Raw genomic sequence first — 56,878 nt, 5'->3', positions numbered from 1 at the left:
CCTGGGCGGCAGGGCCGTGGGGCTCTCCGGCAGTGACGGGAGGCTGGTGGAGGCCCGCGCCTGGGGCGGTGGCTCCCACGGACTGGTGGGGGATGTGGCTGCCGTGAACCCCGCCGTGCTCGCTCCCCTGCTTGACGCGGGCTACATCCCGGTGATTTCCAGTGTGGCCGCCAATGCCGAAGGCCAGGCCCACAACATCAACGCCGACACGGTGGCGGGTGAGTTGGCCGCTGCCCTGCAGGCCGAAAAGCTGATCCTGCTCACCGACACCCCCGGCATCCTCACCGACCGCGACGATCCCAGCTCGCTGTTGCGCCATCTGACCCTGGCCCAGGCCCGCGAGCTGATTGCCAACGGCGTGGTGGCCGGTGGCATGACCCCCAAGACCGAATGCTGCATCCGCGCCCTGGCCCAGGGGGTGGGGGCCGCTCACATCGTTGATGGTCGCGTCCCCCATGCCCTGCTGCTGGAGGTGTTCACCGATGCCGGCATCGGCACGATGGTGGTCGGTCGCTGCCAGCCGGATACCGTTGCCGCCTCGCCCGTCCGCCGCTCCGGCTTGCCTGGCCATGGAGGATGAGTCCTTGCTCAGCGCGCGCCGCGCTCTCGAGCGGGGCGACTACGGCCAGTGTCTGCGATTGCTTCAACCCCTGGCCGACCAGCACCCACCCAGTTCCCCGTTCGGCGGTCAGCTGCGGCTGTTGATGGTCACCGCCTGGATCGGCCAGGGTGACACCGCCGCTGCTCAGGCCTGCTGCCGCAGCCTGCGCGCCAGCACCGATCCTGAACTGCGCCTGCAGGCCAGGGATCTGCAGATGATCCTCGATGCCCCGGCGCTGCAGCGTCCGGCCAATTGGTCCCTCACCCTGCCGAGCCTGGGTGGGGCCGAACCCCTGGAAGGCCGGCTGAAGTCTGCCAGCCGCTGGATGCCGCGCCGCGATGGGCCGCCTGAGCCGCCGCCGCCACCGGTGGGCCCCACGCGCCAGCCCCTTGGTTTCGCCGTGGTCGCCCTGGTGCTGCTGCTGGTGCTCACCCTGCTGAGCGGATGCCTGCGGGTGGACACGGAGCTGCAGTTTCCGGGCCCGGGGCGGCTGCAGCTCACCCAGGTCTGGAGCAGCGACACCGGCCGCCAGCTCCCCTGGCAGCAACGCTTCGCCTCGGCCGTGGCGGAGGCCGATCCAGGTGCCCGCCTGAGCCTCAAGGGAGACGGCCCCCGCCAGGTGCTGCGCAGCCCCTCCCTGCCGGCGGTGGAGATTCAGGCCCTGCTGGCACGCACCACGACCCTGGCCGCTGAACGGATCGGTGTGGAGCTGCCCCCGCCCCGCCTCGAACTGAGCGAGCGGAACTGGCTGCTGGGGGTGCGCCAGCACCTGTGGCTGGAGCTCGATCTTCAGCCCCTTGACGCCGTTCCGGGCCTCGATCTCCAGATGGTGCTCCGTCCGGTTTCTCTCGGCGCCGTGCGGCAGGCCGCCCCCCGGCCGGCCGCTCGCGAAGGAACCGGTGTGCGCTGGCCCCTTGCCACCGGCGCCGCCAATCGGCTGGAGCTGCTCACCTGGCGCTGGAGCAGGCTGGGTCTGGGTGGGATGGTGATCCTGCTGCTGCTCTGTGCCGCCCTTGCCCTGCAGCGGTTGCGCTGGTCATCGGGGTTCGGCTGGCCCGAGCTGCCCGTTCCCCAGGACGCCGACGGGGCCTGATCAACGCCGCCTTTCCAGGTGCGCCGGCGCAGAGGTTCTGTTGCAGAGTGACTGGGAGCCGCTTGCCAGCCCCGAGAGGCTCTGCCTCTCAGAGCTCCATCGGATCGGGATCGATGCTGAGCGTCACTCGGCCGTCGAGGCCCTGGCGCAGCGCCTGCTCCTCGGCCAGGGGCAACGGGGTGCCGGCCGGCCCGTGCAGCAGCAGTTGCCAGCGGTGCCGACCGGCCACCCGCGCCACCGGTGCTGGTGCCGGCCCGATCAGCTCCCAGCCTGCCGCCTCCACCGCCGGGCGCACCCGCTCCGCCAGTGCGGCGGCGGTGGTGGCGGTGGCGCTGGCGGAGTCACCGGCGAAGCGCAGCAGACAGGCACGGCTGAAGGGCACCAACCGGGCCTGACGGCGGAGCCGCAGCTCCTCGTCGAGGAAGCGCTCGTAGTGGCCATCGATCAGGTGACAGATCACCGGATGGTCAGGGCTGTAGGTCTGCACCAGCACGGATCCCGGCCGTTCGCCCCGACCGGCCCGGCCGGCGAGCTGCAGCAGCAGCTGCAGGCACTGTTCCGCGGCGCGCAGATCGGGCCGGTGCAGCAGACCATCAGCCGCCAGCACCGCCGCCAGCGTCACCCGGGGCAGGTCCATGCCCTTCGCCAGCATCTGGGTGCCCACCAGCACGTCAGCGTCTCCGGCGGCGAAGGCTGCCAGCAGACGCCGGTGGCCGTCACGGCCGCGGGTGGTGTCGCGGTCGAAGCGGAGCACCCGCAGCCCTTCCAGCTCCTTCTCCAGCTGCTCGATCACTCGCTGGGTGCCGGCGCCGAAGGGTTTGAAGGCGGTGGAACCGCAGTGGCCGCAGCGCTCGGTGATCTCCTGGCGGTGGTCACACCAGTGGCAGCGCAGCCAGGCACGGCCCTCACGCTGGCGGTGCACGGTGAGTGCCACATCGCAGTGGGGGCACTGCACCACTTCACCGCAGCTGCGGCAGCTGAGGAAGCTGCTGTAGCCCCGCCGCGGCACCAGCACCACCGCCTGCTCGCCACGCTCCTGCACCTGCTCCAGCCGCTCCATCAGGGCCCGGCTGATCAGGCGCCGGTGGCCATCGGCCAGCTCCAGCCGCATGTCCACCACGCTCACCGACGGGGTCTGGGCGCCGCCGATGCGCTCAGGCAGCCGCAGCAGGGTGGTGACTGGGCGCCTGCCGACGTCACCGTGGCCAAGTCTGGACGGTTGGCAGGCCAGCCAGGTTTCCAGGGAGGGGGTGGCGCTGCCCAGCAGCAGGCGGCCGCTGTTCCGGCAGCGGATCCGCGCCACGTCGCGGCAGTGGTAACAGGGCATGGGAGCGTCCTGTTTGTACGAGGTGTCGTGTTCCTCGTCCAGCACGATCAGACCGAGCGGCTGCAGCGGCAGGAACACGGCGGAGCGGGTGCCCACCACCAGCAACGGCTCGCCTTGCCGGGCCGCCAGGCAGCGGCGCCACACCTGGACCCGCCCGGCGTCGCTGACGCCGCTGTGGTATTCGAGAACGTCGCCGCCGAAACGGGCATGGCAGCGATCCAGCAGCTGGGGGATCAGGCCGATCTCAGGGGTGAGCAGCAGCACGCTTTCACCGGCCGCCAGCGCGGCGGCGGCGGCCTGGAGATACACCTCGGTTTTGCCCGAGCCGGTCACGCCCCAGAGCAGCAGCTCACTGCCCGGCGGCGAGGCCAGGATCGCCTCCAGGGCCTGCTGCTGGGCTGTGGTGAGCGACCGTGGCGTGCTGCGGTCGCCGCCGGGCAGGCCATGGGCACGAGCAGCCGTCTCCGGGCCCGGCAGACGGGCTGTGATGCACACCCCGCCCCCACGGCGCAGCCCCTCCACCACCGAACGGCTGAAGCCCCATCCGCCGCAGACATCGCGCAGCCAGGCCCCGCCCCCGCACTGGTGCAGGGCCACCAGCAACTGCTGCTGACGAGGACTGGCCGCTGCCGCGTCCGCCGTCGCGCTTACCCACTGGAGCGGGCGCGGCCCGGCCGGCTGGGATGGGCGCCACTGGCCAAGCCAGCCCGACGGCAGCGCTGATTTGAGCGTTTTGAACACCGTGGTGTGGCATTGATGGGCCACCTCCTGTAACAACTCCTGCAAGAGGGGATGCACGGCGGCGCGCTGATGCACGGCGGTGATCGCCAGCAGCCGCGCCGCCTGCAGATCGGGCGGAAGGGCCTGGAGCGCCTCCACCACCAGTCCCACATGGGGCCGTCCACGCAGTGGCACCCGCACCAGATCGCCGGCGGCGATCTCAAGATGCTGGGGATTGGCATAGGTGAAGATGCGGCCTTCCCGGCCGGCTTCCACCCAGACCTGCCAGTAGATCACTGCCGTGGAGGGTGGGGCGTGTGCATCGGCCACGACGAGCTGCTGCGTTTGCCTTGCAAACACCATGGGTGTTTCTTAAGGTGATCAGGTTGAGCAGTCCAAACGGCTGCTGTCGGAACCAGGCAGAGTTCCGTCCAGAGGGAAGATCTGAAGCCAGCCATACGGATTTTTCTCCGCAGGGCTGCTGGGTCTGCGACCACCCCTGACAGCCCTGCTCTGGCCTTCGCGCCGCCGTTGTCGTTTCCGGTCTGGTTCCATCTCGTTAGGGCGCTCGATTTCCCATCGTGCCTGGCACTTCGGCGAATGCCGCGGGGCCTCGGCATGTTGGTTGACGTCGATGCCATCACGCCAACGGGGCGACCTCTCCAGAACGCTTCTCCCAGCCTTCGTTTTCAACCCGTTTCGCCCTTCCCCCTATGAGCCCAGCTGCTGCGGCCAAGCCCAAGATTCCTGCTGCCACCATCCTCGCGGTGTCCTCGCCCAACGGTGAGGAAACGTTGATCCAGCCCAAACCCGCGAAGGCTGTCAAGAGCAGGTCCAAGCCCGCTGCTGCCGCAGCCTCTGCCGAAGGTGAAGCGACAGCCACCACCAAGGCGGCGGCCGAAGCCAAGCCCAAGGCCACCCGCACCCGCAAGCCGGCGGCGGCCAAAGCCGCCAAGGTGGCAGCGGCTCCTGTCAAGGACGCTGAGGCGGTGGACGCCGTTGATGACGTCGAGTCGCTCGACCTTGATGGCATCGCCGACGAGCTGCTCGCCCAGGCCGACGACAGCACCAAGGCCAAGAAGGAGGCCAAGGCGGCTTCCGCCAAGGCTCTGGCCAGCATCAAGGTGGGCCCGAAAGGTGTGTACACCGAGGATTCGATCCGGGTTTACCTCCAGGAGATCGGCCGCATCCGCCTGCTGCGCCCCGATGAAGAGATCGAGCTGGCCCGCAAGATCGCCGACCTTCTCCACCTCGAGGAGCTTGCCGCCCAGTTCGAGCAGGACAACGGCCACTACCCCGACACCAAGGAGTGGGCGGTGCTGGTGGACATGCCGCTGGTGAAGTTCCGCCGCCGCCTGATGCTCGGCCGGCGCGCCAAGGAAAAGATGGTGCAGTCGAACCTGCGCCTGGTGGTGTCGATCGCCAAGAAGTACATGAATCGCGGCCTTTCCTTTCAGGATCTGATCCAGGAAGGCAGCCTCGGCCTGATCCGTGCCGCTGAGAAGTTCGATCACGAAAAGGGCTACAAGTTCTCCACTTACGCCACCTGGTGGATTCGTCAGGCGATCACCCGCGCCATCGCCGATCAGAGCCGCACCATCCGCTTGCCTGTTCACCTCTACGAAACGATTTCCCGCATCAAGAAAACCACCAAGGTGCTCAGCCAGGAATTCGGCCGTAAACCTACCGAAGAGGAGATTGCGGAGAGTATGGAGATGATGATCGAGAAACTGCGTTTCATCGCCAAATCCGCCCAGTTGCCTATCTCCCTGGAAACCCCGATCGGCAAGGAGGAGGATTCCCGCCTTGGCGATTTCATCGAGGCGGATATCGAGAATCCCGAGCAGGATGTGGCCAAGAATCTGCTTCGTGAGGATCTCGAAGGTGTGCTTGCCACCCTCAGCCCGAGGGAGCGCGATGTGTTGCGCCTGCGCTACGGCCTTGACGATGGCCGGATGAAAACCCTTGAGGAGATCGGTCAGATCTTTGACGTGACCCGCGAGCGCATTCGCCAGATTGAAGCCAAGGCGCTGCGCAAACTGCGGCACCCCAATCGCAACGGGGTGCTGAAGGAGTACATCAAGTAACCTCCAATCGTCAGCGTTCCCTCCGTTTTGCCCGCATCGGTCGTCGCGTCTGCCGGGTCTACCCCGGCAGCGAGGGTCACCATTGTTCTGCCCACCTTCAACGAGCGGCAGAACATCCAGCCCATCCTCCAGCAGTTGCTGGCTCTGCGTGATCGCTTTCAGCTGGAGGTGATCGTCGTTGACGATGATTCCGCCGATGGAACGGCTGATTTCGTCAAGGAACTGGCGCATGGGGAGCCTTGCCTGCGCCTCATCCGCCGCGTGGGGCGCTCAGGCCTCTCCAGCGCCATCAAAGAAGGCCTGCTGGACAGCACCGGCGATCTTGCCGTGGTGATGGATTGTGATGGCCAGCATGAGCCCGCGTCGGTGGCGGCGGCGCTGGAGCTGTTGCTGGCCCGCAACGTTGATCTGGTGATCGGCAGCCGCTTTCACCCAGAGGCTTCCATCAAGGGGTTGAGCGACAAACGGGAAGGGGGATCGGTGCTGGCCAATCGCCTGGCACGTTTCACCCTGCCCCGCTATCGCCACCTCAGCGATTTCATGAGTGGCTTTTTCGCCCTGCGCCTCGACCGCTGCCTGCCGATGATCCGGCAGGTGGATTCTCAGGGGTTCAAATTTCTCTACGAGCTTCTGTCGATCAGCCGCGGGCATCTGATTGCCGAAGAAACCCCGCTCACCTTCCAGCCCCGCACCTTCGGAAGCTCCAAGCTGGACATCTCCGTTCTGTGGGACTTCGGCGTTTCGATCATCCACACGTTGCTGCTGCGGATGGTTCCACGGCGTGCTGTGAGTTTTGCCCTGGTTGGTGTTTCCGGGATCGGCGTGCAGCTGTTGGTGTCCAACCTCTTAATCCTGCTGGGCTTCTCCTTCGTGGCCTCGTTGCCACCGGCTGTGATCGCCTCGGCCTGTAGCAATTATCTCGTGAACAACACCCTCACCTTCCGCCACCTGCGGCTCAAGGGTTTCCCCCTGTTTGCCGGGCTTGTCAAGTTTCTGGTGGTGGCCTCGTTGCCGATGCTCGCGAATATCGGCCTGGCCAGTGTGTTTTACACGAGGGTGGCGAGTGACACCCTCTTCGCCCAGATCGCCGGTATTGCCGTGGTGTTTGTGTGGAACTACGCTGCTTCATCGCGTTTTGTCTGGAACACCCCCTGAGCGGAAGTCTTCCGCTTGCACCCGATGGCCATTGACCTGATCGCCATAGACCTGATCGCCTTTGGTTCGATTTCCCTGGCTCTCATTCCCCTCGATTCAGACCCTTCTCGGCTCCAGTTGGATGTGTTGAAATCCGATCTGTCTCAGCGCCTCACCAGTCCCTCCGCTCTGGCGTCCCGCCGTCGGTGGATGCTCCCTCCTTCCCCAGCCCGCCTCCTGATCGCATGCTCGTGATCTCCTCGCTGCAGGCGCGCCCGGCCCGCCTGGCCTTGGTGACTGCCGCCGGTCTGCTGCTGCTCTGCTGGCTGGCCTTCTTCAATCACCTGGGCACGCTCAGCTTGATGGACAAGACCGAAGCCCTCTTTGTGGAAGTGGGCCGGGAGATGCTGCTGCGCAACGACTGGATCACGCCCCACTGGAACGGCGAGCCGTTCTTTGACTATCCGGTGTGGGGGTACTGGATGGTGGCCCTCAGCTTCCGCCTCTTCGGCGTCAGCGCCTGGGCTGCCCGGCTGCCGGTGGCGCTGATGGCCAGCCTGGTGGTGGTGGCGGGGTTCGTGCTCCTGTGGCTGCTTGCTGAAGGCGAAGCCACGCCGGCTCGCCTGCGGCGCTCCTGGCTGGGGGCGGTGTTGCTGGCGCTCAACCCCGCCTGGGTGGGCTGGGGGCGCAGCTCCGTCACCGACATGTTCCTCTCCAGCGCCATCACGCTCTCGCTGTTCGGCTTTTTCCTGGCGTACAGCCAGGTGGACAGGCCCGTGCTGCGGCGCGTGGGCTACGTGGTGATGCCTGTGTTCAGTGCCATTGCGGTGCTCGCCAAGGGACCCGTGGGTCTGGTGCTGCCGGGGGCGGTGATTGTGGTCTTTCTGCTCTGCCAGGCCCAGCTGTTCACGGTGCTGCGGCAAATGCCGATGCTGCAGATGGCTGTGCTGTTCCTGGCGGTGGGCAGTCCCTGGTACGTGTGGGCTGCAAAGGTGAACGGCGCCGACTTTCTTGGCGGCTTCTTCGGCTTCAGCAACCTGCAGCGCTACACCTCGGTGCTCTACGGCCATTCCGGCCCCTGGTACTTCTATTTGCCCTGGTGCGTGATCCTGCTGCTGCCGTGGTCGCTGTTTCTGCCGTTGGCCATGCTGCGGCTGCGCTATTGGCAACTGGGCCACTGGCGCCGGCAACTCCGCACCGCCCAGTTGGCCCCGTTCTGCCTGGTCTGGTTTCTGGTGGTGCTGGTGTTTTTCTCTGTCGCCAGCACCAAGCTCGCCGGATACATCCTGCCCCTGATTCCCGCCGGTGCGCTGCTGGTGGCGTTGTTCTGGCAGCCGCTGCCCGCTGCGACCGCCCCCTTACCGGCCACTGACCGCTGGCAGAAGCTTTTCGGCTGGCTGAATGCGCTGCTGTTGGCGGTGATGGCCACTGCCGCCGTGGTGGCCCCGCGCTGGGCCGCTTCCGACCCCGCCTATCCCGGCTTTGCCAAGGCCCTCAACAGCTCCGGGTTGCCGATGCTGCTGGGTGGGCTGCTGGCGGTGGCGGCGTTCGCGATGGTGGTGCAGCTCCTGCGTCGCGGCCCGCTGCAGCACCTGTGGCTGCCAGATGCGGCGGCCTTTGCCGGCGTCCTCCTGCTGGTGGTGCCAGGACTTGCCCCCTTGATGGAGAGGGAGCGACAGCAACCGGTGCGCGAGCTCGCCGTTCTCGCCGGCCAGCTGGCTGGACCGCAGGAACCGCTGCTGGTGGTGGGCTACATGCGCTACAGCGTGGTGTTCTACAGCGGCCGGCCCGTGCAGTTCTTTGACAGCGTCAAAGGGGCCCGTCGGGGCTTGCGGGCCAGCCAGCCGGCCAGCGTGCTGGTGTTCGGCGAACAGCGCAAGCTCGAGGACCTCAACACGGAGGGGGGGCAGGTGCAGACCCTGGCCAGCCGCGGCAATCACCGCCTGCTTCGTTACGTGCCCGGGCCGGCAGCGCTGAAGGGATCAGAGCCCCGCACCGGCGGCGCCGGTTCGTGAACCGCTTCCGCCGCTGGTGCCGGCTGTTCGGCGTCCCCAGGCTGCTGGCCTGCGTGATCGCTCTGGGGCTGGTGCTCTGGATCGAGGCCACGATGGTGAACCAGAAGCACCCTGAGCTCGATATCGCCATCCTCGACTGGCTGGGCCAGGTGATTCCTCCCCAGCCGGGCGCCCTGCTCGTGCTCGTGTACAAGCTCAGCGGCACCCGCTTCACCGCCGTGCTGGTGGCGGCCGCACTGGTGTTCCTTTACACCAAGCGGGCTTGGAACGAGCTGCGCTGGCTGGCGGTGGGGACGGCTGGAATTCTGCTGATCGTGGATCGCTGGCTCAAGCCGATGTTTGATCGCTCGCGCCCCCCCGACCGGCTGGTGGAGGTGATCGGCCGCAGTTTTCCCAGTGGCCATGCCGCCGGCGCCGTGGTGTTCTATTTCCTCATGTGCATGATCCTCTCCTCGCTCTACCCGCGCCTGCGGCGCCCGTTGTATGTGGGTGCCTCGCTCTGGGTGGCGCTGGTGTGGCTCAGCACCCTCTACTGCCGGGTGCACTGGCCCACCGACATGGTGGGTGGCGCTTGCGTCGGCTTCATCTGGTTCAGCATCTGCGCCGTGAGCCTCCAGTTCTGCGCCCCCCGGCAGACTGGCCCTTCCCTGGGGCGAACCCCTTGACCACACCCGCTTCGCTCAGCACGCTCGCGGCTCTCTGCGGCCTGCGTACGGCGCCGGAGCTCACTGCCGCGGCCCGTCAGGCGCTGCGCAGTGAACTCGACCAGCGGCTGGCGGCCTGTGAATGGTTCACCGTCGGGGTGATGGCACCCTCCGCCTCCCAGGCGGTGGCGGCGCTGCGCGCCTGTGAGAAGGCCCTCGGCTGGGAGCCCCTGCAGGCTCCTGGCCGCGAGACCTCTGACAGTGAGGAGGGCCCGGTGTTCCTCAAGGGCAACCAGCGCACTGGTCACTTCCTGCTGCGTCCGGAATCCGGCCTCGGCTGCGGCCTGCTGATCACCGGCCACAGCAGCGTGGCGCCCGAAGCGGAAGACACCTGGGGACCGTTCCCGCTCGATTTCTTCGCCTGATCCGGGCCTGGTGCCGCTGATGGACCAGGTTCTCTGTTACGTCGCCGGGCACGCGGCCGGCCTGTCCTTAGGCTGGGCGGCTGTGAAACGGCCGTGACGCCGAAGTGAGGACTGACGTGATGGCCGGCTCCACCCTGCGCATTGCCTCCCGCCGCAGTCAACTGGCGATGGTGCAGACCCACTGGGTGCGGGATGCCCTCTCCGCTGCCCATCCCTCGCTGGAGATCAGCATCGAGGCGATGGCCACCCAGGGCGACAAGATCCTTGATGTGGCGCTGGCCAAGATCGGTGACAAGGGCTTGTTCACCAAGGAACTGGAAGCCCAGATGCTGGTCGACCAAGCCGACATCGCCGTCCACAGCCTCAAGGATCTGCCCACCAACCTGCCTGAGGGGCTGATGCTCGGCTGCGTCACCGAGCGGGAGGATCCCGCCGATGCCCTGGTGGTGCACGCCCGCCATGCCGACAAGAGCCTGGCCACCCTGCCGGAAGGCAGCGTGGTGGGCACCAGCTCGCTGCGCCGGCTCGCCCAGCTGCGCCACCACTACCCCCAGCTCACCTTCAAGGATGTGCGCGGCAATGTGATCACCCGGCTGGAAAAGCTGGATGCCGGCCAGTACGACTGCCTGATTCTGGCTGCCGCCGGCCTGGGCCGGCTGGGGCTGGCTGACCGCATCCATGAACTGATCGACCCCTCGATCTCCCTGCACGCCGTGGGTCAGGGCGCGCTCGGCATCGAATGCCGCGAGGGCGATACCGCCGTGCTCGAAACGATCAAGGTGCTGGAGCACCTCCCCACGGCCCGCCGCTGCCTGGCGGAGCGGGCCTTCCTGCGCCAGCTCGAAGGTGGCTGTCAGGTGCCGATCGGGGTCAACAGCCGCTTCGACGGTGACGAGCTGGTGCTGACGGGCATGGTGGCCAGCCTCGACGGTCAGCGTCTGCTTCGCAACGAGGCCCGCGGCGATCAAACCGAGCCGGAGGCCATCGGCATCGCCCTCGCCCACACCCTGCGCAGTGAAGGGGCGGGCGAAATCCTGGAGGAGATTTTTGCAGCTGTCAGGCCCGAGGCTTGAACCGGCCGGCCCTCCCCAGCCACGGGAGGGTGACAGCCGTGGACTGCCCTTCCAGTGGAGCCTGCTGGCCTGGGCTGCGCTGGTGGGGGTGCTCACCGGCGCGGCCGTGGTGGGCTTCCACTATCTGCTGGGCTTCATCAACAATTTCCTGTTCGGCACGCTTGTGGAGTGGGGCACGGGGCTGCTGGGCAGCGCTCAGCCCGATCCCACCCCACCACCGGAGATCTTCACCACCTCCGCCCCCTCCGGCACCCCGCTGAAGGCGCTGGTGCTGATCGGTCTCGGTGGCATCGGCTTCCTGCCACCGCCTCCACTGCCGCCAGTGCCGGTGCCGCTCCCCGTGCCCGCCAGCGGCCTGGCCGGTTGGTTGACCTCCTGGCCGGTGCTGCTGGCGCCGGTGCTGGGTGGACTGTGTGTAGGGCTGCTGCGCCAGCTCGCGCGTGATCTGGGCCCCAGCCTGCCGAGCCTGATGGCCATGGCTGATGGCGCCCTGCCGGCGACGCCGCGCCTGCCGCTGCTGCGCCTGATTGCCGCCTCACTCAGCCTTGGCAGTGGCGCCTCGCTCGGGCCGGAGGGGCCGAGTGTGGAGAGCGGCGGCAACATCGGCCTCTGGCTCGGCTTGCGCGGGGGGCTCACACCCGATTCCCAGAAGGCACTGGTGGCCGCCGGCGTGGCGGCAGGGCTGGCGGCGGGTTTCCAGGCGCCGATCGCCGGCGTGTTCTTCGCCTTCGAGGGGGCCTACAGCACCATCCCCGGCCGGCCCAGCCTCAGGGCTGTGCTGGTGGCGGCGGTGGCCTCTTCCCTGGTCACGCAACTGTCGCTGGGGGACCAGCCGATCTTCCGCCTGCCTGCCTACGAGGTGCGCTCCCCCCTGGAGCTGCCCCTCTACCTGGGCCTTGGGGTGGTGGCGAGCCTGATGTCGTGGGCGCTGGTGAGCATCCTGGCCGCAGGCCGCAGCGCCGCTGTGCAGCGGCGGGTGGAGCGCCTGCCTGCCGTGCTCGTCAACGCCCTCGGCGGCCTTGGGGTGGGAGTGATGGCGCTCGGTTTCCCGCAGGTGCTGGGCGTGGGTTACGACACGATCGAAGCGCTGCTGGGCAGGGAAGGTGGTGTGGCCTTCACCAGCCTGCTGGCGCTGCTGGCCGTGAAGCTGCTGGCCACGGGGCTCAGCAATGCCAGCGGCTTTGTGGGGGGGGGCTTTGCCCCTGCGCTCTTTCTGGGGGCAGTGCTGGGCAACTGCTACGGCCAGCTGCTGGGCGAAAGCGGCTTCGGCCTGCCGGTGGCCGAACCGCCGGCCTACGCCATGGTGGGCATGGCCGCCGTGCTGGCCGGCAGTGCCCGGGCGCCGCTCACGGCCCTGCTGCTGCTGTTCGAGCTCACCCACGACATCCGCATCGTGCTGCCGCTGATGGCGGCCACGGGGCTGAGCGCCGTGCTGGTGGAGCGATGGCATGGCCTGGCCGATCCAGGCCTGCTGGGGCCCGATCCGGTGGAAGAGGAACGTCGTGCCCGCCTGGCGTGCCTGTCGGTGCGGGCAGCGCTGGAACCGGAGAGACCGCTGGTGCTGCCGGGAACCACCGCTGCGGCAGAGGCGCTGGCGCAGCTGGTGCGGGCCCATGGCCATTGTCTGCTGATCGAGCAGGACGGCTGGGTGGTGGGGCTGGCCACGCTGATGGACCTGCAGCGGGTGATCACCAGCCAGGGGGGGGCGGCGCCGCTGAGCGACTGCCGCCGCGCCGAGCTGATCTGGCTGCCGGCCAGCGCTAGCCTCGCGCAGCTGGAGGACCAGCTCAACCCCAACGGTCTGCGCCAGCTGCCGGTGTTTGAACAGGACGATGGCCCTCAGGCCAAGCTGCCGGCTGGTGTGCCATGGGCAGGCTTGCGAGCCGATGAGCTTCAAGGCATGGCCAGCCGTGATGGCATGGCGCTCGCGCTGGCCCGTGGGCTCAGCGGGTGATCACCACCGGGGTGCCCACGTCCACCAGGTCGAAGAGTTTGCGCACGTGTTCGTGGAACATGCGCACGCAGCCATTGGTGACCGCCGAGCGGGAGCTGACCGTCCATGCCCAGGCGCTGGGCGTGCCGTGGATGCCGAACTGGTTGGGGCCGACGGTCTTGAACCCCAGCCAGCGATCACCCAGGGGACCGTTCGGCCCGACGGTGCCTTTCACCTTGCCGGTTCTGGTGCTGGCGTAGATCGGGTTGACCACCTTGTTGGTGACCTGGAAGGTGCCGGTGGGCGTGGGCGTGCGGGCATCACCGATCGCCACAGGCCAGGGGCCATACACCTTGCCGCCCTGCTCAAGCCGGATGTCCCGCTTGCCCAGCCGCAGCACGATCCGTGAGGCCGCGACCGGCTGCGCCGTTGGGGTGGTGGGTGACGCGGTGGCTGGGGCAGTGGTGGCTCCAGGTGCCGGGCTGTTGGCTGCCGGGGTGGTTCCAGGCGCCGTGATTGTGGGTGTTGTGGCTTCCGGCGCTGCGACCGCAGGTGCCGGTGTGGCCGTGCCCGGCGCCGAGCTGGCTGGACCCGCCGGGGTGGCGGTGGGGAGTGCCAGTGCAGCGGTGCCTGCGAGCAGGGTGGCGCTGCACAGGCTGATCACCAGTGCGCCGATGGAGGTCACCAGACCACCGGTGGAGGCGCCAGGACTGCGAAGGTGCGGAAGAACCATTGGGATCGGGCGCATTCAGGTGCCGGTCGTGGGGCTTCAGCCCACAAGTTTGGCATCGATGGTGTCGAGATAGCGCTTTTCGCATTCCTTGATGATGCGAACCGCCTCCTCCACGCCGAAGAATCCATTCACTTTGCAGGTGCCGGGCTTCTTCAGATCCTTGTAGTGCTCCCAGTAGTAGTGGGTTTCCTTCTGCCAGTGGGCGCCCAGCTGCTCGTAGCTGGTGATGTGATCCATGCGCTTGTCATCGGCGATCACGGCGATCACCTTGTCGTCCACTTCGCCGCCGTCGTCGAAGGTCATGATGCCGATGATGCGGGCCTCCACCAGGCTGCCGGGCACCAACGGCTCGGTCACACCCACGATCTCGATGTCGAGCGGGTCCCCGTCTTCATCCCAGGTGCGGGGGATGCAGCCGTAGGCGAAGGGATAGGCCAGGGAGGAGTAGCCCACCCGGTCGAGTTTGAGATGGCCGGTTTCGGTGATCAGTTCGTATTTGTTGATCGTCATCGAATTGAGCTCGACGATCGTGTTCAACCGCAGGTCCGCTTCGTCGGCGAAGGCCGGCAGCACATGCAGCAGGTTGAGCATCGTGCGGCTGGGCGTATGGTCGATGTTCGCCATGGCGATGGGAAACGAGCGGCGCGGCCGATCCTACGGAGTGCCCCAGACCGGCCTCACTCAGGGACTCGCACGAAGGCGCATGCGAACGGCCTTGCTCTCAGGTCACCCTCAGACTCGGCCTCGAATCACCATGCACCCTGACGGCCTCACCCTCTGTTAACCACGCACGCTGACGGCCGCGCCACCAGCCCCCCGCAGGCGCTCGCCTTGCCTTTCCCACCGGCTCAGTGGCGGACGCTGCTCAGCAACTGCTGCACCTTGGCTTCCAGATAGGTGAGGAACGGCGTGGCGCTGAGACGCTCCCCCGTGACCTGCTCCACCAGCTCCTCCCCGTTCACCGCCCGCCCCAGCGGCCAGACGTGGGCCGCCAGCCACTGCTGCAGCGCCTGTTCCTGGCCGGCGGCCACGTGTGCCTCGATCGACCCGATCTGCTGCTCCATCGCCTCGGCGAGCTGGGCGCTGATCAGATGGCCGAGGGCATAGGAAGGGAAGTAGCCGAACAGGCCTTCAGCCCAGTGGATGTCCTGCAGGCAGCCCTCGCTGTCGCTGGCCGGCCGCAGGCCCAGCAGTTCCACCATGCGCCGGTTCCATTCACCGGGCAGGTCGGCCACCGGCAGACCTCCCTCCAGCAGGGCCAGCTCCAGCTCGAAGCGCAGCACGATGTGCAGGCAGTAGCTCAGTTCATCGGCTTCCACACGAATCGGGCCGGGCCGCATCGGGTTCAGCCCCCGCCAGAAGCCATCGATGCCGCCCCATCGATCTGCGCCGGCGCCGGCCACGAAGTGCGGCTGCCAACGGGCGGCGAAGGCGCGGCCGCGGGCCACCCGGCATTCCCAGAACAGCGACTGGCTCTCATGCACCCCCATCGAGGTGGCCTCGCCGAGCGGCCAGGGGAAGTAGTGGTCGGTGCTGCGGGGCAGGCCCTGCTCGTAGAGCGAATGCCCCCATTCGTGGGCGGTGGCCAGGAAGGAGGAGAACGGCTGCCCGGGCACCACGCGTGTGGTGATGCGGAAATCCTGAGGTCCGACCGTGCAGGAGAAGGGGTGAGCGGAACGGGAGCGCTGGCAGCGCGTCGGGTCGTAGCCCCAGCTGTCGAGCAGCTCACTGCAGAGGCGTTCCTGCTCCGTCTCGGGCAGCTCGGCGGTGGCGGTGCTCTCCCCGCTCTGCTGGGCGGTGGCGGCGGCCACCTGCTCCAGCAGCACCGGCAGGGTCGCCTTCAGTGGGGCGAACAGCTCCTCCACCCGCGCTGTGCTGATGTCGGGTTCGAACGGCTGGGCCAGCACCTCCCAGGGGCTGCGCGGCGCCAGCTCGGCGCTGGCCAGTTGCCCGGCCTGCTCCTGGCGCAGGGCGATCAGCTCCGCCAAGGCGGGGGCGAAGGTGGGGAAGTCGTTGTGGCGGCGGGCGTTCTGCCAGAGGGCGTTGCCCTTCGACTGCGCCCTGGCCAGGCTGGCCACCAGCGCAGGGTCGAGGCAGCGCTGCCGTTCCAGTTCGAGGCGCACCAGCTGCAGGTTGCGGCGCCGCTCGGCTGGCGCTGAGGCCCCCAGTTCCGCCTCGGCGGCCGCCACCAGTTCGGCGTAGTGGGCGCTGCTCTGACGGGCATGGATCTGGCTCGCCAGCAAGGCCAGCTGCTCGCCGCGCCACTCGGCCCCGGCCGCAGGCATCACCGTGTTCTGGTCGTAGTAGAGCGCGCTGCTGATCGACCCGAGCACCCTGGTTTCGTGCAGGTGATCCTGCAGGCGTTGCAGGGCGGTGGCCGGCTCGGACATCGGAAGAGCTGCGGTGGCGAGGCCCAGCATGGCGTCCTCGCTCATGCGGCCGGCGGCTGGTCTGAGGCGGGCGTGCCGGCGTGCTCCCAGATCAGTTCCATGGCCACGGCGCCTTCCAGGCTCTGCTTCACCGGGCAGCTTTCCGCCGCGCGCTGCAGCAACTGGCGATGATCCGCCGCCAGGCCCTCCGGCAGGGTGATCCACACCGTGAGCGCCTCGATGCGGCGTCGACCGGAGCGGGTCATCGTTTTCTCAACCCGGGCCCGGCTCCCCTCCAGCGCCCAGCCGTGCCGCTGGGCCGTGATGCCCATCACCGTGAGGATGCAGGTGGCCAGGGCCGTAGCCACCAGATCGGTGGGGGAGAAGCGCTCGCCCTTCCCTTCGTTGTCCAGCGGAGCATCGGTGAGCAGGGAGGAACCGGAGGGTTCATGCAGGGCCTGGCAGCGGAGCGAACCTTCGTACTGGCACTGGATGGTGGTCATCGCGGCGAGGCCGATCGTGTCTGCCCCTGAGAATGGCAGCGGAGTCTTCTGGCGGAATGCGATGACGGCCCCGGACATCCTCGTGCTCGCGGCCGGCACGGAAAGCACCGCAGCGGTCGCCAAGCTCTCCTATGCCATTCAGCTGTCGGTGGCGCCGGTGTTCCTGCTCACGGGCATCACCGGCCTGCTGAGCATGTTCACCCAGCGGTTAGCACGGATCGTCGACCGCACCCGCCTGCTGCAGGAGGCGCTCGCTCGGGGCACCACCCAGGAGGCGCGCCGCTTGCGCAAATCGCTGGATGTGCAGAAGAAGCGCATGTTTTTGATCAACCGCGCCATCTTCTGCGTCACCTTCACAGCGCTGCTGATCGCCGCGGTGGTGGCTGTGATGTTCGTGAGTGCGGTGGCGGTTTTGGATCTTGCCGCCATCCTGGTGCCAGCCTTCGTGCTGGCGATGCTGATGCTGATCGTGGGGCTGGTGCTTTTCCTGCAGGAGGTGCAGCTGGCGATTTCCCAGAATCCCAAGCGTTACTACTGAACCTGCCGATGCGCCAGGCGCAGTGACCGCGCGCTTCGGTATTGAGGCTTCAGGGCATTGCCTGGCCCGTGCGGTAGTGAAACTGAATGGGGCGCCAATGCGTTTTCAGAGGATTGCGTGTCTCCAGGCTGGTGTGAGTGACCGGTGTGGCGCAAAAAATGAGAAGAATAGGGTGCTGTTCTAACGGTGCCCGAGCGATGGCACGGCAATTCTTCTGCAATTCGCCATGGAAACGGCTACCCTCACACAACTTCGTTCTGTACGACTTTGCCCGGCCGTGCACATTTACCCACCCGCCCAATGTGGTCGATTTGGCCCGTGTCGGGGATGTTCCAGGCTGCTAACCGCCTTCAGATGGACCATGTCCCTGTTCTGTCCATCCCATGGCTGGCGTTGTTACCTCTGATACCCCAGTTGTCTGCACAAAGGCAACTCGACCATCTGCCGCTGCGGCATTCAGCGGCAGACTCGCCGGAAGATTAATGGATTTCAACCCGTTCCTACAATCTGATCTGGAGCAAGATGAAGCTACCAGGAAGCTACTCTTTGGTCGCTCGCTGCTGTGTGTGAGCGCTCGGCGCATGATGATCGGCCACATGAAAATTCTCCTGGAAAGTGTGGTCTGTTCACTGCATAGCGCCACTACTGAGGAGGCTGGCTTGAAGCATCTTCAGCAGCTCGTGCCCGATCTTGTGCTGGTGGGTGAATTCCTTGAAGGAAGCACGGGAATGGCTTTCATTCGCAGGATCAAGCATCGCCATCCCCACCTGCCGTGCCTGCTGATCTTGCAGAACGAAACATCGGACGTGCTGGAGGAAGCGTTCGCCTCGGGCAGTGATGGCATCTGCCTAGAGCGCTATGCGGGCCGGGGTTATATCGTCACGGCGCTCAAGGTGATCCTTGATGGCGGCATCTACATGGATGCCCCTCTGTTGACGATCATGCTGAAGGGTACGTTCAGCTCCGTTGGGGAAGTCAGAACACGGCTGACCCCCCGCGAACGCGATGTGCTCTGCAAGCTGGTGGAAGGGTACAGAAATGCAGAGATCGCTGCCCAGCTGCTCGTGTCCGTGGAAACGGTGCGAACCCACATGAAGGCGATTCGAAGCAAACTGGGAGCACGCAATCGCAACCATGCTGCCCTGATCGCCGTTACCACCGGGCTGGTGCGCTGGCAAAAGGGACCGAGCCAAGGCCGTGATCCCCTGTGATCATTTCTTGCGGCAATAGCCTCCGCCGATGTTCATCCAGCCCGACTGACAGGCTTCTCCATCCCGTGGACTCACGGTGTAAGAGGTGACCCCGAGGGTACTGCACTTGCCGTTGAAGGTGTCGACATACCCGAGCGGACACATTCCTTCTCGCTTCGGGATCACCTGCTGTGCAATGGCCCCGCCCGCCACAGCCCCACCCGCCAGCGGAACCATGAGCAGCGCCATCAGGCCAATAGGAAGCTGTGCGGCACGCCATGAAGCAAGGGGAAGGGGAGCCATTGGAAATCTGTTGTGATGGCGCAACCATAGAGACTAAAGATGACCCAACCATGACCGCCCGGCCTGTTTTCCATGCTCTGTCAGTACTTGTCGCAACTGCGAGTTTCCACCGAGGGTGAGGGCTTCACCGACCTGACATCTCAGTTGGCTGCCTGCGTGACCGCTTCTGGACTCCGCCAGGGCGTTCTCAATGTGTTGCTCCGGCATACCAGCTGCAGCCTGACGATCAATGAAAACGCCGATCCCCGTGTGCTGCTGGACCTTGCTGCGTTTCTGCAGGCGCTGGTGCCGCAGGAAGGGGTGCGCCCGCTCAGTGGGCAAGGCCGGCTGCGGCCTTGGGTGCATGACGACGAAGGCCCCGACGACATGCCGGCCCATGTGCGCACGGCACTGACGACCAGCACCCTGTCGCTGCCGTTTGAGCAGGGCCGCCTGATGCTCGGCACCTGGCAGGCGGTTTACCTCTGGGAGCACCGCGCCGCTGGCAGTTGCCGTGAGCTGAGCCTCCATCTGCTGGGGGAATGAGCAGTCTTCAGGGGGGATGAACAGTTCCGGCGGAACACCGGCGAGGCTCGCGCCCGACTACACCTATGCCTTTGGGCTCTACCTGTCCACCTCTGGGAGTGCCCGTCGCACCCCGAGGCCCTTGGAGACGCAGGCAACGGCAGAGACTTGCCGCAACACCGTGAGGCCATGGGAAGAGAGACCCCACGGCAGACTGACCCCACGGCAGAGTGAGGCCATGGAGAGAGCGCCATCCGCCCGGGCCCCGGTGCAGCCGGTGCCGATTCCTGCTTCTGCGCGCATAGCCGCTGGCTCCACGTCCCGGAGCGGCCCAGACCGCAGCCTCGGTTCTACCCCCGTCCCGGCCCCCGAGCCCAGCCGCTGCTGTAACGACGAGCTGACGGCGGAAATCCTGCGCCTGCGCTGTGAGATCACTCAGCTGCACTGCTCCATCGGCGCCCTCACCGCTGCGATCACCGCTCTGGCAAGCCGACCGCCTGGTTCCTTCATGGAGCCGCCAGCGGAGCTTGGGCCACCGGTGGCCACGGTCTCCCCCGCCACCCTGCTGGCACTGCGCAGCGGCGAACGGCTCAATGGTGAGGTGCAGCGTCGCCTGCGTCTGGGCGGCGATGCCGACAGCGACACCGAACTCGACCTCCTGATTGATCGGCTCCATGACCTCAGCGATGCCGGCTGCTGAACCAGAGGGCTGGCGTGCCCCTTGGGCGTGCTTCCACCCGCTTGCGCGCCTGGGCCTGCTTGCCATCCTGGTGGGAGCACTGTTCTGCGGACCTGTCATGGCGGCCCAATTGCTCACCCCTGAGGAGATCAAGGCGCTGCCAGCTCAGCTGCCGGGCTGGAGCATGAGCAACGGCAAGCTCCATCGCACCTTTGTATTCGCCGATTTCAACGCCGCCTTCGGTTTCATGGCCCGGGTGGCCCTGCTGGCGGAAACCCTTGGCCACCATCCGGAATGGAGCAACGTCTACAACCGCGTGGTGATCGATCTCACCACCCACGATGCGGGGGGCCTCTCCAGCCTGGACCGGGAGCTCGCGCGGCGGATCAACAGTCTGCTCACTCCCTGAGCATCAGATCCTGAAGGCTGGATCCACGACGCCTGAATCTCCAGAAGCCGGAACGCTGAGGCACGACTTCAAGACGCCTCTCAATCCAGGACTCCCGGGTTGAAGAAGCCCTGAGCCAAGACCCTGGGTCCAGGAAAATTGGGTCCAGGAGAACGGGGTCCGGGAGGGCTGAAACTCAGCCTGAGCCCTGACCTTCGGCCGATCCGGGCCCAACTTCGGTCGTGCCAGTTGCGCAATCCGTGCCGTCCGCGCTGCCCGTGGCGCCGCAGGCGATCCGCTCCCAGAGCGACATCAGCAGCGTGGTCGGGTCATCACCGGCGCGGAAGCGCAGGGTGTGCCGCTGCTCCAATGGCGTGAGCGGTTCGACCTGGCTGCGTTGCAGCGCCGCCACGGCCAGATCGGCATCGCTGGGGTCGTCGTTGCGCTGCAGGCGCGTCCGCAGGCGTGTCTCGATCAGTTCAGCTGAGGCGTCCACGTCGACGATGCACCAGGGCACCCCCAGCTCCTGGGCCAGGGCGGTGGCCCGCTGGCGGCTGGCGAGGCGCAGGTGGGTGGCATCGAGCAGCACGGCACGCCCGGTCTTCAGGCCTGTGGCGGCCTGCTCCAGCAGCGCCGCTTCGGTACGGGCATGGGCTTCGGCGCTGTAGAGGCGGTCCCGCTGTTCACCGCTGGAGCGGGCCAGGGGGTCCAGCCCGAACAGCGCCTTGCGCACCCGGTCGCTGCTGATCGTCTCGGCGATCAACCAGGGAGCCAGCAGGGCGGCCAGGTGGCTCTTGCCGCAGCCCGAGAGGCCCCGCAGCAGGATCAGCGGCGGCGGTTGCAATCCGGTGCGGGCATAGGCGAGTGCCAGCGACAGGTGGCCGCGCGCACCGCGTTCAGCCGCCAGGCGTTCGGTGGCGGCGCGGTCGTGCTCGGCCCAGCTGACCGTTTCCACCTTGGCCCGCACATGGGCCCGGTAGGCGCAGAACAGGTTGAGCACCGCCGGATCGATCGGGCGGCCGTAACCCGCCAGCAGCGCTTCCGCCTGCTCGGCATGGCCGCTGGCCTGCAGTTCCATCACCAGGAAGGCGAGATCGGAGGCGCCATCCACCTCCCGCAGCCCCGCATTGAATTCCACGCAATCGACGATCAAGGGGCCGGGCTCTGCCTCCAGCAGCACGTGCTCGAGGCGCAGGTCGCCATGGCCGTTCACGCCCCAGTCGGCGGCGATCCGTGTGGCCAGCGCGTGGCGCTGTCGGCGCAGCTGCGCGGCCAGGCTGCTCACCAGGGCAGCATGCACCGGGGCGGGAAACAGTGCGGGCACGGCGCTGGCGGTGGCCTGCACGTTGCTCGCCAGCACGCGGGCGAAGCGCCGGATGGCGGCGCGGCCATCGGCGCCGGGCCTGCCATTGGCCTTGTGAAAGCGGGCGATGACGCCCCCCAGGGCCCGCATCTGTGCGGCCGGCACGGGGCCGGCTTGGAGCCGGGCACGCAGGGTGCGCTGCCGATCAAAGCGCCGCATCACCACCACCGGCTCTCCTGCCAGCGCCCGCACGCCCAGGTAGATGGGGGCGGCCAGGCGCTGGTTCAGCCGCACCTCCTCCCGGCACCAGTGCCAGCGCCGCTCCAGGCTGCTGTAGTCGAGCAGATGCCAGAGCTGCAGCGGCTTCTTGAGCTTGTAGGCGTGGCGCGGGGTGAGGAACACCACGCTGATGTGGGTCTGCACCACCTGCACCTGCCGCTCGCTGGCCGCCACGCCCTGCCAGTCGGCCAAGGGATACACCGATGGCCGGCTGAGGGCAGCGATCGTGGCGGCCAGACTGGCCGCAGCCGCTGCGCTGGTCGGCGGGGGCGCGTCACTCATCGGCGCGCCTCCAGCAGGGGCCTCATGCGAGCGCAGGCTCCACCTGGCGCTGGGGTTGGAAGTGCAGCCGCTCGCCCAGCACTGACACCCCCACGCTGGAACCTTCGCCGTAGGTACCGGCCAGGATCGCCTTGGCGATCGGGGTTTCCAGCTCCCGCTGAATCGCTCGCTTCAGCGGCCGTGCGCCGTACACGGGGTCGTACCCGGCGGTGGCGAGCCAGTCGAGTGAGGCGGCATCGAGCTCAAGCCCGATCTTGCGATCGGCCAGCCGCAGCCGCAGCCGCTCCACCTGGAGCTCCACGATCTGGCGCAGTTCCTCGGCCCGCAGGCTGTGGAAGATGATCGTTTCATCGAGGCGGTTGAGGAATTCGGGGCGGAAGTGGCCGCGCAGGGCCTCATTCACCCGCCGCTCCATTTCGCCGTGGCGGGCTGGATCACCGGCCAGATCGAGAATCGAGGCACTGCCGATGTTGCTGGTGAGGATCAGCACGGTGTTGGTGAAATCCACCGTGCGTCCCTGCCCATCGGTGACGCGGCCGTCATCGAGGATCTGCAGCATCACATTGAACACATCGGGGTGGGCCTTCTCCACCTCGTCGAACAGGATCACCGCGTAGGGACGCCGCCGCACCGCTTCGGTGAGCTGGCCGCCTTCCTCGTAGCCCACATAGCCGGGAGGCGCTCCGATCAGGCGGCTCACGGCGTGCTTCTCCATGTATTCGCTCATGTCGATGCGCACCATGGCGTCGGCGCTGTCGAACAGCTGGGCCGCCAGCGCCTTGGAGAGCTCGGTCTTGCCCACGCCGGTGGGGCCGAGAAACAGGAACGAGGCGATCGGCCGATTGGGATCGGACAGGCCGGCGCGGGAGCGTTGGATCGCATCCGCCACGGCGGTCACCGCCTGCTCCTGGCCGATCACGCGGCGGTGCAGTTCCGCTTCCAGATGCAGCAGCTTGTCCATCTCCGACTGCACCAGCCGCGCCACCGGAATGCCGGTCCACTTGGCGATCACCTCGGCAATGTCGTCTTCGGTGACCTCCTCGCGCAGCAGGGTCTTGTCGGCACCGGCGGCATTGAGCTCGCTCTCCTTGGCTGCCAGTTTCTTGTTCAGTTCCGCCAGGGTGCCGTATTCGAGCTGGGCCGCCTTGTTGAGGTCGTAGCTGCGCTTGGCCTGCTCCACCTGCAGCTGCACCTGCTCGATTTCTTCCTTGATGGCGCTGAGCTCGTCGATCGAGCCCTTTTCCTTCTGCCACTGGGCATTGAGGCCGCTCTGCTGCTCACTCAGCTCGGCCAGTTCCCGCTCCAGCCGTTCGAGCCGATCGCGGCTGGCCGCATCGGATTCACGGCCCAGTGACAGCTTCTCCATCTCCAGCTGCAGGATCTTGCGATCGATCTCGTCGATCTCTTCCGGCTTGGAGGTGATCACCATCTTCAGCCGCGCTGCCGATTCATCCATCAGATCGATCGCTTTGTCGGGCAGGAAGCGATCGGCGATGTAGCGGCTGCTGAGCACGGCGGCGGCCACAAGGGCGTTGTCGGCGATGCGCACGCCGTGGTGCACTTCGTAGCGCTCCTTCAGCCCGCGCAGGATCGAGATCGTGTCCTCCACCGTGGGCTGGTCCACGAACACCTGCTGGAAGCGCCGCTCCAGGGCCGGATCCTTTTCGATGTGCTGGCGGTGCTCATCGAGGGTGGTGGCGCCGATGCAACGCAGTTCGCCGCGGGCCAGCATCGGCTTGAGCAGGTTGCTGGCATCCATGGCGCCGCCGCTGGCGCCGGCCCCCACCACCGTATGGATCTCGTCGATGAACAGCACGATCTGACCTTCGGAGGCGGTGACCTCCTTGAGCACGGCCTTGAGCCGCTCCTCGAATTCACCGCGGTACTTGGCTCCGGCGATCAGAGCGCCCATGTCCAGCGACACCAGTTGCCGGTTCTGCAGCGCCGCCGGCACGTCACCGTTGATGATCCGCTGGGCCAGGCCTTCCACGATTGCGGTCTTGCCCACGCCGGGCTCGCCGATCAGCACCGGGTTGTTCTTGGTGCGGCGGCTGAGGATCTGGATCGTGCGCCGGATCTCCTCATCGCGGCCAATCACCGGATCGAGCTTGCCGTCCTTGGCGGCCTGGGTGAGATCACGCCCGTACTTCAGCAGCGATTCATAGGTGCCTTCGGGGTTCTGATCGGTTACGCTCTGGCTGCCGCGCACGGCTTCGATGGCCTGACGCAGTTTCGTGGCATCCACGCCTGCCTGCGAGAGCAGCTGGCGGCCGCAACGGGCGTCGTTGGCGAGGGCGAGCACCAGATGCTCGATCGAGGTGAAGCTGTCGCCGAATTCCTTCTGCAGGGTGGCGGCGTGATCTAGCAGCAGGTTCAGCGCCTTGCCGAGGTACACGCTCTCGGGCGCGGTGGCGAGGCTGGGCTGGCCGCCGATGAAGGCTTCCACCTTCTCGGTGAGCACGGCGGGGTTCACGCCGGCCTTCTCCAGAATCCGCCCTGCCAGCCCCTGCTGGGCCAGGAGTGCGGCGAAGAGGTGCTCGCTTTCCAACTGTTGCTGGCGTTTCTGCTGGGCCAGCTGCTGGGCGGCCACGATGGCGGCCCAGGCCTTTTCGGTGAAGGTTTCGGCAGTGGGGTGCATGGCGGGGTGCGCGCGTTGCGCCGTCGGGGGGAGATGAATTCACCCTATGAATCACTTCTGCGTTGGGCTCAGAGGGAGCACCGAACCGATACCCACAGAAAACCCCCCATGGCGCCCGCGATCACGGCCCTGTGGCGGCGGGAAGCGGGAACTGCATCCGGCGCAGACTCTCCGCCCTGGTGCAACGGCGCACGGGGCAGCCATCGGGCCCATAGACGGCATCGGCCGCGGAGAGGCAGCCCATGCCGTTCTTGCCTGCCACCTGCTCGGGTTTGAGCTGCAGCGGCTGCAGGTTGGACTCAGGGGTGGGCGGCAGCCGTGGGCAGCTCTTCAGCGGCGCTGTGGAGGGGCCGATCGCCTCCGGCTGGTTGGGAGACGGGGTCTGGGCGCGGGCAGGACCCGCCGCTGGCCCGAGCAGGGCGGTGGTGAGGGTGGCCGCCGTGGTGAAGGCAAGCGCCGCCCGGCAGACGAAGCCATGGCGCTTGCAGCGCCTGTTGAGAACGCTGTGGCCCCCCGGCTGGCGAAGCGGCGGGGCTGCGGGACTCATGGCCATGGAGGTAGGGGGGCGCCTGCCTAGTCTCGTTGGCCAGGCCATGGATGGTGCGCCCGCCGATGACAGCCCTGCCCCCTGATTCCATCCCGACCGACGAGCTGGTGAGCCGGCTGGCGGAAGAATCGCGGCTGTTCGATGCCACCGCCAGGGATCCGGAGCGCAACTGCTGGCTGGTGGTGCACCGGCATGCCCACGGCGTGTTGCCCAGCGAGTACGACATCCGCGATGTACCGGAAGACCTGTATCTGGCCGTGCTCGCCCGCCGCAAGGAGCTGGGCTGAAGCCTCGTCGGAAACCGCTGGGCTGAAGGCCGTGCCTCAAGGCGCTGGTCTGGCTGTGTCGACGCGTGGCAGGCATGGCGCGGGTGCGCTGCCCCTCGAACACCAGCACAGGAAGCTCACGGCAGCTGGCTGAGCGGCGGATCGCCGGACGGTATTGCCCTACCGGCTGATCCGCCCAGGCTCCCGCGCGCTCACACAGAAAATCCGCCCCGGTGAAGAGGCGGATGGCAGATGGAGCCTCAGGCCAGGCTCAGGGATGGGCCGTGAAGATCAAAGCCTTGAGGGGCTCGAGCCTGACAGCGCGAGCGGAAGCAGAGCTCAGGACCAGCCTTCCGAGGACTTTTGCTCGATGTAGGCGGCCACATCAGCAATGTCAGCTTCGGTGAGCTTGCCGCCGAAGGCGGGCATGGCGTTCTTGCCGTTGGTGACCTGGTAGGCGATGGCCGATTCGTGGCCTTCGTTGTAGTTGGCCAGGTAGGCCTCGAGGGCTTCTTTCTTGAGTGTGCGCTCGGCGTTCACGACGTTGCCGCCGCCCATGTGGCAAGCCGCGCAGTTAGCGGAGAACACCTGGCCGCCATGGGCGACATCCGCGGCGAACGAAGGAGACGCGGAACCCAGCAGAAGCGCCAGGGCAAGGGCAACAAATGACAGCAGACGGCGCATCGAAAGGCGTGCAACGAGAAGAAGTTAGGGTCTCGTCCCCACGCGGCGCTGCAGCACGCGGGAGGATCGAAACAATCTCGTTACGCAAGCGGCGCGTGGCGCCAGCTGAGGTGGGCTGCCGTCAACCGGTGTGGCGGCCCAGCCTTCAGCCCACCGCGCCGCGATGGGGCAGGCCAGCGGCGTCGAACACCCGCTCCAGGGTGGGGACATGGCTCACCAGGCCGAACCGTTCCGGCGGGCTGACCGGGCTGTGGATGAAGTGGCGCTGACGGATGCTGAAGCGATCCCAGGCGTTCACCTCGATCGGCAGCACCTTGATCAGGGCTTCGATCAGCCAGCCGCTCAGGGCCAGGCCGAACGGCGGCCGCCAACACTGGCGCCAGCGGCACAGGCTGGTGATCGCCCCATCCACCGTGACGGCGGGCTGACCGAGCACCAGGCGCCGCACCGGCCCCTGGCCGGGTTCGCTGTTGGGCTGGTGCGGCTGCAGGCACAGGTGGACGCACACCCGGCTGATGTCCACGGCATGAATGAAGTGGAAGCTGGCCTCCGCCCTCAACCAGCGCGCCAGCCACAACCAGCGCACCCCCTCCTGCAGACCGGCGGTGAGGTAGCTGGTGGGGAAGCGATCACCCGGCTGCACCGAGCCGCCGAACACCAGCGTGGGGAACACGGCCACGATCCGCTCCGCCAGCGGGTGCTGCTCCAGCTGCTGCAGGCACAGGGCCTTGGTCTGGATGTACTCGGTGCCGTAGGCCTGCGCTTCCGGCAGCAGCTGCAGGTTGCGATCCAGGATGCTGGCGGTGGAGAAATAGATCACCTGCTGCAGCCGTTCGGGATCGGTGCGGCCCAGCAACTCCTTCACCGCCACCACATTCACCTGCTGGGCCCGCTCGGGATCGCCCCAGGCGGTGGCGGTGTGGATGATGCGGTCAGCGGAGGCGATCGCCCCGGCATGGGGCTCCTGATCGCGCAGGTCGCCCACCAGCAGGGTGATGCGCGGATCGTCGGCCGGCACGGCGGTGAGCTTGGCGGGATCGCGCAGCCAGAGCAGCAGCTCCACGTCGCTTTCGCGGTAGAGCTGTTCAGCGATCGTCTGTCCGACGCAGCCGCTGGCGCCGGTGATCAGCACCCGCTGGCGCGGGCCGGGCGATGTGGAACTGCTCAAACAGCCGCCCCGATCCACTCATTCACCGACTTGCCGGCTTCGAAGAACACGCGGGCGTTGTCTTCGGGTGTGCCGGGCAGGATGCCGTGCCCCAGGTTGAGGATGTGACGGCGGCCGCGCGCCTTGAGCACCGTGTCGACGATGCGGGCGCGGATCGCCTCAGGCGTGCCGAACAGCAGGCCGGGATCCACGTTGCCCTGCACCCCGAGGTGCTGGGGCAGACGGGCGCAGCCGTCGGCCATGTCCACGGTCCAGTCGAGGGAGATGAAATCCACGCCGGTGGTGGCCATGCGCTCCAGCACGCCGGCGCTGCCGGAGATGTAAAGGATCAGCGGGGTGTCCGGGTGCTTCGCCTTCACCTGGTCCACCACGCGCTTCTGGTAAGGAGCGGCGAAGGTGTCGTAGTCGATCGGGCTGAGCTGACCGGCCCAGGAATCGAACAGCTGCACAACCTGGGCGCCGCTTTCGATCTGGTAGCTCACGTAGGTGGCGATCGAATCGGCCAGGTGGCCCAGCAGCTGATGCAGCAGCGCCGGCTCCTGGAACGCCATCGCCTTGATCACGGCGTAGTTCTTGCTGCTCTTGCCTTCCACCGCATAGGCGGCAAGGGTCCAGGGAGCGCCCACAAAGCCGAGCACGGCCGCCTGGTTGCCCACGCTCTGGCGCAGCCTGCCCAGCACCTCGCCCACGAAGGGGAGGGCGGCGGCGGGTTCCAGCGGCCGCAGGGCATCCACCTGGGCCTGGCTGCGGATCGGCGGATCAATGATCGGCCCCTTGCTCTCAATGATGTCGAAGTCGATGCCGATACCCGGCAGCGGCGTGAGGATGTCGGAGAACAGGATCACACCGTCGGGCGCGAAGGCCTCAAACGGCTGCATCGAGATCTCGTAGGAGAGGTCGGGGATCTCCGAGCGTTCCCGGAAGCCGGGGTGGCGGTCACGCAGGTCGCGGTAGACCTTCATATAACGGCCGGCCTGCCGCATCATCCAGACCGGCGGCCGCTCCACCTGCTCGCCTCGGGCAGCGCGCAGCAGCAGGGGCAGGGTTTCGGCCATGGAGGGAGGGAATGCCAGCGGCGAACCTACCCGACCAGCCGGCCGGCTTCGGTGGATTCGTCACACAGGGCCTGGCTGCGGGCTTCATCGCGCTGCAGCACCAGGACGCTGAGAGGCGGCAGGCAGAGGTTGATGGATTGCTCGTAGCAGTGCATGGGGCAGGTATCGGTGAACTTGCCGCCGAGATTGCCGAGGTTGCTGCCGCCGTAACGGCTGCTGTCGGTGTTGAACACCTCGCTGTAGTAGCCCTCGAGCGGCACCCCCACCCGGTAGTGGGAATGACTCTGCGGGGTGAAGTTGGCCACCACCACCAGCCAGCGCCCAGTAGTGCTCTCCCGGCGCATGAAGCTGATCACGGAGTGGCGGTTGTCGCTGCAGTCGATCCACTGGAAGCCGTATTCAACGAAGTCGTCGCGCCAGAGCGCTGGCTCTTCGCGGTAGAAGCGGTTGAGGTCGTCAACCATGGCCAGCAGGCCTTTGTGGGCGTCGTACTGGAGCAGATCCCACTGCAGATCGCCCCACACGTTCCATTCGGAGCGCTGGCCGAATTCCATCCCCATGAAGATGGTCTTCTTGCCCGGGTGGGTCCACATGTAGGCGAGAAGGGCGCGCACGTTGGCGAACTTCAGCCAATCGTCGCCGGGCATCTTGTGCAGCAGGCTGCTCTTGCCGTGCACCACTTCATCATGGCTGAGGGCCAGCATGAAGTTCTCGGTGTAGTGATACCAGATCGAGAAGCTGATGTTGTTCTGATGGAACTGGCGGAACCAATGATCCAGCTCGAAGTAATCGAGCATGTCGTGCATCCAGCCCATGTTCCACTTCAAGTTGAAGCCCAGGCCACCGATTTCGGTGGGCTTGGTGACCATGGGCCAGGTGGTGGATTCTTCGGCGATCGACAGCGCCCCCGGGAAATGATGGAAAAGCACCGCATTGGCCTGCTGCAGGAAGCGCACGGCCTCGAGATTTTCCCTGCCGCCGTATTCGTTCGGCAGCCACTCTCCATCCGGGCGGAGATAATCGCGGTACAGCATGGACGCCACAGCATCCACCCGGATGCCATCGATGTGGAACTCCTCGAACCAATACACAAGATTGGCCACCAGGAAGTTGCGCACTTCGTTGCGGCTGTAGTTGAAGATCAGCGTGCCCCATTCCTTGTGCTCACCGATGCGTGAATCGGCGTGCTCGTAGAGGTGGCAGCCATCGAAGAAGGCCAGGCCATGGCTGTCCTTGGGGAAGTGGCCCGGCACCCAGTCGAGCAGCACGCCGATGCCTTCGGCGTGGCAGCGGTCCACGAAGGCACGGAACTCATCCGGGGAACCGAAGCGGCTGGTGGGGGCATAGAAGCCGGTGACTTGATACCCCCAGGAGCCATCGAACGGATGCTCGGCGATCGGCAGCAGCTCGATGTGGGTGAAGCCGCGTGCTTTCACATAGGGGATCAGGCGGTCGGCCAGTTCCGGATAGGTGAGCAGCCTGGCGCCTGGCTTGAGATCAGCGGCGGCCACCGGCGGCCGGGGCGTGCCATCGGGCTCAATGAACGGTTGATCCATGGCCGCGTGCATCCAGCTGCCCAGATGCATCTCGTAGACGGCGATCGGCTGCTCCAGCGGATCGCGGCTGTCGCGCTCGGCCAGCCAGCCCTGGTCGGACCAGCGGTACTGGCCCAACTGCGCCACCACCGACCCCTGCTGCGGTCGCACCTCGTGCTGGAAGCCGTAGGGATCGGCCTTCTGATAGCAGTGCCCGTGTTGATTGCGGACTTCGTATTTGTAGATCGTTCCCGGCATCAGCCCGGGGATGAACAGCTCCCAGATGCCACCGAGGCGCAGCTGCATCGGATGGTGGCGGCCATCCCAACCGTTGAAATCGCCCAGCATCGCCACCGTGAGGGCATTGGGAGCCCACAGGGCGAACTGCACGCCCGCCACACCATTGCGCTCGCACACATGGGCTCCAAGCCGCCGCCAGATGTGGTGGTGGTTGCCTTCGGCGAAGAGATGGCGATCGAGCTCGCCCATCCACTCTTCACGGAAGGCCCATGGGTCGTGCTGCTGGTGCTCGATACCTGCGCGTCGCACCCACAACTGGTAATTCTGGGCGGGATCGTGATCCAGTTCCGCTTCGAACAGCCAGCGGTGATGGGGGCACTCCATCGCCAGCGACTGGCCATTGAGACGCAGTTCCACCCGTTCGGCCTCGGGCATCCAGGCCCGCACCACCCAGTGATCGCCGAGAGGTTGGGGCCCCAGCACCGCAAACGGATGATCGTGACGGCACTCTTCGAGTTTCTGACCGTCTTGGACCATCCAGTCGAGGCTGGCGGGAGCCATGGGCGCACATGCGGGCGAGCCGGGAGCTTAGGCCGCCCACCTGCTCCGCCGCCTCAGCGCGGCGGGGTGGTGGGGAAATCGATGCCGATGATGTGGCCGGCGGAATCGAGGATCACGAACAGGTTGTCGGTGAGACGACTGAACTGGGTGGTGACGAGCACCAGCTGCTGGTCACCACCCTGGCTGGCCACCAGGGTGCCGCGCACCCGCTGGAAGGGGCCGGTGCGTTTTTCCAGGTTCTGCCAGCGGTTTGTGAGTTCCTGCGCGGAGATCTGCTGCTGCAGCTCCAGCGACAGCATGCTCCGTGCCGTCACCACTTCGCCACGGCTCACTGCGGTAACGAAGCTGCTGGCGATCTGACGGATTGGTGTGCTGCTGCGCTCCCACTCCCAGGCCAGCAACCGGCCCCGTTCGTCGACCACCAGCACGATCTTCTTTGCACCGCTGGGGGTGGTCAGCTCCGCTTCCACCGTGCTGTCGTCCACCCCACTCACAACCTCGAGCACCTTGCTGCCGAGGATCCTTTCCTGGCCCTGCAGGCGCTGATTGACCTTTTCAACGGTCGTGGATTGGCGCAACTCCGGAGCCAGCTGCTCGTAGATCGCCTGGCTGTTCCTCTGGCCGATGGCCGTGAGCAGGTTTTCTGCTGCACGCTTGGCGTCGGCCTGGGAGAGGCTGGTAGTGGCCAGTGCCGCCGGCCCCGAGAAGCCGGCCAACAGGGCCGCAGCCAGAAGGGCTGAACGTAGAACCATGGCAGTCAGAGGGTTGGGATCAGCAAAGTTTCGCCGACGTGAGCGGCTTGAGGTGCAACTGCGCCTCTTGGAGACTGAACTGGAGGGTGATCACCCGATGGTCGGGACCTGTGCGGCCCCTGGGGTGATAGCCATCGCCGGGATTGACGGCGATCTGCGGCCATGCCGCCGCCGCCAAAGACAGGCGCAGGCATTCGCCGGCGCGAAGCGTGGCCAGCAGGGGCTGGAACTGCAGCCGGCGTCGTTGCACGGTCAGGGCATCGTGGCCGAGCCAGCGACTCACCCCTGTGCAGAGCTGCAGCACCTGACTGCCACCGGCGCGCACCACCGAAAGCGCCCCACACAGGTCGTGGCCGAGCTGATCGGCGGCCAGATCCACCACCAGCTCTGGCCTGCCGCACAGCTGCACATCCTGCGCGAGAGGCGCCGAGGTGAAACAGGCCACATCGCTGCGCTGGTCGATGTCGCCCCTCTCCACCAGGCCGGCCTCCAGGGCCAGATGGCCACCACGGCCGGGGCAGGGCCGCCAGGGGTCGTGCACCAGCCACACCGCACCACCCCCCTTCCCGGCCTCTGTGAGCTGCCCCTCATTTGCATTGATCGCCGCCAGCCCGCCGCTGCGTAGGCCCCACACCAGGGAAGGATGAGGAGCGGCCGGGGCAGGGACCCAGGCCCCGCTGGTGAGGTCGCCTAGTGCGCAGGCAGCCGGCATCTTGGTGGGCTCACGGCCACGCAGATGCCGGTCGAAGAAGGCCAGCTGCAGCTGATCAATTCCGCCGTTCCAGTTCAGATGGGTCCAGGGACCCACCAGCAGTTTCGCTGAGCCGCCGCACGCCCGACTGCGTTCAAGCAGGTCAAGCACGCCGCAAAGATGTGGGTCGAGCCAGCCGCCGATCAGCAGCATGGGCTGGCGCAGCAGGGCCGGCGGAGGGTGGTGGCAACGCCAGCCGTGCGGGTCCCGGGGATCAAGGTGCAGCCAGCCGAGCCCCATGCCGTTGGGGTCGTGGCGCTCCAGCAGCGCCATCCCCTCCATCAGGAACTGCCCGCTCTCCAGGCTGCGGCGGATCGCCTGCCAGGCGTCGTGGTCACCGCGGCGGCGCACGGTTTCTGCGGCCAGCTGCAGTGCCCAGCCCAGCCCCAGCGCCCAGCGGTGTGCGCCCCCGTCGCTAGCCCAGTGAAGCCGTTCATCGAGGCCGGTCATGGCCGGGGCCATGGCATCGGGTGGCGCCGTGTCTGCGCTGCCCAGCACCTGGGTGAGGCCCTGATAGGAAAAGCCGTAGGTGCCCACCTTGCCATCGGCGAACGGCAGGCTGCGCGCCCATTGCACCGCGGTGGCCCCATCCAGGGCCTCCTGGGCGAATCCTTCGAACTGGCCGGCCGAATCGCCCCGACCGCGCACGTCCTGCACCACCACCGCATAGCCCTGCTGGGCATACCAGTGGGGATGGGCGGCGGTGATGGTGGAGGCGATGGCCCGGCCATAGGGCTGGCGCACCAGCAAAACCGGCCAGCGCCCAGGCGTGCTCGGCTTCCAGACGCGGCTGGCCAGCTTCACCCCATCGGCGCAGGGCATCCAGGTGTCGCTGGACTCCACCGGCAGGGCGTCAGGCACCGGTGCGGCTCAGCGCACGTCTGGGCAGTAGAGGCCCACCACGTAAGTCGTCAGCACTTCGGCGTCCTGAGTGCTGACGTTGCGGCTCTGGGCCACCATCGCTACAGCCTGGGGGGAACTGGAGCGGACGCCCTGGGCATTGAGGGCACGCAACTGACTGCAGAGGTTCTGGGCCACCTGCGGATTCTGTTTGACCGATTCGAGCAGGGCGGAAGCGGCACCGGCTGGAGCGGCTGCCAGTACGGCGAACGATGCGAGTGCGGCTGTGAGGGAGCAGAGCGCATGGCTGGTGTCTCCCCAGCGACGGGTGTAAGTCAATGCAAGACCAAGGAGGGAGTGCTCCCATTCCAGTGAGATGGAGGGTGGGGCAGGGGCGCGGCGGGTCAGTTTGGGGAGCGACTGGATGCCTTGCGGGCCCGAAGGATCCAGCCGCGCACGGTGTCACGGTCGATTCTGGCAAGAGCTCCTGGCCGCAGGGCCCGCTCCAGCCGGGTGAGCTGCACCTGCAACCGTTCCGGTGAGCATTCCGCCAGAGCGGTGGCTGTGGCAATGCCGGCATGGAGCAACAGGGCCGCATCACCGGCGTCGAGGGCGAGCGCCTCCATCAGCCTTGCCTGGCCGCGCAGACGCGTCAGCCGCTGTTCGGAAGCCCCCTGTCTCGCCAACTGGCGCAGGGCCCCGTCCTGGAGCCGGGCCAGGCTGGCCCACTCCCGCACGCCGGCGGCCTGGAGTTGCTCCTGCTCCAGATGGAAGTGCTGGGGCAGGGGATACATGGGGGCGGGGACGTTCAGGGCTTGATCACCACCACGGTTCCATCGCGGCCGCGGGTGGCTTCCGCCAGCACCACGGGCTTGCTCACGCCTGGTGCCACCGTTTCCACACGCCGCAGGCGCACATGAACGCTGCCGTCGGTGGTGATGCGGCCACTGCCGCGCAGGTTGCGGGCCAACTGCTCCACGGTGGGCCCGTAGGAGGCTGGGCTCAGATCGGCGCCGGCGGTGGCCACCACCAGGTTGGTGCCGTTGTCGAACACGATCGGAGCGTTCACCGCCCCTTCGACCTTCTCACGGGGGTTGTAGCTGATCGCGAAGGCCCAGCAGGAGAGTGACAGCAGCACAGTGAAGCTGGTGACCCCCACCAGCCGGAAGCGGATCCCCCAGCTGGAGATGAACCCCACCAGGGTCGCCACGGCCAGCACCGCGCTCGCCCCCGCGAGCCACTGCCCGGCTTTGAGCAGGATCGGATCGGCAGGCATGGGGGCTGGGCGGCAGGGGATTCAACTTATATATTGCGGCCACCTCAGGCGGTGATAGAAGCGAGCCGATGGGGGACGACGCTGAGCGCAATGCAGGGGCCGTGGCACAGGCCGTGGGCCGGCGGCGACGGCGCCGTCCATTGGTGGTGGCCACAGTGCTCGGTGCAGGCCTGGTGGCCACGGGCTGGTTCGGCGCCGATCACATCGGCCGCAGCCTCTACGACCGCTGGCGCCCCGACCTTGAACGTCAGTTGACCCGCGCCCTGGGTCATCCCCTTGAACTCGGCCCCTACGACGGGCTGCGGCCCTGGGGCATGGCGATCGGCGCCAGCCGCTTCAGCCCCGGCCCCAATGACGGGTCAAGTGTGAAGGTGCGCTCCCTCACTGTGGGGCTGGATCCGTTGGGAAGCCTGCAGACCTGGACCCCCACTCTCCAGCTCACGGCGAGGGGCGCCGAGATGGATCTCGTCCGCAATGCCGCCGGCCAGTACTGGGTGTTCGGCGGCACCGTCGCCGGCCGACAGCCGCCGCGGCTGAACCTGAACGTGCACCTCGCCGATTCCACGCCGGTCACCATTGCCCCGGCGGGGCTCCACCTGCGGCTGCGGGGCTCGGTGGCGGTGAACCTGCAGAAGCGCCTGGTGAACTGGCGCCTCAACGGATCGCAACGCCTGCCCCGCAAGCCTGAGCCGGCGGCTCTCGCTGGTCGGCCTGCAGCCGGCGACGGGCTGAGGCAAGCCGTTGGCGCTGCTGCCGGCCGCCTGCGCGCCGAGGGCCGCTTCCAGTGGGACCGCCGCGAGCTTGATCTGGCGCTGCGGCTGCGGCAGGTGCAGCTCGAGCCCCTGGCGGGCCTGTTGCCGGCCGGCATCGGTTTCGCGCGGCCAGGGGGTGCCGGCGGGCGCCATCTCAGCGGTCGCGCCGATGGCCGCCTGTCGTTGTCGCTGACACTGCCGCAGCAAGCCGGTCGCTTCCGCTGCGGCGGCAACTTGCGCCTGGGCGGACTGCAGCTGCAGGACCCCCAGCTGCCCGCCCCCTGGCAAGCCGACAGCGCCCAGCTGCGCTGCCGCGACGACCAGATCAGCCTCGATCCCATGCGCTGGAGCATGGCCAACTGGCGCGGCAGCGCCGCTGGTTCGCTGGTGCCGGGCCGTTCCTTCGCCCTCACCGGCGGTGCTGAAGATCCCCGGCGCGGCGATCGCCTGCAACTGCAGGTTCAGGGGCCCTGGCTGCAACCAAGAGTGCAGCTCACCGGCCGGGTTCCGCTCGGCAAAGGCACGCCCACCAGTCCGGCACCGCTGGCGCTCAGCGCCGATCTGCAGGTGGACCGGCGCCGTTCCCTGGCAGTGGACTTGCGGCGTTTACAGCTGACGTCCGGCCGTTCCCAGCTGGTGGCCGACGGTGCGCTCTGGCCCAGGCTGGCGGTGCGCAGTCGGTCGGGCTCGCTGCACCCCAGCCTCTGGAGCGCCGCCCCCTGGCTGGGCTCGCTGCTGGGCCGTCAGGAGCCGCTGTCGCTGGAGCTGGAGTCGTCGGGAACGCTGCTGGCCCCACGCCTGCAGGGCTCGCTGGCCCGCCAGGGCCGCCCGCTGCTGAACCTCGACCTGCTGGCCCGTGCCGCCTCCGCTAGGGCGGGTGGCCGTCCTGCCGTGCCCAACACGCTCACGGCCGTGCTGCGGGCTCCGGCCGGTGTGAGCGTGGAGGGTCGGTCGGTGCTGGGGGCCACCATCGCGCAGCTGGGCTGGAGGGACGGGCTGCTGCGTCTCGACGACTTGACGGCGCCGGGCTTGACCGCCCAGGGGCGCCTGCCGCTGCGCTGGCAGAACCGCCGCGGGCTGGTGGCGGGTGATCTTGACCTGCTGCTCGACCTGCCCGCCTATCCCCTGCAGCGCCTCAGTCCGCTGGTGGGAGTCCGCCTGTTCGGCACGCTGGGGGCCCGCGGCAGCCTGCGCGGTCCGCTGGCGGCCTTGCGGCCCGACCTGCGCCTGGAAGTGGCCGACCTGGGCAGCGGTCCGCTCCAGCTGCGGGAACGCTGGACCGGGCGGCTGGTGGCGGCTGGCAGCGGCAGCCAGCTGAGCATGCGCTCCACCGGCACCGCCCTGCCCGGCACGCTTACCGCCAGCCTCGATACCTCCTGGTTGCCGCGGCAGGTGAGCCTGCAGCGCCAGGGGGGCACGCTCGCGCTCAATGGCAGCCGGGAGCAGTACCGCTGGCAGGCCCGCGGCCTGCCCCTCAACGGCCTGCGCCTAGAGACCACCCGAGGAGGCCGCCGCGAGCCGCTGCAGGGGCTGCTGAGCGGTCAAGGGGTGGTGGGCCTGGCGCCGCTCACGATGAACGGCCGGGTGCAGGTGGAGCGCCCGGCGCTGCTGGGGCTGCTCGCCCGCGAGCTGGTGGCCGAAGGTGACCTCCGCCAGGGCCGCTACCGGCTCCGTGGCCGGGTCGATCCGCTCAGCGGTGGCCAGCTCAACCTGCGGGCCACCGGCAGTGGCGGTGGCCCGCTCCAGCTCGCCTTTGAAGGCCGTTCGCTCACCAGCGCCTTCTTCGAGCAGGTGCTTCAGCTCCGCGCCCGCACCGGCGGGGTGGTGGGTCCGCCCCAGGGACGCGCCAGCGATCTGGGTGTGCTGGCGATCGACACCCTGGGCGGCACCGTGGCCGATCAACTGGCAGCTCTGGCGGCGGCTCGCGCCCGGCTCGAGGACTCCGCCCAGGCCGGCATGGCGCCCAGGCCGAAGTTCCGCACCGATCTGCTGCGCGGCCTGGTGGATCTCGACGGCACCCTGGCCGGACCCAACCTCGCCGCGCTCAGGCTGACTCTCAACGCCAAGGGTCACCTGTGGCTGAAGGGCGACGACCGCGATCAGGCCCTGCAGCTGGAGCCCTTCGTGGTGCGGCTGCAGGGGCCGCTCGGACCCGGCCTGGGCCAGTTCGCGCTGGAAGGTCTTTCGCTGGGGCTGCTGGCCCTGATCACGCCGGTTCCTAATGGGCTGCGCGGCACGATCGATCTGGAAGGCCGCTTCCGGATCGGTGGCGCGGGCCGGCCTGGGTCCGCACCGGAGCCACAGTTCACCACCCGGGTGGCCCTGCGCGACGGCTCGCTCAACGGCATCCCGCTGGTGCTGGAGAACGCCCAGGTGAGCCTCGATGAAGCCGCTGTGTCGGCCCAGGCCTCCCTGCGTGGTGATAGTGCCGCCGACAGCGTGGATCTGAGCGCGCGGGTGCCGCTGGATCCCGCCAGCGACGGCCTGCGGTTGCGGCTCTCCAGCCGCGGCGATGGCCTGCGCTTCCTCACGGCCCTGGGCGGCAAGCAACTGCTCTGGCGTAGGGGCAGCGCCGATCTGGAGCTGCTGGTGCGCGGCAGCCTCGACGACCCCTCCGCCAACGGCTTCCTGCGCGTCCGAGGCGGCGAGCTGCTGCTGGCCGGTCAGGAGGTGACCAGGCTGGAAGCCACCGTGCTGTTCGACTTTGAGCAGCTACTGGTGCAGGAGTTCAGCGGCCAGGTGGGGCAGAAGGGGGCGATCAAGGCCGCCGGCAGCCTGCGGCTGTTCACCCCGTTGCCGGAGGAGAAGCCGCTGCAGGTGGAACTCACCACCGCCCGCCTGAGCGTGCCGCGCCTCAACGCCCAGACTGACGCGTTGCTCACCGTCACCGGCACCCTGCTGCGGCCGCTGGTGGGCGGAGAGGTGAATGTCAGCCGCGGCAAGCTCAACGTGCAGCCCGGTCAATTAGCCCAGTCGGAGCAGATCGAGGGCGGCGAAGGCAAGACCGTGGCCGTGAGGCCGGTAGCGATGCAGACCCTGCTGGAGTCGAACTGGGACTTCCAGCAGCCGCTGGTGCTGATGGGGGCAGGTGTGGACACGGGTTCGGGAGAGGCGCTGCGCAGCTCGGTGCCCGATCTTTCCTATTTCAAGCTGGAGGATCTGCGCCTGAACCTTGGCCCTGATCTGGAGGTGGTGATGCCCCCGGTGGCGGCCTTCCGCACCACTGGTCTGCTCACCCTCAACGGGCCGATCGACAGCAGCCTGCAGGCCCGCGGTGTGGTGCGTCTTAGGGGCGGCCGCCTGACGCTGTTCACCACCACCTTCACGCTCGATCCCGATGCGCCCAACGTGGCGGTGTTCACCCCGTCGCTGGGCCTGGTGCCCTTCCTCGACATCGCCCTGCGCACCCGGGTGTCGAACAGCCTGGAGGTGGGCCGCAGCCCGGGCTTCGTGACCGAACAGGACCTGCGCGGCGGCTTCACCCCGCTGGACCAGCTCAATCTCGTGCGGGTGGTGATGAAGATCAGCGGTCCGGCCGACCGGATCGGTGAATCACTGGAGCTGCGCAGCAATCCGCCGCTGTCCCAGGAGCGGCTGGTGGCCTTGATCGGTGGCAATTCGCTGGCGGGCCTCACCGGGGGCAATGCGGGCGCGGCCCTGGCCACTGTGCTGGGCCAGTCGTTGCTCTCACCCCTGGTGAGCACGCTCACCGATGCGCTCGGCCAGCGGGTGAGCTTCGCGATCTACCCCAGCTACGTGGTGCCAACCGACAGCCAGAATCCCAACAGGGGCAATGGGCGGGTGCCCTCCCAGCTGGTGCTGGCCACCGATTTCGGCCTGGACCTTACCGATCGGATCAACCTCTCGATGCTGGCGGCACCGAACCGCAGCGACATCCCCCCCCAGTTCACCCTGCGTTATCAGGTCAACGACACCTACGGCCTGCAGGGATCGGTGGATGCGGAAGGTCGCTGGCAAACCCAGCTGCAATTCTTCTTCCGGTTCTGAACGCCCCGCCCATGGCCGACGCCCCATCCAAGGCCTCAACGTCCGCCATGGCTCCCAGCGCGCTCGAGGCTTCCGCCCTAAGCCTGGCCTGTACGGCTCCGCGGCCCTCTCCCCTGCCGGCAGCCTCCGCGGCAGATCAGGCCATCGGGGTGGATCTCGGCGGTACGGCCATCAAGCTGGCCCGCGTTGATCGCAAGGGCCAGGCCCTGGCAGAGCTGGAGCTGCCCACCCCCCAGCCACCGATGCCCGGCGCCGTGTCCATGGCGATCGCCGCGGCGATCGAGCAGCTCGACCCAGAGCGGCAGGCGGCCGTTGTGGGCGTGGGCGTGCCCGGCCCGGTCGATGCGTCCGGTCGCGTTGCCCGCATCGCCATCAACCTGCCGGGCTGGCGCCGGGTGCCGCTGGCCGACTGGCTGGAGGCCCGACTCGATCGGCCGCTGGTGCTGGCCAACGATGGCAACTGCGCCCTGCTGGGCGAGGCCTGGTGCGGCGCGGCGCGCGGCGAGGACAATGTGCTGCTGCTGACCCTGGGCACCGGCGTCGGGGGCGGGGTGCTGCTGGGCGGCCAGCTGTTCACCGGGCCCCACGGGGCGGCGGCCGAGCCGGGGCTGATCGGCGTGGATCCGCAGGGTCCCGACTGCCACAGCGGCAACCGGGGCTCGCTGGAACAGTTCTGCAGCATCAATGGCCTGCGGCGCCTGTCGCTGCTGGAGCCCCGCGAGCTCTGCCGCCGTGCCGACGCGGGTGAGGCCGATGCCCTGGCGGTGTGGGACCGCTACGGCCAGCTGCTGGGTACGGGCCTCAGCTCCCTGCTCTATGTGCTCACGCCTGAGCTGGTGCTGCTCGGCGGTGGCCTGAGCGGCGCCAGCCACCACTTCCTGCCGGCGGTCTGGCGGGAGGTGGAGCAACGGGTGATGCCGGAGAGCCGCGAGGGCCTGCGTCTGCGCCGCTGTGCCCTCGGCAACGGGGCGGGCCGGCTCGGTGCCGCCCGGCTGGCCTTCGATCGTCTCGCGCCCCTGCCGCCCACCGATTGAGAAGATGGGGCCATGACCAGCCCCGTTCCTGACCCCTCCCCAGAACTGCTGCAGCGCGCCCTGGCGGTGCGGCGAGCGGCGGGTCAGCTCGCCCAGAGCAGCGACGCCGAGCGCCAGGCGGCGCTGGAGGCGATGGCGGCGGCATTGGAGCAGGCGTCTGCTGAAATCCTGGCCGCCAATGCAGCTGACCGCCAGGCGGCACAGGCCGATGGCCTGCCGGCGGCGCTGGCGGCACGGCTGGTGCTCGATGGCCCGAAGCTGGCGGCGGCCGTGGCGGGGGTGCGTCAGCTGGCGGCCCTGAGCGACCCGCTCGGCCAACGTCAGTTGCACACGGAACTGGATGAGGGCCTGGTGCTGGAGCGGATCACGGTGCCGCTCGGGGTGGTGGGGGTGATCTTCGAGGCGCGCCCCGATGCGTTGGTGCAGATCGCAGCGCTGGCGGTGCGCTCCGGCAATGGCGCCCTGCTCAAGGGGGGCCGGGAAGCCCGCCTGAGCTGCGCCGCCATCCACAGGGCCCTGCAGCAGGGTCTGGCCGCCAGTGCGGTGTCACCGCAGGTGCTCGATCTGCTCACCTCCCGGGAGGAGAGCCTCGCCTTGCTCAAGCTTGAGGGCCTGGTCGATCTGATCATTCCGCGCGGCTCCAATGCCCTGGTGCGCTTCATCCAGGACAACACCCGTCTGCCGGTGCTGGGCCACGCCGACGGCATCTGCCACCTGTACGTGGATGCGGAGGCCAACAGCGAGGAGGCGCTGCGGGTGGCCCTGGATTCCAAGATCCAGTATCCCGCCGCCTGCAACGCGATCGAAACCCTGCTGGTGCATCGCGCCATTGCTGCTGATTTCCTGCCGCCGGCGGTGGCGGCCTTCGCGGCGGCGGGGGTGGAGCTGCGCGGTGATCCCCGCGCCTGCGCCCTCGGCGTGCCGCTCCCCGCCAGCGACGAGGACTGGGGCACGGAGTATTCCGATCTGGTCCTGGCGGTGAAGCTGGTCGACGACCTGGAGGCGGCGCTGGCCCACATCGCCCACTACGGCTCCCGCCACACCGAGGCGATCTGCACCGCCAATCCAGCCACAGCCGAGCAGTTCCTGCGCGCCGTCGACAGTGCCGGGGTGTTCGCCAATTGCTCCACCCGCTTCGCCGATGGCTTCCGCTACGGCCTCGGGGCGGAGGTGGGCATCAGCACCCAGACCCTGCCCCCGCGTGGGCCGGTGGGGCTGGAGGGCCTGGTCACCTACCGCTACCGCCTGCGCGGCCATGGCCAGACCGTGGCGGATTACGCCCGCGGCGATCAGCGCTTCATGCACCGCTCCCTCCCCCTGTGACTGCCGCCTCAAACCCGCCCGGCAAACCCGCCAGCGCCACGCCCAGCCACCCCATCGTTGAGCCTGCCGGCCACCCCGCAGGCTTTGGCGCGGACGCCATCCACGTGCGGGGCCTCCGGCTCTGGGCCCATGTGGGGGTGCTGGAGCGGGAGCGCCTGCTTGGCCAGTGGTTCGAGCTGGATCTCACCCTCTGGTGGCCACTGGCGCGGGCGGGGCGCGCCGATGCTCTGGGTCTAAGCCTTGATTACGGCGTGGCGATCCAGGCCCTGCAGCGGCTGGCCCGGGAGCTGCGCTGCCTCACCCTGGAGGCCTTTGCGGAGCAGACGCTCAACACGATCGAGCGGTTGTACGGCCCGGTGCCGCAGCGGCTGGAGCTGCGCAAGTGCCGAGCCCCTGTGCCGGGCTTCAGCGGCAGCGTGGCGGTGGAGCGCTGGCGGCACGCGGAGCGGATCGGCCAGCCGGCGGGGCTGCCTGCTGCACCTGCCACTTCTGCTTCCAGCGGCCACTGAGCCCCCGGCCATCAGGATGGCCCGATGACGGCGCTTCCCCCCCTTGTTCTCGTCCACGGTCTCTGGGACACCCCACGGCTGTTCGCACGGCTGACCCGCCAGCTGGCCGGCGCCCGCGACCCGCTGCTGATCCCCCACCTGCCCCACCGGCTCGGGGCCACCCGCATGCGGCCGCTGGCGGAGCGGCTCGGAGCGGCGATCGAGGCGGCCTTCGGCCCGGATCAGCCGATTGATCTGCTCGGCTTCTCCATGGGCGGAGTGATCGGTCGCACCTGGATCCAGCTGCTGGGTGGCCATCAGCGCACGCGGCGTTTCATCAGCGTCGGCAGCCCCCAGCAGGGCACGATCGTCGCCCAGCCGTGGCCCTCCTGGCTGGTGGGCGGCATCGCCGAGATGAAGCTGGGCAGCCCGCTGGTGCGCGAGCTCAACGGCGATCTCAGCGGCCTTGAGGGGGTGGAGTGCCAGAGCTACTACTCGCCTCTGGACCAGGTGGTGATACCGGCCTGGCGGGGCGTGCTGCCGGTGGGGCCGTGCACACCGCTGCCCCCCACCCTGCACCAGCACATCCTCAGTGACCCGCGCTCGCTGGAGGCGCTGCGGCAGGTGCTGCTGGCCCCCTGAACAGGCAGGTTCAGGCCACCGCCACCAGGCCCGAGTGCCGGATCAGCGCTTCCGGCGAGGGCTGCCGGCCGCGGAAGGATTCGAACACCTCGGCCGGATGGCGGCTGCCCCCCAGCCCCAGCACCGTGGCGCGGAAGCGGCGACCGGTGGCCTGGATGGCCTCCTCGTTCTCGAGACCCACATCCTCGAAGGCGCTGAAAGCATCGGCGCTGAGCACCTCAGCCCATTTGTAGGAGTAGTAGCCGGCTGCGTAGCCGCCGGCGAAGATGTGGCCGAAGGAGCAGAGCAGCGCGTCTTCAGGGATCGGGGCGATCACGGTGGTGGTGGAAGCGATCTCACGGCGCAGCGCCTCTGGTGAGCGGCCGTCCTCAGGGGTCCACTGGCTGTGCAGGCGCAGATCGGTGAGCGCCAGGTGCACCTGGCGCAGGGTGGCGGCGCCGGTCATGAAGGTGCGGGCCGCCTGCAGCTTGGCGAACTCCGCTTCGGGCAGGGGCTCGCCGCTCTGCCAGTGGCGGGCCATGCCCAGCAGGGTGGCGCGGTCGTAGCACCAGTTCTCCATGAACTGGCTGGGCAGCTCTACCGCATCCCACTCCACGTTGTTGATGCCTGCCGCCTGAGGCCGCTCCACCGTGGTGAGCATGTGCTGCAGACCATGGCCGAATTCGTGGAAGAGGGTCTCCACTTCCTCGAAGGTCATCAGGCTGGGCGTGTCGCCCACCGGCGGGCTCTGGTTGCACACGAGGTAGGCCACCGGCAGCACCGGCCGGCCGTCGTCCGCCACGCTGCGCACCAGGCATTCATCCATCCAGGCACCGCCCCTTTTGCTGCCGGGACGGCTGTAGGGGTCGAGATAGAACGCTGCAATGGCTTCGCCGCTGCCGGCGTCGTCGACGCGGAAGTAGCGCACATCGGGGTGCCACACCGGCGCCTCGCCATCGGCGGCGTTGATGCGGATGCCGAACAGGCGGTTGCAGAGGCCGAACAGACCATCCAGCACGCGCGGCAGCGGGAACCAGGGGCGCAGCGCCTCGCTGTCGAGCGCGAAGGCTTCCTGCCGGCGGACTTCCGCCCAGAAGCTCACATCCCAGGCCTGGAGGTCCTCGGCTTCAGTGGCGCCGGCGCGGACAGCACAGGCGCGCAGTTCGGCCAGTTCCTGCAGGGCAACGGGATGGGCGGCGGCACGCAGATCCTCCAGCAGCCGCTCCACCTCCTCCACCGAGCCGGCCATCTTGGCGGCCAGGCTCACATCGGCCCAGTGGGCGTAGCCCAGGCGCTGGGCCTGCTCGCGCCGCAAGGTGAGGATCCGCTCGATCAGCGGCCCGTTGCCGCCGTCTTCGCCGGAGGCCCGGCTCACATGGGCCTTGTAGAGGCGCTCGCGCAGATCACGGCGGCGGCTGTATTTGAGAAAAGGGGCATAGCGGGGCATGTCGAGGCCCAGCAACCAGGGGCCCTCGGCGGCGCTGGCCTCGGGGTGATCGGCCTGGCGTGCCGCCTGAGCCAGCTGCCCGCGCAGGCTTTCGGGCAACCCTTCCACCTCGGCCGCTTCTGTGAGCAGAAGGCTCCAGCCGTTGGTGGCATCGAGCAGTTGGTTGCCGAAGCGGGTGGAGAGTTCGGCCAGCTCCTGGCTGGTGGCGTTGAAGGCGGCCTGGTCGTCGCCTTCCAGCCCCACGCCGCGCAGCTCCATGTCGCGCCGTTCGGCCGCGAGGATGCGCTGCTGGGTGTCATCGAGGTCGTTGCTGGCCTGGAGGGTTTCCAGCGCCCGGTAGAGCACCCTGCTCTGGCCGACGCGATTGCCGAAGGCCACCACGGCGGCCTGCTGGCCGGCATGGGCGGTGCGCAGCTCCGGCCCGTTGCAGACGCCGTTGAGGTGGCTGACCACCCCCCAGCTCCAGCGCAGCCGCTCGCCCAGCCGCTGCAGCGGCCCCATCACCTGCTGCCAATTCAGCGGAGCTTCGGCCTCGAGGGCTGCCGAGAGCTCTGCTTCCAGCCGGTCGAGCTGCTGATCGAGCTCGGCCAGCAGGCCGGGCATGTGCGCGCTGACCTGCTCGGGAGTGATCGCTGCGTAGTCAGGCAGGCCCTCGCCGACCAGCAGGGCCACAGGAGCTTCGAGGGTGGATGGCATCGCCGGGGAGCGTTGGGGTGGTGTGGACCCATTTCACCCCAGCGGTGCAGCCGCCGGCGGCTCAGCCCAGGACGGGAAGCCGGCCAAGGGCCAGCTGGGCGTGGGCGCTGAGCTTCTCGGCCAGGGCGTTGGTGCTGGCGCCATAGAGATCAATGGCCAGGCGGGGCCAGAAGCCGATCGCCAGGGTGGGGACCAGCAGCACCAGGCCGATCACCAGTTCGCGGGGCTTCATGTCGCCCACCACGGCCAGGGCCGGAATCCTGGGGCCGAAGAACACCCGCCGACTCATCGACAGGAGATAGACGGGGGTGAGCACCAGGCCGATGGCGGCAAGGATGATGGTGATCACACGGAAGCCGATCGTGAAGCTGTCGTTGCTGGTGACCCCCAGGAACACGGTGATTTCACTGATGAAGCCGCTCATTCCAGGCAGGGCCAGCGAGGCCAGGGAGCTGGCCAGGAAGAAGGCGAAGGTGATCGGCAGCACCTTGGCCAGGCCGCCCATGTTGGGGATCGACAGGGTTTTGGTGCGCTCGTAGAACACACCGGTGACGAAGAACATCGAAGCGGCGATCAGGCCGTGGCTGATCATCTGCAGCATGGCCCCGCTCAGCCCGAGGGTGTCGATGGCGCCGATGCCGAGCAGCACGAAGCCCATGTGGCTCACCGAGCTGCAGGCGATCCTCCGTTTGACGTTGTCCTGGGCGAAGGCATTGAGCGCGCCATACACGATGTTGACAATGCCCAGCACGATCAACGCCGGTGCCAGGCGCAGATGGGCGTCGGGAAGCATCTGCACGTTGAAGCGCAGCAGGGCGTAGCCGCCCATCTTGAGCAACACGCCGGCCAGCAGCATCGACACCGGCGCGTTGGCTTCGCCGTGGGCATCGGGCAGCCAGGTGTGCAGCGGGAACATCGGCAACTTCACGCCGAAGCCGATCAGGAAGCCGAGGTAACAGAGCAGGGCGAAGCTGCCGCCGTAGGAGCGCTCACTGAGTTCCTGCAGGTTGAGGGTGAAACCGTCACCGCCGAGGGCCAGGGCCAGTCCGCTGATAAGGATCAACAGTGAGGCTGTGGCGGTGTAGAGGATGAACTTAGTGGCCGCGTACTGGCGCTGGGCGCCGCCCCAGATGGCGATCAGCAGGTACACCGGCACCAGCTCCAGTTCCCAGGCCAGGAAGAAGAGCAGGAAATCCTGCGAGAGGAACACCAGCGATTGGGCGGAGGCCTGCAGCAGGAGCAAGCCGAAATAAAGCTGGCACTTGCGGTTGAGGTTCCAGCTGGCGGCCACCGCCAGCAGGGTGACCAGGCCGCTGAGCACCACGAGCGGTGCCGAGAGGCCATCGGCGGCCAGCGACCATTCCAGGCCGAGGGCGGGCAGCCAGGGCACCCGCTCCACCAGTTGCAGGCCGCTGAGGCTGCTGTCGAAGCCCTGGCTGAACACCCAAAGGATCAGCAGGAGGTCGACGAGCAGCACCCCGAGGGCGATGGTGCGGGGAGCGCGCGGATCGGTGCCATCGCCGGGCACCAGGGGCATCAACAGGGCCCCCGCCGCCGGGATCAGGGCGATCAGCGTGAGCCAGGGAAAGTCTGCAGGGAGAGAGGACGCGGCCGTCAGGGGCAGATTGGCGTCCATTTCAGCCTGCGAGGGGAACGTTCGGGCCGCCGCTGGGGCGGTGCAACCCGGAGAATTTATCAGTTACACGCACGGTGCTGAGTAGTTCTACTCAACAGGGCTGTGGACACGGATCGCAGCAGGGATCCGCCGTGGCGTCGGCGGGAATTGTGGCGAACTCCGGGTTCAGTTGCGGTCGGGCAAGGGCTCCCAGCGGCTGCCGCCCAGATGCAGATCCAGCACCTGAAAGCGCGAGGCCACCCCTTCCCGTTCCCAGGCCTGGGTCATCGCCCGGCCCACCGCTGCGGCCTGGTCGCGGTTGCTGAGCGCCAGCAGCGTCGGACCGGCACCGCTGATCACACACCCCCACGCCCCTGCGTTCAGCGCCGCCTCCCGCACCTGCCGGCCGCCCTGGATCAGGCCCCAGCGGTAGGGCTCATGCAGACGGTCGTGCATGCCATCGGCGATCAGATCGCCGCTGCCGGTGCGCAGACCCTGCAGCAGCAGGGTGAGCGAGCCGAGGTTCACCACCGCATCGGGGATCGGCACCACCCGCGGCATGGCCCGGCGCGCCTCGCTGGTGGAAAGCCGTATCGCCGGGATCGCCACCACGGCCTTCACCGCTTCATGCCATTCACAGCGCACAACGCGCCAGCGGTGCGACGCCGCCTTGGCCGTCATGCAGAGGCCGCCGAGCAGGGAGGGCACCACGTTGTCGGGGTGGCCTTCGATGTCGATCGCCAGCTCCAGCAGCTTCTCGCGGCTGAGCGGTTCTCCCACCAGCGCATTGGCGCCGATCAGGCCGGCCACGATTGCGGTGGCACTGCTGCCCAGGCCTCGCGCCGGCGGCACCGCCAACCGCACCCGCGCTTCGAGCGCCACCGGCTGTTCGCCCGCCTCTTTCCACACCCGCTGTGCCGAGCGGTACATGAGGTTGTCGGGGCCGCCGCGCAGGTGGGCGCCCTCGCTGCCTTCGATGATCAGCTCGAAGCGCTCACCATCCCCCTCGATGCAGGTGAGCTGGAAGTGGTTGTTGAGATCGAGGGCGGCGCCGAGACAATCGAACCCCGGCCCCAGGTTGGCGGTGGTGGCGGGGACATCCACCGCCACTCCCTGCCCGATGCGGGGCCTAACCATGCGTTCCTTCCCTTCCTGCTGACCGTGATGGGTTCAGTGTCCCATTCGCCGGTGCGCGCCGATACAGGCCCGCTGCTCCACGCCCGCCATTCCGGCCCTGCGCTCAGCCCATCAAGGTGCGGGCGCGGCAGGCGGCGCTGAACAGGCCAGCCCCCGGATCCACCAGCGCCCGCAGCGGAATCGTCTTCAGCACCGGCGAGAGCCGCCCCTTCGCCCCGAAGGCCTCCAGGAAGACGGGAGAACGCAGCTGGGGCAGCAGCTTGGCGGCCGTGCCGCCGCCCACCCACAGGCCGCCGCTGCAGAGCGTCTGCAGGGCCAGGTCGCCGGCGGCGCTGCCGTAGGCCCCAAGCCAGAGATCGAGCGCCGCTGCAGCGAGCGCCTCGCCGGCCAGGGCCGCCTGGGCCACCAGGGCCGGCAGATCCGGCCGCTCCGCCAGCCCCTGCCTCTCCGCCTGCCACCAGGCCTCGGCCGGGGCGTGCAACGGGTGGCTGCCGCCCGGATCGCGCTCCCGCAGCATCCAGCGCGCCACATGGCCGAGCCCGGTGCCGCTCACCACCCGCTCGATCGAGACACGCTCCAGTTCCAGCTCGTTGAGCAGCCATTGGCGCAGGCGCCATTCCTGCTCCTGGCGCGGCGCAAAGGCGGCATGGGCCGCTTCGCTGGCCAGGGCGATCGGGCCGTGCGGGCCGGGCACGCCGATCGCCACCCCCAGGCCGGTGCCGGCGCCGAGCACGGCCACCGGCCCCGTGGCAGCGGCGGCAGCCGGGTGGGCGTTGCCGCGCAGCGGTTGCTGCTGCTCGGGCGAAAGATGGGGCAGGCCATGGATCAGCACGGCGAAGTCGTTCACCAGCTCCACGGCCTCGAACGCGCAGGCCTTGGCCAGGGCGCCGGCATCGAGATGCCAGGCGAGGTTGGTGAGCTTCACCTGGCCGTTCTGCACCGGCCCCGCTACCGCGAAGCAGGCCTGGCGGGGCGGACCTGTCTCTGTGCCCTGGGCACCTTCGGCCAGGAAGTGACGCACCATGGCGCTGAAATCGCTCCAGGCGGCCGAGGCATAGCGGGCCGAGCGCAGCTGCACCAGCTGACCCTCCCGCACGGCATAGGTGGCGAGCAGGGTTTTGGTGCCGCCGATATCGCCGGCCAGCAGGATGGGCATGGGGAAGGTGCGCCGTGGTGGGATGCTGCCAGGCCCGGTGACGACGCGCCGCAGGGCCCAGGGCTCAGCCGACCGGCAACTCCAGACCCGCCGCACGCACGCTGTTGGCCTGGGCGGCTGCGGCCAGCAGCTCGGCCAGGGCCACCGCGCCAAGATCACCGTTGCGGCGGCTGCGCAGGTTGACGCTGCCCTGCTCGGCTTCCTGGGTGCCGATCACGCCCAGCAGCGGAATCTTCATCTGCTCGCCCTTACGGATCAGCTTGCCGAGCCGTTCTCCGCTGCGATCCAGCGTGGCTCTCACTCCAGCGGCGTTGAGCTGGGCGAGCACGGTGTGGGCATGGGGCAGCACCTCATCGGTGACCGGCAGCAGACGGATCTGCTCCGGTGCCAGCCAGAAGGGGAAATCACCGGCGTAGTTTTCCACCAGGATGCCGAAGAAGCGCTCCAGCGAGCCGAAGATGGCGCGGTGAATCATGATCGGCCGCGCCCGCTGGCCATCGGCGGCCACGTAGTGCAGATCGAAGCGTTCGGGCAGGTTGAAATCCAGCTGAATCGTGGAGCATTGCCATAACCGGCCGATCGCATCCTCGATCTTGATGTCGATCTTGGGGCCGTAGAACGCGCCGCCCCCTTCATCGATCTTGTAGGCCCAGCCCTTGCGATCGAGCGCCTCCACCAGGCCGGCGGTGGCCAGCTCCCACACAGCATCCTCCCCGATCGATTTCTCTGGCCGGGTGGAGAGATGAACCTCGTAGTTCTGGAAATCGAAGGTGGAGAGGATGGTTTCGGTGAGGTTGAGCACACCGAGGATTTCATCGCCGATCTGCTCGGGCAGACAGAAGATGTGGGCGTCGTCCTGGGTGAAGCCGCGCACGCGCATCAGACCGTGCATCACTCCTGGCCGCTCGTAGCGGTACACCGTGCCCAGCTCCGCCCAGCGGATCGGCAGTTCCTTGTAGGAGCGCAGGGTGTTGGCGTAGGTGAGCACGTGGAAGGGGCAGTTCATCGGCTTGAGCTGGAACTGCCGCTCATCCACATCCATCGGGCCGAACATGCTCTCCCGGTAGAAATCCAGGTGCCCGGAGGTTTTCCAGAGGCTCAGATCGGCCACATGGGGCGTGTAAAGCAGCTCATAGCCGGAGGCGAAGTGCGCCTGCCGCCAGAAATCCTCGATCAACAGCCGCATGCGGGCGCCGCGCGGATGCCAGAACACCAGGCCGGCACCGGCCTCGTCTTCGATGGAGAAGAGGTCGAGGTCGATGCCGAGCCGGCGGTGATCGCGGCGCAGAGCCTCCTGCTTGCGGCGCTGGTGCTCCGCCAGCTGCTCGGCTGTTTCCCAGGCGGTGCCATAGATGCGCTGCAGCTGGGCACGTTTCTCATCGCCGCGCCAGTAGGCGCCGGCCACGCTTTCCAGCTCGAAGGCCTTGGGATTCAACTCGCTGGTGTTGGCCACGTGGGGCCCGGCGCAGAGATCCCACCACTCCTCGCCGAGCGTGTAGAGGGTGATCGGCTCGATGAGGCCCGCGAGAATTTCCAGCTTGTAGGGCTCGTTCTGGGCCGAGATGCGCGCCTCCGCTTCAGCGCGGCTCACCTCGATGCGCTCCAGCGGCAAGCGGCGGCCGATGATCTTGCCCATCTCCTTCTTGATCGCCTTGAGATCGGCTTCGGTGAAGGGTTCGGGATGGTCGAAGTCGTAATAGAAGCCGGATTCGGTCCAGGGGCCGATCGTGACCTGCGCCCGGGGAAACAGCTTTTGGACCGCCATGGCCAGCACGTGGCTCATCGAGTGGCGAATTTTGAGCAGCTGGGGGCTTTCGCTCGTTTTGGGCAGCAGCACCGGGGTGGTGACCGTTTCCCCAGAGCGGCTGGCGGGCTCGGCGGCAGGGGAAGCGGTAGGCACGGCAACGGGCCAGAAGACCCTCAACTCTAAGCATCGGCTGTTGATCCTCCTATTGATAGGAACGCTGCCATCCCCTGGGTCCGGCGGTTGCCGCTGGCCGGCCGCTTCGGAGCCCCTGGCGCCAGGAGGCCTGTCTCAGGTGGGACGTTGAGAGAATGCTAAAAACCTGAGAAGTGTCTGTACTGCTGGACGAGTGACCGAATCTGCGGGCACTGCCAGGCAGGGCTGGATGCGGAGAACCCGATGCAGCGACAAGGTGGCTGGATCCAGGGACACAGCGGCGTCCAGGACCGTGGTCAGTGGCGTGGCCGCTGCCGCGCCGGCGAATGCATTGCTCTTTGGGGTGAGCTCGTGTAATCGCCTCTACTGGATCACTCGTTCTAGGCAGAAGGAACAGGTGCTTTCTCATTCTCTGGATCCCACCACCCTCTTGGGCCATGGCCTTGCTGTGCATCCCCACAGGTTCAATCTGTTGGTAAGGGATCGCGTCAATAATCTTCGGACTTTGCGTGATGGCACCGACGCGCTGGAGATCGCTGCCACCTCCATGCTTGACAGCGACAATCGGCTGCGCAGGGTAGGAGCCTATTCTTCGCTGGATTGGAGCATGGTGCCGGAGGGAACCATTACGTTTGACCGGAACGATCCACGCCATCCCGATCTGCAGCTGTTACAGACCTGGCAATCATCAACTTTCCCAGTATTCAGACAAGAACGTTCTCTACGGCGTATCCAGCAATTCTGACCAATGGTATTGGGTCAGCATCCAGCTTGCCAACAACACATGCGCTGCCACAGATGTGCCCTCATGGAGCACACAACTGGTTTTCTTCGATCGTTCTGATGTGACGCTGACGCGGGAGATCAGCCGAAGCGGCCCCATGCCCGTTCTGTTCCCCAGCCGCGGTTGAAAGCTGTAGCGGCGTTGGCTGGAGCCACAGAATCAAGCGCCGGACTGCGGCAGAGCATGCACGGCCTAAGGCCCCGCCTCGGTCTCCCATCCGAGCCACTCCGCCCGGAGCCGTGCGATCCCGCACGGATGTGGCCGCCGCCTTGGCTGATCCTGCGTTGCACCTGCAAGCGTGGGTCCGGCGCACCACAGTTTGCGCCAGTACGCCAGCCGCCGCTCTGCCGAAAGCGGGCTGTGTTCCTAGGCTGTCCACGAGCTGGAGCACACCGATTCCCGACTCTTCCTCACCGTTTTCGCAGCCTGCGGGAGCTGGCCCGCTGCTCAATCAAGTGCTCGATTCGTTGCTGGATGATTTTCAGCGTTGGTTCGAGCGGGGCCAAGATCTGCTGGCCTATTGCCCGGAAACGGTGCTGGGGCCCACGGAGCAGCGGGATTTTGATGCCATGCTTACGCGCTCGTTGCAGGAGTTGATGGCGGCACGAGCACTGCGCGGCGCCATGAGTGAAACCCTCGCCCTCGACATGCAGGCAATGGCCCCGTGGCACCGCCTTGTGATGAAGGTGTGGGGTTTGTCGGCAGCCTTGCGGGAGGCGGGGGTGACCCTGCCCCCGGACCGCCAGAAACCGGCCCTGTTCCCCCCGCCGCCCCCTGGAGACGGATGACACCACGCCAGGCCGGAGCCCAGCCAGAGCCCCGATAGCATCGGGGATCCGCTGTGAGCATCGCTGGTTTTGAGCATGGCGAGCCCCCTGATCGAGCGACGCCACGTGGCACTCGGCTATCTGTTCTGGGCATGCGGCTTCGTCGGCCTGTGCGGTCTGCATCGCTTTTACGCCCGCAAGCCGCTGAGCGGGGTGTTGTGGCTGCTCACCTTTGGCTTCTGCGGCATCGGCCAACTGATTGATGCGCTGCTGATCAGCTCGATGATCGAGCAGGCCAACCAACCGCTGGTGTTGCAGGAAGCCCTCGCCAAAGCCGACACCAACCGCCCGGAGCCGTTGGCGCGCCAGTTGCTCGTGTTGGCCCGCAGTTCCGGCAGTGTTGGCTTCACCCTCAATGACGCGATCCTCGCTGTAACACTGCCTGCCGGCACCGACCACGACGCCGTGCGCACCGAAATCGAAGAGCTGCTGCATGAGCATCTGCTCGATGTGGGCAATGATGAACGTGGTCGCGTGGTGTACCGGGAGCCTTGAGCGGCGTACCGCAGCCTGACTGCTCACGCGCGACCAAGGCGAAGAGGAGCGTGAAGCCATAGGTTGCCCCACTCAATCAGCACGATTTCCCGTTCGGCTTCGTTGTGTTAATCATGGCGAAAGGTTTATCAGTCGCATCGTGCCACTCACTGCTCAGCCAAGCAGTCACGCCAGGGGCTATGTCTGCATCGGCTTGGGGAAAAGCAACGTCAGTCTTCAAGGAACGCGGCATCGCCCTCCTGATCAGGCCGCCGGCAAGAAGCCCAGGGCTGCCTTCACACGCTCCAGCGTGGCAGTGGCCACGGCTGCCGCCCGCTCCTTGCCCTCGCGCAGCACTTCGCTCAGGTAGGCCTCGTCGCGGCGGATCTCGGCATAACGCTCCTGCAGCGGCTGCAGGGCGGCCACAGCGGCTTCTGCCAGCAATGGCTTGAACTGTCCCCAGCCCATCGCGGCGCATTCGGCGGCAGCGGTGTCCCGTGTCTTGCCGCTGAGCAGGGCGAAGAGCCCGAGCAGGTTGTCGGCTTCGGGGCGTTCGGGGTTGCCGAATTCCAGCCCCATCACCGGATCGGTCTTGGCGCGTTTGATCTTTCTGGTGATCAGCTCGGGCGGATCGAGCAGGTGCAGGCGTGAGCCCTCATTCGGTTCGCTCTTGCTCATCTTGCTGCGGCCGTCGATCAGGCTCATCACCCGCGCACCCTCCGCAAGGATCAACGGCTCGGGCACCTTCAGCAGCGGCTGGTCTTCCGGCGCGAAGCGGGCATTGATGCGCTGCTGGGCGATGTCGCGGGCGAGCTCCAGATGCTGCTTCTGGTCTTCGCCTACCGGCACCAGATCGGCGTCATAAAGAAGGATGTCGGCAGCCATCAGCACGGGGTAATCGAGCAGCCCCACCGACACGTTGTCGCCCTGCTTGCGTGCCTTCTCCTTGAACTGGATCATGCGCTCCAGCCAGTTCAGCGGCGTGACGCAGTTCAGCAGCCAGGTGAGCTCACTGTGCGCCGGAACCTGGCTCTGCACGAACACCGTGGAGCGCTGTGGATCAATGCCGCAGGCCAGGTAGAGGGCGGCGGTGCGGCGTGTGGCCTCCGCCAGCAGGGCGGGATCGTGCGGCACCGTGATCGCGTGCAGATCCACCACACAGAAAAATGTGTCGTGGCTGTCCTGCAGTTGCACCCAGTTGCGGATCGCCCCCAGCCAGTTGCCCAGGTGCAGCGATCCGGTGGGTTGCACGCCCGAGAGCACACGTGGCCGAAGCGTCACAGCTGCGTCTCGGCGTCGGTGGGCAGCGCCTCGGCGTCGCTGGTGTGTGGGCTGCTGGTGTCTGCAGCGTCGTCGGCCAGGGTGGGTTCCTCAACGGGGGCGCTGGCTTCGGCCACTGGCTCTGGTTCACGCACCGGCTCCGGCCGGCTCGGGCGGGCGAAGGGATCGGGCCGGCTGATCACGCGGCGCTCGCCGCGCCCCTCCGGACGTCCTTCTCCGGAGCCCTCGCGCCGGCCACGCCGGCCTTCGCCGCCTTCGCCATTGCGGCCCGATTCTGAGCGCCCGCCTTCGGGGCGGCTGCGTTCCGGCCGGTTGCCCGCCTGGGCGCGCATCTCGGCCACCAGTGCATCGAGCGCACCCTGCTCCAGCAGCTGGGCCACGGTGCGGATCGAAAAGCCCAGCGCCGCGATCGTGGAACGCAGCTGGAAGGCCTCCTGCACCACCTTGGCGGCCCGTTGCTCGTTCTCGCTCAGGCGGATGCGCAGGCCGCCACTCTCGCGGTGGCTGCCGGCTTCCCTGCCACCGCCCGGCGGGCGACCACCGCCCCGGCGTTGCACCTGTTGCCCAGCCTCAACGGGCACCACGTCGGTGGTCACCACGTCTGTGGTCACCGCTTCGGTGGTCACAGAGTCGGTGGGCATCGCGTCTGTGGGCACCGATGCGTTCTCCAGGTCGGCCATGGCCGCAAGCCTTCAATCAGGGGGCAAGTGTGCCGCATCAAGGGCTCCGGTCTCCACCAGCCAGTGGATGCGGTGCGGCTCCTGGCTGCCGCGCCGGCCCAGCACCACCAGCGGCAGCGGCCGCTCCTGGCCGGCCGCGAACAGCTCGCGGTAGGTACGCAGGAAGGCCAGGTAGGCGGCCAGCGTCCAGCCGTGATGAGGGCCCTCCAAGGCCTGCCAGTGGCGGTGCAGGGCGAGCTGGCAGGCCGCGGGTCCGAACTCCTCCCAGCAGCGGGCCTGGGCGGCGCCTTCGCTGAACCCCTGCTGGCGCAGTTCGCGGAAACGCACGAGTTCCGGCGCCTCCGCCGTGCTGTCGGGCGGCAACAGCCGGGCCAGGTGTTCCACCGGTGTGACCCGCAGCCGCAGCCAGCAGCGATCGAGCAGCAGCACCGGCACGCCGCCGTGCCAGCTGGCATGGCCCTGCTGCTCCAGCAGCAACTGGCGCACGCGCACCTGCTGGCGGGGCGTGAGCAGTGCGATCAGCTCACGGTTGCGATCAGCCATGGGCTCCGCGAAAGGTGATCTCCGAACGCGCATATTCGCGCGGTTCCAGGTGAATCGTGCAGCGCACTGGCCCGAAGCGTTCCTCCAGCCGTTCCTCCACCCGTTCGGTGATGCGGTGGGCGGTGGGCAGGTCGTCGGCGTCCACCACCATGTGCATGTCGATGAACACCTGCTGGCCGAGCACCCCGCGGCTGGCGATGTCGTGGCAGTTCAACACCCCCGGCACCGCCATGGCCACCGTGTGGATCGCCTCGGGGGCGATGGCGATGTGATCCACCAACCAGGGCAGGTTGGTGCGCACCACCTGCCAGCAGGAGCGCACCAGCAGCAGGGCCAGGGGCGCCGCCACCGCCACATCCAGCCAGTTGAGCCCAAACATCCTGGCGCCGGCGAGGCCGGCCAGCACCATCAAGGTGGTCCAGATGTCACTGGTGGTGTGGTGGGCATCCGCCAGCAGCAGGGCGCTCTTGAGCCGCAGCCCCTGCTGCCGTTCGTAGCGGGCCAGCAGGATATTGCCCAGCAGCGACACCACCAGCAGCACGAAGGCGCCGTTCTCCAGCCGCAGCGGTTCCAGCCCGCCCAGCACCCGTTGCGCCGCCGACTGCAGGATCTCGATGCAGGCGAACAGGATGAACACCGCGATCGCCAGGGCGCCGATGCCTTCGTATTTGTGGTGCCCGTAGGGGTGGTCGCGGTCGGGGAGTGGATCGGAAAGGCTGTTGGTGATCACCCCCAGCAGGCTGGAGAGGCCATCGGTGGCGCTGTGCATCGCATCGGCCAGCACCGCCAGCGAACCGCTCCACAGCCCCACGAACAGTTTCAGGAAGCTCATCGCCACGTTCACGCTCAAGGCGATCAGCAGCACCGTGTTCACCGCTTCGCGGTTGTCGGCCACGGCCGAGCGGGGCGCGTCTCCATGGGCGGCGCCTTCACGGGCCAGCCCCCCGTCGGCCACGTCCTTCGGGGCCTGGGCGCCCGTGTCGGGACGGATCCGCTCAGCCGTCATCGGAGAGGCCCCCGGGCCTGGCTCGGTTGCCCCCAACCTATTGAGCCCCTGGGCAGGGGAGAGGAGCTGAGCTAAAGATGCTGACGTTCGTTCGCAGCGGGCGTTGCTCTCCTTGCCTTCTTCCGCTCGCCCCCTGGAGGCCGCTTCCTGGCGCGGCCTGATTCCCTTCCTGCCGGTGGCGGCCCCTGCCGCGGCCGTGCTCGGCGGTTGGCTGCTGCTCGACAGCCTGCACACCCCCCTCTCGGGCGGCCTCCCCCTGCTTGCGGCAGCCGGTGCCTGGTGGTGGTGGCGGCGCCCACGCGGCCCGATCACGCCCCAGCTGCCCAGCTCCTGGAACGGCTGGATCGAACGCTGTGAGGGGCTGTTGCCCCAGTTCGAGCAGCTGGAGAGCGCCAGCACGACCGCCTCCGACACCTTCCAGGCGGCCCAGCAGCAGCGCCGCGACCAGCTCCAGCAGCTGCGTGGCCGCCAGCACCGCCAGGCCCTCGATCTGGGGCTGGTGGGCCTGCGTCCGCTGGAGCGTGCCCTGGAGGGCCCGCTGGTGCAGGGCGTGCGCGCGCCCCTGCCGATCACCCTGCACTGGGGCCATCCGCTGGCGTCCCACAGCCCCGATTGGAGCTGGCCGGCCCCCTTCCCCCGCTGCGACCTGCTGCTTCATGCGGTGCACCCG

Annotated in this window: 51 protein-coding genes (2 of these 51 cut by a window edge); 24 read left to right on the top strand and 27 right to left on the bottom strand. The window is 67.8% G+C overall.

Annotated elements, in window-relative coordinates:
• Together argB and CJZ80_RS10455 are read left to right on the top strand one after the other, a co-directional pair.
• Window positions 1–580 carry the 3' portion of an acetylglutamate kinase gene (argB, locus tag CJZ80_RS10460; RefSeq protein ID WP_094512942.1) on the top strand. Its footprint begins 362 nt before the window's first position, so the window shows 580 of its 942 coding nt (coding positions 363–942); its start codon lies beyond the left edge, outside the window; its stop codon occupies window positions 578–580.
• A gap of 4 nt (window positions 581–584) precedes the next feature.
• Window positions 585–1,694 carry a DUF3153 domain-containing protein gene (locus CJZ80_RS10455; RefSeq protein ID WP_233132997.1) on the top strand — a complete coding sequence of 370 codons (1,110 nt, stop codon included), beginning with the start codon at window positions 585–587 and terminating at the stop codon, window positions 1,692–1,694.
• An 88-nt stretch (window positions 1,695–1,782) separates the two neighbouring features.
• Here CJZ80_RS10455 and priA read toward each other — a convergent pair whose 3' ends face one another.
• Window positions 1,783–4,071 (bottom strand): primosomal protein N', encoded by a 2,289-nt coding sequence (priA, locus tag CJZ80_RS10450; RefSeq protein WP_233132996.1) that lies wholly within the window; start codon window positions 4,069–4,071, stop codon window positions 1,783–1,785.
• Between the two features lie 383 nt (window positions 4,072–4,454).
• On the opposite strand from priA, the gene rpoD reads away from it, so the two are divergent.
• The 7 genes from rpoD (at window position 4,455) to CJZ80_RS10410 (ending at window position 13,073) form a co-directional block, all read left to right on the top strand.
• Window positions 4,455–5,828 (top strand): RNA polymerase sigma factor RpoD, encoded by a 1,374-nt coding sequence (gene rpoD / locus CJZ80_RS10445; protein WP_094512939.1) that lies wholly within the window; start codon window positions 4,455–4,457, stop codon window positions 5,826–5,828.
• A 27-nt stretch (window positions 5,829–5,855) separates the two neighbouring features.
• Entirely contained in the window at window positions 5,856–6,983 is a 1,128-nt protein-coding gene (locus CJZ80_RS10440; RefSeq protein WP_094512938.1) for a glycosyltransferase family 2 protein, read from the top strand.
• A 224-nt stretch (window positions 6,984–7,207) separates the two neighbouring features.
• On the top strand, window positions 7,208–8,977 hold the full coding sequence (locus CJZ80_RS10430) for a glycosyltransferase family 39 protein (RefSeq protein ID WP_094512936.1): 1,770 nt from the start codon (window positions 7,208–7,210) through the stop codon (window positions 8,975–8,977).
• Window positions 8,974–9,642, top strand: coding sequence for a phosphatase PAP2 family protein (locus tag CJZ80_RS10425; RefSeq protein ID WP_233132995.1), 669 nt, complete (start codon window positions 8,974–8,976; stop codon window positions 9,640–9,642). Before CJZ80_RS10430 ends, CJZ80_RS10425 begins: the two co-directional genes overlap by 4 nt.
• A complete protein-coding gene (locus CJZ80_RS10420) occupies window positions 9,639–10,046 on the top strand; it encodes a DUF1824 family protein (protein WP_094512935.1) in 408 nt (135 codons plus the stop codon). Before CJZ80_RS10425 ends, CJZ80_RS10420 begins: the two co-directional genes overlap by 4 nt.
• Before the next feature lie 119 nt (window positions 10,047–10,165).
• On the top strand, window positions 10,166–11,119 hold the full coding sequence (gene hemC / locus CJZ80_RS10415) for a hydroxymethylbilane synthase (protein ID WP_094513039.1): 954 nt from the start codon (window positions 10,166–10,168) through the stop codon (window positions 11,117–11,119).
• A complete protein-coding gene (locus CJZ80_RS10410; protein ID WP_094512934.1) occupies window positions 11,094–13,073 on the top strand; it encodes a chloride channel protein in 1,980 nt (659 codons plus the stop codon). The genes hemC and CJZ80_RS10410 overlap by 26 nt, the downstream gene beginning before the upstream one ends.
• Here the strand turns inward: CJZ80_RS10410 and CJZ80_RS10405 are convergent.
• From CJZ80_RS10405 to CJZ80_RS10390, 4 genes are all read right to left on the bottom strand, one after another.
• On the bottom strand, window positions 13,063–13,785 hold the full coding sequence (locus CJZ80_RS10405) for a L,D-transpeptidase (protein ID WP_094512933.1): 723 nt from the start codon (window positions 13,783–13,785) through the stop codon (window positions 13,063–13,065). The genes CJZ80_RS10410 and CJZ80_RS10405 overlap by 11 nt on opposite strands.
• A gap of 36 nt (window positions 13,786–13,821) precedes the next feature.
• Window positions 13,822–14,409 carry an inorganic diphosphatase gene (locus tag CJZ80_RS10400; protein ID WP_094512932.1) on the bottom strand — a complete coding sequence of 196 codons (588 nt, stop codon included), beginning with the start codon at window positions 14,407–14,409 and terminating at the stop codon, window positions 13,822–13,824.
• A gap of 224 nt (window positions 14,410–14,633) precedes the next feature.
• Complete coding sequence (locus CJZ80_RS10395) at window positions 14,634–16,175, bottom strand: carboxypeptidase M32 (protein ID WP_094513038.1); 1,542 nt, start codon at window positions 16,173–16,175, stop codon at window positions 14,634–14,636.
• A gap of 41 nt (window positions 16,176–16,216) precedes the next feature.
• Complete coding sequence (locus CJZ80_RS10390; RefSeq protein ID WP_094512931.1) at window positions 16,217–16,657, bottom strand: OsmC family protein; 441 nt, start codon at window positions 16,655–16,657, stop codon at window positions 16,217–16,219.
• Window positions 16,658–16,718: 61 nt separating this feature from the next.
• Here CJZ80_RS10390 and CJZ80_RS10385 point away from each other — a divergent pair, with 61 nt between their 5' ends.
• Both CJZ80_RS10385 and CJZ80_RS10380 read left to right on the top strand, forming a co-directional pair.
• Entirely contained in the window at window positions 16,719–17,195 is a 477-nt protein-coding gene (locus CJZ80_RS10385; RefSeq protein WP_094512930.1) for a DUF2721 domain-containing protein, read from the top strand.
• Between the two features lie 383 nt (window positions 17,196–17,578).
• Window positions 17,579–18,406: a response regulator transcription factor gene (locus tag CJZ80_RS10380; RefSeq protein WP_094512929.1), complete on the top strand. Its 828-nt coding sequence runs from the start codon at window positions 17,579–17,581 to the stop codon at window positions 18,404–18,406.
• Here the strand turns inward: CJZ80_RS10380 and CJZ80_RS10375 are convergent, their stop codons facing one another.
• Complete coding sequence (locus CJZ80_RS10375; protein WP_369803032.1) at window positions 18,407–18,688, bottom strand: hypothetical protein; 282 nt, start codon at window positions 18,686–18,688, stop codon at window positions 18,407–18,409.
• Between the two features lie 72 nt (window positions 18,689–18,760).
• Here CJZ80_RS10375 and CJZ80_RS10370 point away from each other — a divergent pair, with 72 nt between their 5' ends.
• The 3 genes from CJZ80_RS10370 (at window position 18,761) to CJZ80_RS10360 (ending at window position 20,280) form a co-directional block, all read left to right on the top strand.
• Window positions 18,761–19,213: a secondary thiamine-phosphate synthase enzyme YjbQ gene (locus tag CJZ80_RS10370; RefSeq protein ID WP_094512927.1), complete on the top strand. Its 453-nt coding sequence runs from the start codon at window positions 18,761–18,763 to the stop codon at window positions 19,211–19,213.
• Window positions 19,214–19,430: 217 nt separating this feature from the next.
• On the top strand, window positions 19,431–19,892 hold the full coding sequence (locus CJZ80_RS10365) for a hypothetical protein (protein WP_094512926.1): 462 nt from the start codon (window positions 19,431–19,433) through the stop codon (window positions 19,890–19,892).
• A 97-nt stretch (window positions 19,893–19,989) separates the two neighbouring features.
• The gene (locus CJZ80_RS10360; protein WP_094513037.1) at window positions 19,990–20,280 is read left to right on the top strand and encodes a 4a-hydroxytetrahydrobiopterin dehydratase; all 291 of its coding nucleotides are present in this window, start codon (window positions 19,990–19,992) and stop codon (window positions 20,278–20,280) included.
• Between the two features lie 175 nt (window positions 20,281–20,455).
• Here the strand turns inward: CJZ80_RS10360 and CJZ80_RS10355 are convergent, their stop codons facing one another.
• From CJZ80_RS10355 to CJZ80_RS10345, 3 genes are all read right to left on the bottom strand, one after another.
• Window positions 20,456–22,123: a bifunctional aminoglycoside phosphotransferase/ATP-binding protein gene (locus CJZ80_RS10355; RefSeq protein WP_094512925.1), complete on the bottom strand. Its 1,668-nt coding sequence runs from the start codon at window positions 22,121–22,123 to the stop codon at window positions 20,456–20,458.
• 22 nt (window positions 22,124–22,145) lie between these two features.
• Complete coding sequence (gene clpB / locus CJZ80_RS10350) at window positions 22,146–24,761, bottom strand: ATP-dependent chaperone ClpB (protein ID WP_094512924.1); 2,616 nt, start codon at window positions 24,759–24,761, stop codon at window positions 22,146–22,148.
• Window positions 24,762–24,882: 121 nt separating this feature from the next.
• On the bottom strand, window positions 24,883–25,308 hold the full coding sequence (locus CJZ80_RS10345; RefSeq protein ID WP_094512923.1) for a hypothetical protein: 426 nt from the start codon (window positions 25,306–25,308) through the stop codon (window positions 24,883–24,885).
• 65 nt (window positions 25,309–25,373) lie between these two features.
• On the opposite strand from CJZ80_RS10345, the gene CJZ80_RS10340 reads away from it, so the two are divergent.
• Window positions 25,374–25,595 carry a hypothetical protein gene (locus CJZ80_RS10340; protein WP_094513036.1) on the top strand — a complete coding sequence of 74 codons (222 nt, stop codon included), beginning with the start codon at window positions 25,374–25,376 and terminating at the stop codon, window positions 25,593–25,595.
• A gap of 318 nt (window positions 25,596–25,913) precedes the next feature.
• Here CJZ80_RS10340 and CJZ80_RS10335 read toward each other — a convergent pair whose 3' ends face one another.
• From CJZ80_RS10335 to CJZ80_RS10295, 9 genes are all read right to left on the bottom strand, one after another.
• The gene (locus CJZ80_RS10335) at window positions 25,914–26,258 is read right to left on the bottom strand and encodes a c-type cytochrome (RefSeq protein ID WP_094512922.1); all 345 of its coding nucleotides are present in this window, start codon (window positions 26,256–26,258) and stop codon (window positions 25,914–25,916) included.
• Between the two features lie 145 nt (window positions 26,259–26,403).
• A complete protein-coding gene (locus CJZ80_RS10330) occupies window positions 26,404–27,426 on the bottom strand; it encodes an NAD(P)-dependent oxidoreductase (RefSeq protein WP_094512921.1) in 1,023 nt (340 codons plus the stop codon).
• Window positions 27,423–28,481, bottom strand: coding sequence for a uroporphyrinogen decarboxylase (hemE, locus tag CJZ80_RS10325; protein ID WP_094512920.1), 1,059 nt, complete (start codon window positions 28,479–28,481; stop codon window positions 27,423–27,425). The genes CJZ80_RS10330 and hemE overlap by 4 nt, the downstream gene beginning before the upstream one ends.
• A gap of 26 nt (window positions 28,482–28,507) precedes the next feature.
• Entirely contained in the window at window positions 28,508–30,817 is a 2,310-nt protein-coding gene (gene glgB / locus CJZ80_RS10320) for a 1,4-alpha-glucan branching protein GlgB (RefSeq protein WP_094512919.1), read from the bottom strand.
• Window positions 30,818–30,870: 53 nt separating this feature from the next.
• Window positions 30,871–31,569, bottom strand: coding sequence for a DUF3887 domain-containing protein (locus tag CJZ80_RS10315; RefSeq protein ID WP_094512918.1), 699 nt, complete (start codon window positions 31,567–31,569; stop codon window positions 30,871–30,873).
• A 19-nt stretch (window positions 31,570–31,588) separates the two neighbouring features.
• Window positions 31,589–33,181: a CocE/NonD family hydrolase gene (locus CJZ80_RS10310; protein WP_369803031.1), complete on the bottom strand. Its 1,593-nt coding sequence runs from the start codon at window positions 33,179–33,181 to the stop codon at window positions 31,589–31,591.
• Window positions 33,182–33,190: 9 nt separating this feature from the next.
• A complete protein-coding gene (locus CJZ80_RS10305; RefSeq protein ID WP_369803030.1) occupies window positions 33,191–33,499 on the bottom strand; it encodes a hypothetical protein in 309 nt (102 codons plus the stop codon).
• Between the two features lie 65 nt (window positions 33,500–33,564).
• A complete protein-coding gene (locus CJZ80_RS10300; RefSeq protein ID WP_094512917.1) occupies window positions 33,565–33,954 on the bottom strand; it encodes a DUF4332 domain-containing protein in 390 nt (129 codons plus the stop codon).
• Window positions 33,955–33,968: 14 nt separating this feature from the next.
• On the bottom strand, window positions 33,969–34,436 hold the full coding sequence (locus tag CJZ80_RS10295) for a Ycf51 family protein (protein ID WP_094512916.1): 468 nt from the start codon (window positions 34,434–34,436) through the stop codon (window positions 33,969–33,971).
• 68 nt (window positions 34,437–34,504) lie between these two features.
• Here CJZ80_RS10295 and CJZ80_RS10290 point away from each other — a divergent pair, with 68 nt between their 5' ends.
• From CJZ80_RS10290 to CJZ80_RS10270, 5 genes are read left to right on the top strand one after another with little or no spacing between them, the layout of a single operon-like run.
• Window positions 34,505–39,196: a translocation/assembly module TamB domain-containing protein gene (locus CJZ80_RS10290; protein ID WP_094512915.1), complete on the top strand. Its 4,692-nt coding sequence runs from the start codon at window positions 34,505–34,507 to the stop codon at window positions 39,194–39,196.
• Between the two features lie 11 nt (window positions 39,197–39,207).
• The gene (locus CJZ80_RS10285; protein ID WP_233132992.1) at window positions 39,208–40,230 is read left to right on the top strand and encodes an ROK family protein; all 1,023 of its coding nucleotides are present in this window, start codon (window positions 39,208–39,210) and stop codon (window positions 40,228–40,230) included.
• Window positions 40,231–40,242: 12 nt separating this feature from the next.
• A complete protein-coding gene (locus CJZ80_RS10280) occupies window positions 40,243–41,553 on the top strand; it encodes a glutamate-5-semialdehyde dehydrogenase (protein ID WP_094512913.1) in 1,311 nt (436 codons plus the stop codon).
• Window positions 41,550–42,062 carry a dihydroneopterin aldolase gene (locus CJZ80_RS10275; protein ID WP_315855822.1) on the top strand — a complete coding sequence of 171 codons (513 nt, stop codon included), beginning with the start codon at window positions 41,550–41,552 and terminating at the stop codon, window positions 42,060–42,062. Before CJZ80_RS10280 ends, CJZ80_RS10275 begins: the two co-directional genes overlap by 4 nt.
• 24 nt (window positions 42,063–42,086) lie before the next feature.
• On the top strand, window positions 42,087–42,683 hold the full coding sequence (locus CJZ80_RS10270; RefSeq protein ID WP_094512912.1) for a triacylglycerol lipase: 597 nt from the start codon (window positions 42,087–42,089) through the stop codon (window positions 42,681–42,683).
• Between the two features lie 10 nt (window positions 42,684–42,693).
• On the opposite strand, the gene CJZ80_RS10265 is transcribed toward CJZ80_RS10270, so the two are convergent.
• The 5 genes from CJZ80_RS10265 to thrS form a co-directional block, all read right to left on the bottom strand.
• Window positions 42,694–44,805: a M3 family metallopeptidase gene (locus tag CJZ80_RS10265; protein ID WP_094512911.1), complete on the bottom strand. Its 2,112-nt coding sequence runs from the start codon at window positions 44,803–44,805 to the stop codon at window positions 42,694–42,696.
• Between the two features lie 61 nt (window positions 44,806–44,866).
• On the bottom strand, window positions 44,867–46,441 hold the full coding sequence (locus tag CJZ80_RS10260) for an NAD(P)H-quinone oxidoreductase subunit 4 (RefSeq protein WP_094512910.1): 1,575 nt from the start codon (window positions 46,439–46,441) through the stop codon (window positions 44,867–44,869).
• Window positions 46,442–46,606: 165 nt separating this feature from the next.
• Window positions 46,607–47,557 carry a homoserine kinase gene (gene thrB / locus CJZ80_RS10255; protein ID WP_094512909.1) on the bottom strand — a complete coding sequence of 317 codons (951 nt, stop codon included), beginning with the start codon at window positions 47,555–47,557 and terminating at the stop codon, window positions 46,607–46,609.
• A 103-nt stretch (window positions 47,558–47,660) separates the two neighbouring features.
• A complete protein-coding gene (locus CJZ80_RS10250; RefSeq protein ID WP_094512908.1) occupies window positions 47,661–48,713 on the bottom strand; it encodes a glucokinase in 1,053 nt (350 codons plus the stop codon).
• A gap of 64 nt (window positions 48,714–48,777) precedes the next feature.
• A complete protein-coding gene (gene thrS / locus CJZ80_RS10245) occupies window positions 48,778–50,613 on the bottom strand; it encodes a threonine--tRNA ligase (RefSeq protein ID WP_094513032.1) in 1,836 nt (611 codons plus the stop codon).
• 304 nt (window positions 50,614–50,917) lie between these two features.
• On the opposite strand from thrS, the gene CJZ80_RS15125 reads away from it, so the two are divergent.
• From CJZ80_RS15125 to CJZ80_RS10235, 3 genes are all read left to right on the top strand, one after another.
• A complete protein-coding gene (locus CJZ80_RS15125; RefSeq protein WP_144037010.1) occupies window positions 50,918–51,358 on the top strand; it encodes a hypothetical protein in 441 nt (146 codons plus the stop codon).
• A gap of 494 nt (window positions 51,359–51,852) precedes the next feature.
• Window positions 51,853–52,185, top strand: coding sequence for a DUF2605 family protein (locus CJZ80_RS10240; protein ID WP_233132991.1), 333 nt, complete (start codon window positions 51,853–51,855; stop codon window positions 52,183–52,185).
• Between the two features lie 75 nt (window positions 52,186–52,260).
• Window positions 52,261–52,719, top strand: coding sequence for a TM2 domain-containing protein (locus CJZ80_RS10235; RefSeq protein ID WP_094512907.1), 459 nt, complete (start codon window positions 52,261–52,263; stop codon window positions 52,717–52,719).
• A gap of 243 nt (window positions 52,720–52,962) precedes the next feature.
• Here the strand turns inward: CJZ80_RS10235 and trpS are convergent, their stop codons facing one another.
• Genes trpS through CJZ80_RS10215 form a run of 4 tightly spaced genes read right to left on the bottom strand, consistent with a single transcriptional unit; the run spans window position 52,963 to window position 56,208 of the window.
• Window positions 52,963–53,979 carry a tryptophan--tRNA ligase gene (gene trpS, locus CJZ80_RS10230; protein WP_094512906.1) on the bottom strand — a complete coding sequence of 339 codons (1,017 nt, stop codon included), beginning with the start codon at window positions 53,977–53,979 and terminating at the stop codon, window positions 52,963–52,965.
• Window positions 53,976–54,659 (bottom strand): hypothetical protein, encoded by a 684-nt coding sequence (locus tag CJZ80_RS10225; protein WP_233132988.1) that lies wholly within the window; start codon window positions 54,657–54,659, stop codon window positions 53,976–53,978. Before CJZ80_RS10225 ends, trpS begins: the two co-directional genes overlap by 4 nt.
• 12 nt (window positions 54,660–54,671) lie before the next feature.
• Entirely contained in the window at window positions 54,672–55,202 is a 531-nt protein-coding gene (locus CJZ80_RS10220; protein WP_094512905.1) for a hypothetical protein, read from the bottom strand.
• Entirely contained in the window at window positions 55,195–56,208 is a 1,014-nt protein-coding gene (locus tag CJZ80_RS10215) for a cation diffusion facilitator family transporter (RefSeq protein ID WP_094512904.1), read from the bottom strand. Before CJZ80_RS10215 ends, CJZ80_RS10220 begins: the two co-directional genes overlap by 8 nt.
• Before the next feature lie 112 nt (window positions 56,209–56,320).
• On the opposite strand from CJZ80_RS10215, the gene CJZ80_RS10210 reads away from it, so the two are divergent.
• Window positions 56,321–56,878, top strand: partial view of a YcjF family protein gene (locus tag CJZ80_RS10210; RefSeq protein WP_233132986.1) — the 5' end (the start) only. Its footprint extends 798 nt past the window's final position; the window shows 558 of its 1,356 coding nt (coding positions 1–558); its start codon is at window positions 56,321–56,323; its stop codon lies beyond the right edge, outside the window.

It is taken from the genome of Synechococcus sp. MW101C3, assembly GCF_002252635.1.
Lineage (GTDB): Bacteria > Cyanobacteriota > Cyanobacteriia > PCC-6307 > Cyanobiaceae > MW101C3.
This window is presented reverse-complemented; position numbering and strand designations above follow the sequence as displayed.

Bases quoted from the DNA above. Each gene is read 5' to 3' on its own strand.
- CJZ80_RS10265 (WP_094512911.1), bottom strand. From the start codon at position 44,805: ATGCCATCCACCCTCGAAGCTCCTGTGGCCCTGCTGGTCGGCGAGGGC.
- CJZ80_RS10235 (WP_094512907.1), top strand. From the start codon at position 52,261: ATGGCGAGCCCCCTGATCGAGCGACGCCACGTGGCACTCGGCTATCTG.
- thrB (WP_094512909.1), bottom strand. From the start codon at position 47,557: ATGGTTAGGCCCCGCATCGGGCAGGGAGTGGCGGTGGATGTCCCCGCC.
- hemE (WP_094512920.1), bottom strand. From the start codon at position 28,481: ATGGCCGAAACCCTGCCCCTGCTGCTGCGCGCTGCCCGAGGCGAGCAG.
- CJZ80_RS10365 (WP_094512926.1), top strand. From the start codon at position 19,431: ATGGAGAGAGCGCCATCCGCCCGGGCCCCGGTGCAGCCGGTGCCGATT.
- CJZ80_RS10295 (WP_094512916.1), bottom strand. From the start codon at position 34,436: ATGCCTGCCGATCCGATCCTGCTCAAAGCCGGGCAGTGGCTCGCGGGG.
- CJZ80_RS10280 (WP_094512913.1), top strand. From the start codon at position 40,243: ATGACCAGCCCCGTTCCTGACCCCTCCCCAGAACTGCTGCAGCGCGCC.
- CJZ80_RS10370 (WP_094512927.1), top strand. From the start codon at position 18,761: ATGCTCTGTCAGTACTTGTCGCAACTGCGAGTTTCCACCGAGGGTGAG.
- CJZ80_RS10345 (WP_094512923.1), bottom strand. From the start codon at position 25,308: ATGAGTCCCGCAGCCCCGCCGCTTCGCCAGCCGGGGGGCCACAGCGTT.
- CJZ80_RS10360 (WP_094513037.1), top strand. From the start codon at position 19,990: ATGGCGGCCCAATTGCTCACCCCTGAGGAGATCAAGGCGCTGCCAGCT.
- CJZ80_RS10225 (WP_233132988.1), bottom strand. From the start codon at position 54,659: ATGGCCGACCTGGAGAACGCATCGGTGCCCACAGACGCGATGCCCACC.
- hemC (WP_094513039.1), top strand. From the start codon at position 10,166: ATGGCCGGCTCCACCCTGCGCATTGCCTCCCGCCGCAGTCAACTGGCG.
- CJZ80_RS10400 (WP_094512932.1), bottom strand. From the start codon at position 14,409: ATGGCGAACATCGACCATACGCCCAGCCGCACGATGCTCAACCTGCTG.
- CJZ80_RS10405 (WP_094512933.1), bottom strand. From the start codon at position 13,785: ATGGTTCTTCCGCACCTTCGCAGTCCTGGCGCCTCCACCGGTGGTCTG.
- CJZ80_RS10300 (WP_094512917.1), bottom strand. From the start codon at position 33,954: ATGTATCCCCTGCCCCAGCACTTCCATCTGGAGCAGGAGCAACTCCAG.
- CJZ80_RS10385 (WP_094512930.1), top strand. From the start codon at position 16,719: ATGACGGCCCCGGACATCCTCGTGCTCGCGGCCGGCACGGAAAGCACC.
- rpoD (WP_094512939.1), top strand. From the start codon at position 4,455: ATGAGCCCAGCTGCTGCGGCCAAGCCCAAGATTCCTGCTGCCACCATC.
- CJZ80_RS10380 (WP_094512929.1), top strand. From the start codon at position 17,579: ATGGCTGGCGTTGTTACCTCTGATACCCCAGTTGTCTGCACAAAGGCA.
- CJZ80_RS10215 (WP_094512904.1), bottom strand. From the start codon at position 56,208: ATGACGGCTGAGCGGATCCGTCCCGACACGGGCGCCCAGGCCCCGAAG.
- CJZ80_RS10285 (WP_233132992.1), top strand. From the start codon at position 39,208: ATGGCCGACGCCCCATCCAAGGCCTCAACGTCCGCCATGGCTCCCAGC.
- CJZ80_RS10355 (WP_094512925.1), bottom strand. From the start codon at position 22,123: ATGAGTGACGCGCCCCCGCCGACCAGCGCAGCGGCTGCGGCCAGTCTG.
- CJZ80_RS10290 (WP_094512915.1), top strand. From the start codon at position 34,505: ATGGGGGACGACGCTGAGCGCAATGCAGGGGCCGTGGCACAGGCCGTG.
- CJZ80_RS10260 (WP_094512910.1), bottom strand. From the start codon at position 46,441: ATGGACGCCAATCTGCCCCTGACGGCCGCGTCCTCTCTCCCTGCAGAC.
- CJZ80_RS10375 (WP_369803032.1), bottom strand. From the start codon at position 18,688: ATGGCTCCCCTTCCCCTTGCTTCATGGCGTGCCGCACAGCTTCCTATT.
- CJZ80_RS10270 (WP_094512912.1), top strand. From the start codon at position 42,087: ATGACGGCGCTTCCCCCCCTTGTTCTCGTCCACGGTCTCTGGGACACC.
- CJZ80_RS10395 (WP_094513038.1), bottom strand. From the start codon at position 16,175: ATGTCCGAGCCGGCCACCGCCCTGCAACGCCTGCAGGATCACCTGCAC.
- CJZ80_RS10315 (WP_094512918.1), bottom strand. From the start codon at position 31,569: ATGGTTCTACGTTCAGCCCTTCTGGCTGCGGCCCTGTTGGCCGGCTTC.
- CJZ80_RS10430 (WP_094512936.1), top strand. From the start codon at position 7,208: ATGCTCGTGATCTCCTCGCTGCAGGCGCGCCCGGCCCGCCTGGCCTTG.
- clpB (WP_094512924.1), bottom strand. From the start codon at position 24,761: ATGCACCCCACTGCCGAAACCTTCACCGAAAAGGCCTGGGCCGCCATC.
- CJZ80_RS10390 (WP_094512931.1), bottom strand. From the start codon at position 16,657: ATGACCACCATCCAGTGCCAGTACGAAGGTTCGCTCCGCTGCCAGGCC.
- CJZ80_RS10220 (WP_094512905.1), bottom strand. From the start codon at position 55,202: ATGGCTGATCGCAACCGTGAGCTGATCGCACTGCTCACGCCCCGCCAG.
- CJZ80_RS10250 (WP_094512908.1), bottom strand. From the start codon at position 48,713: ATGCCCATCCTGCTGGCCGGCGATATCGGCGGCACCAAAACCCTGCTC.
- CJZ80_RS10335 (WP_094512922.1), bottom strand. From the start codon at position 26,258: ATGCGCCGTCTGCTGTCATTTGTTGCCCTTGCCCTGGCGCTTCTGCTG.
- glgB (WP_094512919.1), bottom strand. From the start codon at position 30,817: ATGGCTCCCGCCAGCCTCGACTGGATGGTCCAAGACGGTCAGAAACTC.
- CJZ80_RS10340 (WP_094513036.1), top strand. From the start codon at position 25,374: ATGACAGCCCTGCCCCCTGATTCCATCCCGACCGACGAGCTGGTGAGC.